Source organism: Aureimonas sp. AU22 (assembly GCF_001463745.1).
In the GTDB taxonomy this organism is placed as follows: domain Bacteria; phylum Pseudomonadota; class Alphaproteobacteria; order Rhizobiales; family Rhizobiaceae; genus Aureimonas.
Genome location: NZ_BBWJ01000041.1, coordinates 1 through 50,243, shown reverse-complemented (window position 1 = coordinate 50,243; position 50,243 = coordinate 1). Strand labels below are relative to the sequence as shown.

Here is a 50,243-nt window from a genome sequence, read left to right as displayed (position 1 = left end):
CCATGGCGGTGGTGACGGCGGCGGCAACCATGGCGGTGGTGACGGCGGCGGCAAAGGTGGCGGCGACCAGGGAGGCGGCGAGAAGGGCGGCGATGCCGGCGGAAAGGGCAACTGATCCGACAATCTAGGGGACGGCCCGAACGCCGCCATGAGCGATCGGGCCTCCTCGGTCCCGCCATGTCGATTGCGCTGGGACGGGCGGACTCTCCAACACGCTATGCAACCCATGACAGGACCGCCGACGATCCGTCGTCGTCGGTCCTGCCTTTGCGTGTCCGAACGCCGGCAGAGATGCGGGCGTTCGCCCCCGGCCCGATCGAACGGCCTGCCGGAGCGGCGCAGTGTCTGCGCATCGTCCGGTGAAGGCTCCGCCGATCGACGGGTTCGAGCGACATCACGCGATCCCGTCGAGGACCCTCCTCTCGCCGATGCCCTCGTTTCGCGCACCACAGGGTGTCAGCCGTGTTCCGACGGGGAGTGCCCCGCCGAAACCAACGCTCGCGCTTTCCTTCGTGCTCATGCAGCACGGCTGCAGATATCGCCGGCATCGCGCGCCCCGGCCCTGCGTCCCGTATCGTGCACCCTTTGCACAGGCCCGGTCCGGGTCCCCGTCCCATCATCGCCTAAAGACGGTGCTGCGAACCGGCGCATGACCGTTGTAATATCGGGATGTGCGGTCAGAGAAACGGATCGATCATGATCACTCAAACAACGCCAATTGTCACAGGCAGCACCAAGCGCATCGAACGCGCGTCCATTCCGGAAGACCTTCGCCCGGCACGTGGATTGTTCGTCGGCCTGGCTCTGTCGGCCATCATCTGGCTCAGCGTCGCGGTTGCCTGGCTGGCTCTCTAGGCAAGGCTGGTCGTCTCGTTCGCCTTCCGCGCTGGCGGCCCGGCGTCACCTCATTTCCTTGAAGGATACCGCTCCCGATTTCGGGGCCGGCTGGCCGCGCTGCATGCCGGATCCTGACTGGCGACCGCGAAGTGCGAAGCGCCCCTGCCGCGGCGATGATCGTGAGACAAAATCAACCTGCAGAACGCGAAACGGGCCGAGCTTCCACTCGGCCCGTTTCGCGTTTCGGCTTCCGCGACGGCGGTCAGCCCGCCCGATCCTGAAGGGGCGGACGCAGCACCGCTTGCGCCACCACGGCGTCGGGCAGGCGGACGGGCTTGATCTTCGAGAGGTCGCGAAGCTCGACCGCCGGCCGCACGGAGGCCACGTCCCTGGTGGCGCCGAGGAGGACGTCGCGGGCCACTGCCACGGCCTCGGTCGTTTCCTGCGCGCTCCAGGACGGGTCGACCAGGAATGCCAGGCTTCGCTCGCCGAGGCGCCGGGCCGCGGGCAGCCGCTTGGCGGGGCCGAGATGGGCGGAGGCGAAGGCCTCCTCCAGGTAGATCTCCGAACAGCTGCCGGAGAAACAGGGCACGCCCCCTTTGGCGATGGCGGCCACCAGCGTGTTGCGCGTCCAGCCGTCGGCGAGCCGCGACGGATCCACATACGCATAGAGCCGATACCAGGCGTGCGTGTGCTGCGACGCCAGTTCCGGGATCGAGACCAGCGAAAGATCCCGCAGCCCGTCCATCCAGATCCGCGCGTTGCGCTCGCGCTGCAGGCGCCAGTCCTCGAGGCGTTCCAGCTGCCGCAGACCCAGAACCGCCTGGATCGACATCATCCGCCAGTTGGTGCCGATCGACTGGTGCAACCAGCGAAAGCCCGGCGTTCCGATGCCCTGATGAGCCAGCGTATAGGACTTCCCGTGATCCTTCAGGCTCCAGGCCGCCTGCCAGAGGGCGTCGTCGTCCATCGCGATGAGCCCCCCCTCCCCGCCGGTCGTGATGATCTTGTCCTGGCAGAACGAGAAGGCCGCAATGTCGCCAAACGAGCCGACGGGTCGCCCGTCGTAGCGCGCCCCATGCGCCTGGGCGCAGTCCTCGATGACCTTGATGCCGCGGCGCCGCGCGAGCCGCATGATCGGCTCCATGTCGCAGGGCCACCCCGCCAGATGAACGAGAATGACGGCCTTGGTGCGCGGCGTGATCCGGCGTGCGATCGTCTCGGCGGTGAGGTTGCCGGAAACGGGGTCGACGTCGGCGAACACAGCCGTTGCGCCGGCAAACGGCACGCAGGCCGCCGATGCCACGAAGCTGCGCGGCGTGACGATGACCTCGTCGCCCGCCCCGATCCCCAGAACGCGCAAGGCAAGGTCCAGCGCCACGGTTCCGTTGGCCACCGCGACCGCATGGCGGCGCCCCAGATGGTTCGCATAGGCTTCCTCGAAGCGGGCGACATGATCGCCCGTCCAGGCATTGACCTTCGCGGACCGCAGAACCTCGACCACGTCGGAGATCTGCTCCTCGTCATAGATCGGCCAGCGTTTCATAGGGATCGCTCCTTGAGCATCGGAAGACATCAGAGCACGTCGCGCACGAGCACGAAGGCCTCGGCCGCGCTTCGGTGGATGCGCGTGCCACGAACGAGCGCGAGCGCGCGCAGGGCGTCGATCGAGCGCTCGTGCGGAAAGGGACGGACCTGGGAGGCGAACATCGCCATCGCCTCGAGCTTGCGCTCGAGGGTGTTTTGGATGTCGACGAACACCTGCGGCAGGAAGCCGGGCGTGACGTAGGGGGCGTTCCAGTTGGTCTCCGACACCGTCTCGTAGGCGAGGATCCGGCGGGGATACTCGTGCTGGTGGGGGCGCGCGGCGACGAGCGACGACAGGAAGATCAGCTGGTGATCGAGATGGACGTCGCCGACGAAGGGAATGAAGAGCGTGTCGGGGCGCACCTCGCGAACGATCCCCTGCAGGGCGCCGTTCAGGGTCGAATGGGGCGTTTCGCCGAGCTTTGCCGCCGGCTGATCGAGCCAGTGGGTCTGCGTGACACCGAGATGGGCGTGCGAGGCGCGGGCCTCGGCGCGGATGCGGGCGACGGTCGCCTCGTCGTATTCCGGCAGGCTGCCCCGCGTGACGACCGCGACATGAACCTCGCAGCCCTCATCGCCAAGCCGGGCGATCGTGCCGCCGCATCCCAGGACCTCGTCGTCCGGATGGGGCGCGACCACGAGCACGCGGCCGAAGGACGTCAGTCGCTCCGTCATGGCGCCGTCCTGCCGGACACGTCGAGGGGGTTCAGCTCCGCGGCGGCCGCGGCGATGGTCGCGAGCATCCGCCGCTCGCCCCGCACGAGGACGAGCCCCGTCATCAGAAGGATCCGGAGATCGAGAAGGAGATTGCGGTGGCGCACGTACCAGAGATCCAGCGTGAGTTTCTCGGAATCGGAGAGATGGGTGTTGCCGTTGACCTGAGCCCAGCCGGTGAAGCCCGGCAGCACGGTGCATCGCTCCACGCCCCAGTCGCCGAAGGCGGCGATCGTGCTCGGCAGGAGCGGACGCGGTCCGACGAGGGTCATGTCGCCGCGAAGAACCGCGAGGAGCTGCGGAAGCTCGTCCAGCCGCCAGGCCCGCATGAGCCGGGTTGCCCGGGTTTCCCGCAGGGCATCGGGCAGCAGCATCCCGTCGGGGCCGCGCGTATCGCGCATCGTGCGGAATTTGCAGATCATGAACGGCTTGGCCGAGAGACCGCTTCGCGTCTGCCGGAACAGAAGCGGGCGGCCGATGCTCGCGTAGACGATGCCGGCCGCGAGCAGCCAGAACGGCAATGTCGCGACGAGGATGAGGGCGGCCAGGCATCGACCGACGATCGCGCCGGTCGAACGGTGGGGCTGGCCCACCCCCGTCTCGCGCCGATGCCGCGTCTCGTTCAGCATCATGGCAGACGACCCACGGCAGCGCTCGCCAGCGTCGCACCGCGCGCCCGGGAGGCGGGATCGATCGACACGAGCACCGTGTCGCCGGGTGCGATGTCGTCGAAGATGTCGACGTCGTGCGTGACGGTCCGACCGTCGACCTTGCTGCGGACGCGATAGGAGAAGACGATGGTCGAGTCCTGGCTGGCTTCCTCGGCGGAGAGGCTGCTCAGGAGGACGATCTGCTTCTCGGTGGCGTCGCGCAGCGCGAGCAGGCGCTCGATGTCGGCATAATGACCCTGGAGTTCGGAAAGGGCGGTCTTGGTTCGGGTATCGGTGGTGTCGGACAGGTCACGCTGGAGATCGCCGAGTTCCCGGCGGGTAGAGGACATCTGATTGTAGATCTCCAGGAGCTGCGACTCCTGTGCGGTGGTTTCCCGCTCGATGCCGGACAGTTCGGTGATCGTCTTGATGCCGCGCTTGTAGAGGGCGCGGCTTCGCTCGAGGTCCTCGCGGGCCGAAGCGATGGCCACCTTCTTGTTCTCGACAAGCTGGGCAAGGTTCTCCAGCGCCCCGTTGACTTCCGTCACCGCCGCCGTCAGCTGGCCGAAGCGCGTCTTGTAGCCGCGCGCCTCGACTTCGAGGATCTTCTGCTCGGTGGGAATGAGCGTCGCGCGCAAGGCGTCGGTGACGATCGGCCGGGCCTTCTCGGGAATGTCGTCGGCGGCGATCTCCAGACGCCCGTCCAACTGGGCGCGGACGCGCGCGGCCGCGATCGCCGCCCGCGCGATCTCCACCGACGATTCGTCGATGTCGCCGCGCAGGCGGGTCTGCATGACGATGCGATCCTCGTTGGTGCCGGTGCCGGTGGATTGGCCGCCGGCGAGCGCCACGGCCTGCTCGACGTTCATGGTCGGCTGGAAGGGGTAGGATCCCGGCGAGCGAACGTCGCCCAGAACGTAGATCGGGCGGAAGTTGACGATGGCGAACGAGATCTGGGGATCGATGAAGAAGCGGCGCTCGACGAAGGCGCGGCGGATCGCACCCAGCGCCTCGGAGACCGTCAGCCCCTCGACCTTGAAGCCACCGATGAGCGGCAGGTTCACCTGGCCGTCGCTGGATACGGTGAGTTGTTCGGACGGGAGGGTGTCGTCGAGAAAGTCGAACGACACGACGTCGCCCACGGTGAGCTGGTAGGCGTCGGCCGCAGGCGCTCTTGCATTGGCTCCAGAACCCGACCCGAAGACCGCCCAGCCCGCCAACGCAAGGACCTGTCCCAGGAAGAGCGCATTGCGTTTTGCGCGTCCGATCATGCTCTTCTCCGCACGTTTCAACGGGAGGTTGGCCCAAGGCTAGGACCGTTCAGCGGAGTCGCGGAGTTATCCATTCGATGAAGGGGGTACGCCGAGGTCGCAGCCCTCACAGCCATTCGGATAGCGCGGGGCGGATCGGACGCGCCCGCCTCATCGCGGGGCCGCGGCCGCGGCGGCCGTGAGGGATGTGAAGGCCGCCGATGTCGCCGGGGCATGGCCTTGCCGAACCGCGGCGGCCGCGTTCCCCGGCGCCCCCTGGTAGCTCGGAAGAACCGCCGCGATGCTGGCGACGACCCCGGCCATGTCGCCGGTCGCCGCCAGGTGCTGGAGCCCCGCGAAGGCCTGCTGGAGATCCTCGAGCGGCACGGCGTCGGGAATGGCACCCAGTACGCCGGGAACCGGGGATGCGACCCGCCGCTCGTGGGTGTCGAACAGTTCCTCGAACAGTTTCTCTCCCGGCCGGCAGCCGATGATCTCGATCTTGATCTCCTCGTCCGGACGATAGCCGGCCAGCTTGATCATGCGCCGCGCCATGTCGACGATGCGGATCGGCTCGCCCATGTCGAGAACGAAGATCTCGCCGCGACCGAGGCCCTTCTCCAGACCGTGCGACGAGGCCTGGAGGGTCAGTTCCACGGCTTCGCGGATGGTCATGAAGTAGCGCGTCATCGCCGGATCGGTGACCGTTAGAGGGCCGCCGCGCGCGAGCTGCCGCTCGAAGAGCGGGATCAGCGACCCGCTCGAGCCGAGCACGTTGCCGAACCGCACGGTCATGAAGCGTGCATCGTCCTGCGTCCCGGCAAGGTCCAGCGCCTGGCAGTAGAGTTCGGCGAGCCGCTTGGTGGCGCCCATGACGCTCGTCGCGTTCACCACCTTGTCGGTGGAGATCTGGACGAAGGCGCGTGCGCCGCACCGTCGTGCCGCGTCCGCGACGTTTCGCGTGCCGATGACATTGGTGAGGATCCCCTCGCAAGGGTTCAGCTCGACCATGGGAACGTGCTTCAGCGCCGCCGCATGGAAAACGAGCTCCGGCCGGTGCCGATCGAAGATCTCGCCGAGGCGCCCTGCGTCGCGCACATTGCACAGATACGCGGTGCGCGGGACGGCGGGGAAGGTCTCCGACAGCTCCATGTCGACGGCATAGAGATTGTACTCGCTGTTCTCGATCAGCACGATCTCGGCCGGACGAAGGGCCGCGACCTGAAGGGTCAGCTCCCGGCCGATCGAGCCGCCGGCGCCCGTCACCACGACGCGGCAACCCTCGATCATGCGGCGGAGAGCTTCCTTGTCGAGCGCGGCCTGGGGCCGTTCGAGGAGATCGGTCAACTCGATCGGCCGCAGGTCGAGCCGGTTCTCGGACTTCGGGTTGCGCAGCTCCAGGACGGGCGCGGGCCGCGAGATCGCGATGCCGAGCTGATCGGCCTTGTCGATGAGCGCCTTGGTGTCGGGATCGGTGAAGCCGGACACCGTCTCGGTGAAGATCAGGTGCCGCGGCTTGCAGCCGCGCGCGGTGAGATCGGCCACCACGGTTTCGAAATCGCCGAGGCTGCCGAGGATCGGAACCCCGCGCAGGAGAAACCCTTCCGTGCCGGCGACGCGGTCGAGGATGCCGACCGGCCGGTGGCGCGCCCCCTCTTCCCGCTGAAGGGCCTGCAGATAGAGATCGGCGACGTCGCCCGCCCCGATCAGGAGCACAGGAACGCTGTCGCCTCCCGCCGCCGGGGCAGCGGCGACGGCCGAGCGCAAGCGCCGCGTGTCGGCGAACTTGAACCGCATGCGCGGGGCCAGGAGCAGCGGCACGAGGATCGCCGTCTGGATCAGCGCGATGGACCGCGGGATCGCATCCATCTGCCCGACCACGAAGAGACAGAACACGAAGCCGAGTGAGGTGATCACGACGGCTCGCACGACACCCAGAAGATCGCGAACGGACGCGTAGCGCCAGTTGCGCCGGTAGAGGCAGGTGAACGGGAACACCAGGCCGCAGATCAGCAGAAACCAGGGCAGCACGCCGAGAAGCAAGCGGAACCGTTCCGCCGCCGAGGCCGAGCCGTCGAGGTCGAGACGCACGAGCGCGGCGAGGAGAAAAGCACAGCCCGCCATGGCGATATCGGTCGCATAGAGCCAGCGGCTGGCCCAGGCGGCCCGCACCCGATTGACGAAGCGCTGCCTCAGATAGGCATAGACCTCAGCCCTTCCGGGCGGGTTTGGCCACGGCAGGGGCGCGGGCCCGTTCAGCATGTGGCGGACGATGGCCGCGCCCTTCAGCGGGATGGCGTGGAAGCCGAGCGAGGAGGAGGCAGTTCGCGCGTGCGCGATTTCAATCGTCATCTGAGCGCTCCGGACAGACGATCCAAGAGACCCGACAAGTGAAGGGGACATCTGGAACGAATTCCACCCGTTCGGGACCGAGTGTCCGATGTATCGAGGCGGTGCCGTTCCGGAAATTCAGCCGTAAAGCCGCGTCCATCATCCTTGTTGCAAGTGCGACTGCCCGGACGGGTAAGGCCGTGTGTTCGATGCTGCGCGCGTCATCGTTATGCGCGCGCCGGCGGCATCGTCCTTCGTCTAATGGGCGCGCACGGCGTCGTCCGCTACCCAATTCGACAGATCCCTGCCGACCAGGTTCCCCAAACGGTTGGCGTCGGTCGTGTAGAAGTCGACGAGGCGCTGGCGCAGCGGCGACGACAGGGCCGGATAGGCGATCTCGTGCGCCACGAGGCTTCGCGCCGCCGCGAAGATGGAGTTGCCCCGGAATCGCTTCAGGATCGGCTTGAACGGAGCGACGGCCTTGCGGAGTCCTGGCGACAGCATCGGCTCGGTGCGGTCCTTGACCTTCTGGAGGATCGGACCCGGCGCTTCGGCGGGCAGTCCAAGGAAGGAGCGCGCGCGGCGCAGCTGGGCGTCGGGCGCGGCCAGCATGTCCTCGTAGAACAGGACGAGGATCCGCTCGGCCGGGAACAGATCGAGATAGGCCTGGAGCTGCTCGTGGTAGAGGCCGCCGTTCAGGAACCGGTTCGTCCGGCCCTTGCCCGTATCGAGATGCGCGTCGATGTCGGCATCCACCTCGCCGCGCCGGTAGAGCATGCAATAATCGGAATAGGCGCGCGCCACGGGGCTGCGCAGTTGCACGATGAGCTTGGCGTGCGGCAGCAAGGCATGCACGCGCGGCGGGGCGACGGGATTGTCCAGATAGGAGTTCGACTTCTCCCCTGCGAGGCGATCGTCGGCGCCGGGGGGGAACTGGTCGAGATACCATTCGAGCCCGCGATGATGGTTGCGGCTAAAATAATGGAGCTCGGGATCGGGCATGGCGACGGACGGGTCGGCCTGCAGCGACTTCTGCAGCCAGGTCGTCGCGCTCTTGGCGGCGCCGATGATCAGGAAATCGATGGATTGCGCCTGCATGGAGGAGGATCCGGTTCTCGATGGAAGGATTGCGCTTGCGGGCGGCCAAGCAGCCGCCCGGATCGAAGGCCGACGCGGCGCGGCCTCAGCCCGCGAATGTCCTGAGGTAGCCGGCGTCCGTCAGATACCGCACCACGTGCTCGGCGGCTTCCGCCGCGCTCATGTCGGGCGTCATCCGGATGTCGGGGCGCTCGGGTGGCTCGTAGGGACTGTCGATGCCGGTGAAGTTCTCGATCAGTCCCTGGCGGGCACGCCTGTAAAGACCCTTCGGGTCGCGGCTTTCGGCGACCTCGATGGGCGTGTCCACGAAGATCTCGATGAACTCCCCGTCGCCGAGCATCTCGCGCGCCATGCGCCGCTCGGCGCGGAAGGGCGAGATGAACGACACGAGCGTCACCAGCCCCGCATCGGCGAAGAGCTTGGCCGCCTCGGCCACGCGCCGGATGTTCTCGACCCGGTCGGCCTCGGTGAAGCCGAGGTCCCGGTTCAGCCCGTGCCGGATGTTGTCGCCGTCCAGGATGTAGGTGTGAATCCCCAGCGAATGGAGCCGCTTCTCGACGAGGTTGGCGATCGTCGACTTGCCCGCGCCCGAGAGCCCGGTGAACCACAAGACGGCGGGCCTCTGTCCCTTCAGCGAGGCGCGCGACGACTTGTCGACGTCGAGCGCCTGCCAGTGGATGTTCTGGGCCCGCCGAAGGCCGAACTCGATCATCCCCGCGCCGACCGTCAGGTTGGTCATGCGGTCGATGACGATGAAGGCGCCGGTCTCCTTGACGCTGGAGAACGGGTCGAAGGCGATGGGCTCGTGGGTCGAGAGGTTGACGAAACCGACCTCGTTCAGTTCCAGCGTCTTGGCGGCCAGCTTCTGGAGGGTGTTGACGTCGACCTTGTGCTTGAGGTCGGTGACGCTCGCCGTGAGCGTCCGCGTGCCGATCTTCACGAGATAGGGCCGGCCGGCGATCAGAGGGTCGGCATGCATCCAGATGAGGTGCGCCGCGAACTGGTCGGAGACCTGGGGACGGGCGACCGCCGCGGCGATGACGTCGCCGCGCGAAGCGTCGATCTCGTCCTCGAGGGTCAGCGTCACGGCTTCGCCGGCACCTGCCGCCTCGAGATCCCCGTCATAGGTGACGATCTGCTTGACGCGGCTGGTCACGCCCGATCCTGCCACCACCACGCGGTCGCCGGGGCGCACGGAGCCTGCCGCGATGGTGCCGGCGAAGCCGCGAAAGTTCAGGTGCGGACGGTTGACCCATTGCACCGGCATGCGGAACGGGGCGTTGCGATCGGTGTCCTCGACGTCGACGGCTTCGAGATGCTCGACGAGCGAGGGGCCCTCGTACCAGGGCGTGCGCTCGCTTCGGGCGAGCATGTTGTCGCCGAAACGCGCCGCCAGCGGGATCGCCTGGAACGAACGGAAGCCGAAGCTTTCCGAAAAGGCCCGATACTGCGCGACGATGGTGTCGAAGACCTCCTGGCTGTAGTCGACGAGGTCGATCTTGTTGACGGCAAGGACGACGTGCCGGATGCCGAGAAGGGAGACGATGAACGAGTGGCGGCGCGTCTGCGTGAGGATGCCGTGCCGCGCATCGACGAGGAGGACGGCAAGGTCCGCATTGGAGGCGCCGGTCGCCATGTTGCGGGTGTATTGCTCGTGGCCCGGCGTGTCGGCGACGATGAACTTGCGCGCCTCCGTGGCGAAGAAGCGATAGGCCACGTCGATCGTGATGCCCTGCTCGCGCTCGGCGGCCAGGCCGTCGACGAGGAGGGCGAAGTCGAGTTCGTCCTCCGTCGCGCCGCGGCGACGGCCGGAGTCGCGCCCGAGGGCGGCGAGTTGGTCCTCGGTCAGGAGCTTGGTGTCGTAGAGGAGCCGGCCGATCAGCGTCGACTTGCCGTCGTCGACGCTGCCGCAGGTGAGAAAGCGCAGGAGGCTCTTTCGCTCGGCGCCGGGCAGGAGGCCGGGGAAGTCGGACGTGATCTCGCTCTGCGCGAGAGGGGTATCGAGGACGGCGCTCATCAGAAATATCCCTCCTGCTTCTTCTTCTCCATGGAAGCGGCCTCGTCGTGGTCGATGAGGCGTCCCGAACGCTCCGAGGTCCGGGCCCCCGAAATCTCGCGCACGATGTCGGAAAGGGTCGCGGCCTCGCTGTCGCAGGCCGCCGTCAGCGGATAGCAGCCGAGCGTGCGGAAGCGCACGCTGCGCATCTGCGGAACCTCGCCCTCGCGCAGCGGCAGGCGATCGTCGTCCACCATGATCCACTGGCCGTCGCGCTCGACGACGGGACGCGGGGCGGCGAAATAGAGGGGCACGATGGGGATGTCTTCCGCCATGATGTATTCCCACACGTCGAGCTCGGTCCAGTTGGACAAGGGGAAGACGCGGATCGATTCGCCCGGCTTGATGCGCGTGTTGAAGAGGTTCCAGAGCTCCGGCCGCTGGTCCTTCGGGTTCCAGCCGTGGTTGGCCGAGCGGAACGAGAACATGCGCTCCTTGGCTCTGGACTTCTCCTCGTCGCGCCGCGCCCCGCCGAAGGCGGCGTCGAAGCGATGGGTCGTGAGCGCCGTCTTCAGCGCCTCGGTCTTCATCACCTGCGTGTAGAACGAGGATCCGTGCGTGAACGGGTTGATCCCCTCCGCCAGCCCTGCCTCGTTGCGGTGAACGATGAGATCGAGGCCGAGGCGCGCCGCCGTCTCGTCGCGAAACCGGATCATCTCGGCGAACTTCCACGTCGTGTCGATGTGGAGCAGCGGAAACGGCGGCGGGGCGGGAAAGAACGCCTTGCAGGCCAGATGCAGCATCACGGCCGAATCCTTGCCGATCGAATACATCAGCACCGGATTGCGGAACTCGGCGGCCACCTCCCGGAAGATGTGGATCGCCTCGGCTTCGAGGCGCCGGAGATGCGTGAGGGCGGCTCCGCTGGAGGCAGCACGCGCGTGACGGGGCTGGGGCTCGACCGGCGCGATGGCGGAAATCGACATGGGGTGCCTTTCCAGACGGGGAGATCGGTGGCGGGAGCCGTTCCGGCGCGCGGTGCCGGGACGCATGCGCCCGAGGCGGAACGTGGCGGGATGCCGAAGCCACGCGAGTTCACCCGCGCGGCAGGATCGTTGCGGTCTGCGGGGGGATGGGCGATGTCGGCAAGGCGCGTCCGTCGGACGCCATTCCTGCCGTCCCTGCCGGTGATCCATCCAGCGGTTCTGCCGATCACGCTCGAACGATCCACGACATCCTCTCGGCGGTTCCCGGGTGCGGTGTCGTCCCGCCGATTCACCGCATCGGCATTCCACAGCGACGGCGGGCGGGCGACCAGTTCACCCTTCGGCGAGGATTGCGGACCGCGTGTCACAATCGGATACGGCCCGTCGCCGGCGACGCGCGACGCCTACTCCGTTCGCGGTAACGTTGGTGCAGGACGACGGCCGCGATGGATCAGTTGAGCAGAAGACCCGTTCTTGCCACCAAAGCCTTGGCGGCGGGCGTCAGTTGACGCTCGCAGGCCGAGACGATCTTTGCCGCCTGGGCCTGCGTGAGATAGTCGCCGAAGCCACCCGGCTTTCCGCGGCGCATCCGCAGGCTCTCCACATCGCCGCGATCGTATTCGTGGGCGGGAATTCCCTGTTCGATCTCGCGTTGGCGCATGGCCTCGAACCGGGATGCGCGCACGGCCTCGCCAAGGAGAGTCGGCTGCAACGGATGGCCGAGGAACGCGATGATCTCGGCGCTCGCACGTTGCGTGTCGGCCGACAGATCCTCGTAGCTGAGGACGGCGTTGCGATGGTGCGCGAGCCCCCGGCCCCAGGCGTTGAGATATCGGATCAGGGCGGGGACGCCCAGGCTCTCGTGCGCGATGAACGCGTCGAGCTCCCCGGAAAACCGGCGCTTGTGACGCGTTTCGTGGAAATAGGCCGAGACGAGGACGTCCCTTGGATCGCGCACCATGAAGACGACCGGCCGGTTGAGGAACAGGGTGCGCCTGTAGAGGTGGTGCGTGACGACGATGAGGGGCACCTGCGACCGGAGGCCACCATAGCGGAAGGCGGGAATGCCGCGAACGGGATCGGAATCGTAGTTCGGTACGACCCCGAACATCTCATGGAGACCGGCCCTGTCCGCCTCGCCGACGACCGAGGCGAAGTAGTGCGACAGGATCGAGCGGAACCAGGTACGCCCCGACTTCGGATAGGACGCCAGAAACGTGTCGGCGCCCGCGGCCGTCCAGACCAGCCGAGCCCGGCGGCTCACTTTCCGCAGCGCACTTCGATACATCATCGTCATCGACCCCACCCCCCTCGACGTCGACGCCGGATCGACCTGCTCTGGCGTCATCCGAGACGCCGTGGCCGTCAGGGGCCGCCGGCAGCCGCTCGGGGGAAGGACCACCGGACAGCACGCGATCCCCGGCGGGGAGCCGCGTCGATGCCCCCCGCGTGCGCGACGGCTCCAGTATGAGGACGGCGGCCCGATGGAACAGTGCGGACATCGGATAGGATCGGGCACCGAAGCCCTACGCCTAAAGGCGCTCTTCACCTTGCCCCGCATCCGTCGTGGCGTCGGCTCGGGGACCGGCCGGAGCGCCGGTTCGATTCGGAAGCACGGGGGATGCCCATGACGTCGATGCGCATCGCTTTCGTCGGCGCAGTGGAAGGCTCGCTCGTCGCCCTCAACGCGCTCATCGACGACGGGCTCGCCCCGATCCTCGTGGTGACGCTCGCCCCGGAAGCCGCCCACCGCCATTCCGACTTCGCCGATCTCGCGGCGCCCGCCCGGCGCGCCGAGGCTGCCGTTCATTTCACCGGCAACATCAACGCGCCCGAGACGGTGGAGGCGATCAGAGCGGCTGCGCCGGACCTCACGATGGTGGTGGGCTGGTCGCAGATCTGCCGCGAGCCGTTTCGCGCGGCGGCGCGGCTCGGAACGCTCGGCTATCACCCCGCCCCCCTGCCCCGCTTCCGCGGCCGCGCGGTCATTCCGTGGACCATCCTTGCGGGGGAGGAGACCACCGGCTCCACCGTGTTCTGGCTGGACGAGGGCACCGACAGCGGCCCGATCGTCGCCCAGCGCCTGTTTCCGGTCGCGCCCGACGAAACCGCCCGCTCGCTCTACGACAAGCATACGGGCGCGCTGGCCCAACTCGTGCCGCTGGTAGCGCGTCGCGTGGCGGCCGGTGATTGCGTGGGAACGGCGCAGGACCATTCGCTCGCCAGCTACTGCGCCAAGCGGACCGAGGCGGACGGGGAGATCGACTGGCGCGAGCCGGCCGAGGCGGTCCTACGCCTGGTGCGCGCGGTGGGCGATCCCTATCCCGGCGCGTTCACCCACGACGCCGGCACCAAGATTCGCATCGAAGCGGCCCGCCTCCTTGCTCCACGCGGGCGCTTCATCGGCCTGGCGGGACAGGTCCAGACCCACACCGCCGAAGGGTTCAGCGTTCTGTGCGGCGATGGGGCGGCGATCGAGGTCACCGCCTGGAGCGGGGCGGCCTCGAAGCCGCGGATCCACGTGAAACTCGCAGGCGCCTGACGCGTCAGGCGGGGACGGGAACCGGGGCGGGGTCGGAAGCCGGAACGGCGGCCGGCCATTGCTCGCGGTACCACCGGACGAAGGCCTCGACGCCCTCCTCCACCGCGGTATGGGGCACATAGCCGGTCAGCGCCTCGAGAAGGCGGTGGTCCGCGAAGGTGGCGCGAGCGTCGCCCGGCTGCATGGGAAGCATCCTGCGGACGGCCGGCTTGCCAAGGCACCGCTCGATCGTGTCGATGAAACGCACGAGTTCGACCGGCTCTCCGCCCGCGATGTTGACGAGTCGCCAGGGTGCCACGGGCGACAGCGTGTCGGTGAAGCCCTCGCCCGACACGGGACGTCCCATCACCGGCGCGCGCGCCGCCAACCGGACCACGGCCTCGACGAGATCGTCGATATAGGTGAAGTCGCGCTGCATCCGACCCTCGCCATAGACGTCGATGGGCCGACCGGCCTCGATCGCCTCTACGAAACGGAACAGCGCCATGTCCGGCCGTCCCCACGGCCCGTAGACCGTGAAGAAGCGGAAGCAGGTCGTCGGGATGGAAAAGAGATGCGCATAGGCGTGCGACATCGCCTCCATCGCCTTCTTGGTGGCGGCATAGAAGGTCAGGGGATGGTCCGCCTTGTCGCTCTCGCGGAACGGCATGGCTGTGTTGGCGCCGTAGGCCGAACTCGTGGACGCCAGCATCAGGTGCCGGATCTTCAGCCCGCGAGCGAGTTCGAGGACGTTGAACGAGCCCAGAAGGTTGCTGTCGGCATAGGTCTGCGGGTGCTCGATCGAATAGCGCACGCCGGCTTGCGCGGCGAGATGCACGATCATCTCCGGGTCCGCGAGGTCGGCTGCATGGCGCAGCGCGTCCATGTCCTCCAGCCGCGCCGTCAGCCCCTGGAAGTTAGGATGTCGCGCCAGGATCGCGTGCCGCGCGCTCTTCAGCTTCACGTCGTAGTAGGGCGTCATCGCGTCGAAGCCGACGACGACGTGCCCGTCGGCGAGCAGCCGGCTCGCCAGGTGGAAGCCGACGAAGCCCGCCGTCCCGGTGATGAGGATCCTCATGGCGCTCGGACCTTGCGAAAGGAGATGAGGACGGCGCGCGGTGGCGCGCCGGGTCCCGGGTCGGAAAGGGCGGCGCCGTTGCGAATCGTCATTCGGCCGCCACCGGCAGGCCGTGGGGCACCGGCATGGAGCCATCGCCGAGATTGGTGTAGCGCAGCCCGCGCTGCTCGATCTCGTCGGCGCGATAGATGTTGCGCAGGTCGACGAGGACGTCTCCCGACATGATCCGCGCCAGGCGGTCGATGTCGAGGGCGCGGAACTGGTCCCATTCCGTGACGATGACGACCGCCTGCGCGCCCTCGACGCATTCATACGGATCGGCGGCGTAGCGGACCGCCGGATCCAGGAGTTGGCGCGCCTGTTCCATGCCCTGCGGATCGTAGGCGGTGACGTGCGCGCCGGCGTCGATGAGCCCCTGGACGATGGAGATCGAGGGCGCTTCGCGCATGTCGTCGGTGTTGGGCTTGAAGGTCAGTCCGAGCACCGCGATCATCTTGGATCGCACCCGCCCGCCGCAGGCCGCGATGACCTTGCGCGCCATGGCGCGCTTGCGCTGGTCGTTGACGGCGACCGTGGTCTCGATCAGCCGCAAGGGGGCGTTGCTGTCCTGCGCGGTCTTGACGAGGGCGAGCGTGTCCTTGGGAAAGCAGGAACCGCCGTAGCCCGGCCCCGCGTTCAGGAACTTTGCGCCGATGCGCTTGTCGAGGCCGATGCCGCGGGCGACCTCCTGAACGTTGGCCCCGACGTTTTCGCACAGATCGGCCACCTCGTTGATGAAGGTGATCTTGAGCGCGAGAAAGGCGTTGGCCGCGTACTTGATGAGCTCGGACGTGCGCCGCGTGGTGAACAGGAGGGGCGCCTCGTTGAGGTAGAGCGGCCGGTAGATTCCGGTCATCACGTCGCGGGCGCGCGGATCGGACAGACCGACCACGATCCGGTCGGGACGTTTGAAGTCCTCGATCGCCGCGCCCTCGCGCAGGAACTCGGGGTTGGAGACGACGGCGACGTCGGCCGCGGGGTTCTGGCTCCGGATGATGTATTCCACCTCGTCGCCCGTGCCGACCGGCACGGTGGACTTCGTGGCGACCACGGTGAACCCCTGGACGTGGCTCGCGATCTCCCGGGCGACCGCGTAGACGTGGCTGAGGTCGGCATGCCCGTCGCCGCGCCGGGAGGGCGTGCCCACCGCGATGAAGACGACGTCCGCCTCCGACACGGGACCTGCCAGGTCGGTCGTGAACGAGAGCCGCCCGGCCTCGACGTTGCGCTCGACGAGGTCGGCCAGCCCCGGTTCGTAGATCGGCATCCGGCCGGCCAGAAGCGCGGCGATCTTGTGCTCCGCCTTGTCGACGCAGGTCACGACATGACCGAAATCGGCAAAGCACGCCCCGCTGACGAGACCGACGTAACCCGAGCCTATGATCGCGATCCGCATGACGCCGACGATGCTCCCCGAAAAGGACGTGCCGCGATCCTGCGGCGAGACGGCCTTCGCGCCGAGTGGTCAAATCGGCCATGGGCGCAGGATCGATCCCGCCGGTAGTTGCCTCGGCGGGTTCATTGTGGGGACGCGGCTCGCCTGCGCCTCCCGCCGTCCCGCATCGAGTTCGGCCGAAAGGACGATCCCGCTTCCCCCTTCGGCGATGGCGCTACGCCATTCGGCAGGCGGAGACGCGGGCGCCCCCTCCGTTTGCGGCTGCCAAGCCGGGCTTTTTGCGAGCGACGCGGCTGTGGCCCGCCCTCGGCGCTCGCCCTACCATCGGCATGAAGCGGTCGTGCGTGGAAGCAAGGCCGCTCGGCAGCGCGAACCCGTTCGAACAGTCGGCCCGCGAAAGAGGAGGTCGGTCGTGGTTGGACAGCGAAACTCGATGAACATGTCCGGTAGGTCGCTCGATATCCATCCCGGAGGCATGACCGAGCTGGAAGCCGAGCTCCTGGAATTTGAACGCACGCACGGCAACACCTACCAGTCGCGCGAGAGCGATGCGGGTTTCATCGTCCTGGGCCTCAGCGCCCTTCTGATGAACGCGGCCTTCGGCTGGGTGATCTTCAAGAAGGTCTGGTTCGGGTGGCTCGCCATGCCGGGCTGGTGGTAGCCGGCGATCCCCACCCCACTGACCATCACGGCGCGTGCTCGCGTCGGGCTCCCCCGACGGCTCGGGCGCGACCGCGCGATGGACCGGGCGGATCGATGCGATCTTTCGATGCGCCCGCTACCTCCTCCGGCTAGGCCTTGGTGCCGTTGAGCCAACTGGAGGCTTGGCGGAACTTCCGTAAGGTCCGATGGCGTCGAATGGAGTCTGAACCCCGTGACGCTGCCGCCAGCTTTCCCCGCGATCGAAACGGACGCGTCCGTCAACGTCCTTCACACCATCACCGGTCTCAACGTCGGCGGTGCGGAATACATGCTGACCCGGTTTCTGGAACAGCTGGACCGGGCTGCCTTCTCCTCGACGGTCCTGTCGCTGCTTCCGCCGGGTCTTCTGCAACCGCGTGTCCTGCGCACGAGGGCCGATGTCGTCTCCGTCGACATGGACCGCCGGCCGCGCGCGCGCGACGCCGTGCGCCTCGCCCGTCTCGTCGGTCGCTCCAGGCCCGACCTCATCCACGGCTGGATGTATCACGGCAATGTCGCTGCGACGCTTGGGTCGCTCCTTGGGTTCAACATCGTTCCGATCGTGTGGAGCATCCATCACACGATCCCCGACATCGAGAACGAGAACAGCCTGACCCGGCGTCTCATCGCCATCTCCGCAAGGCTCTCCAGCCGGGTTGCCGCGATCTCCTACTGCTCCCGCGTCGCTGCGGACGACCACGAGCGCCTCGGCTTCGACCCGGCCCGGCGGGTGGTGATACCGAACGGCATCGACTGCGCCGAATTCCAGCCGAGGCCGGACGGGCCGAGGCACGTGCGGCAGATCTTCGGTATCCCGGCGGATCGCCTGATCGTCGGCCACGTCGCCCGCAACCATCCGATGAAGAACCCGGCCTCGATCGTTCGCGCCATCAAGCGCCTCGTGGACCAGGGCCACGACATCCAGGGCATCTTCATCGGCGACGGCCACGACGAGGGGCCGGTGCGCCATGTCGCCCGCGAGCTCGGCATCGACGCCCGGATCACCACGCCCGGCATCCGAAGCGATGTGGCCGATCTTCTTCCCGGTTTCGACGTCTTCGCGCTTTCGTCCAGCTGGGGGGAAGCCTTCTCGCTGGCGGTCGGCGAAGCCATGGCCTGCGGCGTTCCGGCGGTGGTCACCTCGCTCGGCGACTGCGGCTGGCTCGTCGGCCCGACCGGCGCCGTGGTCCCGCCGGGAGACCAGGACGCCTTCGACGCCGGGCTGGAGCGCCTCGTCGCCATGTCGGACGAGGACCGCCGCGCCCTCGGCGCCAAGGCCCGGCAGCGCGTGATCGAGAACTTCTCGCTGGCGCAATACGTCAGCCGGCACCTGGATCTCTACGCAGGCGCCCTGGCCGGCCGACGATCCACCGCCTCGCACTAAGGAGAGTGCCATGTCCCGGTCCGAACGGCCCCTGGTCTCCGGCGGCGGCGCGTCGCCGAACGAGGGCGCTGCGGCGTCGATGCAACGGGTCGTGGTGATCGCGAGCCTCACGCGATCCCTTGTCAACTTCCGGCTGGAGCTGCTCGCCGGCATGGTCGCCGGGGGCCACGAGGTCACGGCGCTCGCCCCCGACGACGATCCGCAATCCATTGGGGCGCTGTCGCGGGCCGGCATCGGCTTCCGACGGATCGCGATGGCACGGACAGGGAGCAATCCGATCGCCGATATCGCAACGCTCGCATCGATCCACCGGGAGATCCGCCGGCTGGCGCCGGATGTCGTCGTCGCCTACACGATGAAGCCGATCATCTACGGCAGCCTGGCCGCGCGCTTGGCCGGAGTTCGAAAGCGCTACGCGCTGTTCACGGGCATGGGCTACGTGTTCAGTGGAGACCGGAACGGTCCCCGCGCCACCATGCTGCGATGGCTGAGCGTCGCCCTGTATCGCCGCGCGCTCGTCGGCTTGACGTCGGCCTTCGCCTACAACGAGGCCGATGCGCAGGACATCCGGCGCCATCGCATGATCGACGCCCGAACCCCGCTCGTCATGGTGCCCGGTTCCGGCGTCAACCTCGATCAGTTCGCCGCGGTCCCGGTTCCCGCCGGCCCTGCGGTCTTCCTTCTGGTGGCGCGACTGCTGCGCGAGAAGGGGATCGCGGAGTTCGCGGAGGCCGCAAAGCGTCTCAAGCGCGATTTCCCGGACGCCCGCTTTCAGGTTCTGGGGCCCTTCGATCCCAGCCCGCTCGGCATCACGCGCGACGAACTCGACCGCTGGCATGCCGACGGCTCGATCGAGTACCTGGGCGAAACCACCGACGTCGCGCCGTTCCTGGCGGCAGCGACCGTCTTCGTGCTTCCGTCGACCTATCGCGAGGGCATCCCGCGAAGCGCGCTGGAAGCCCTGTCCACGGGACGCGCCGTCGTCACCACGAACGCGCCGGGTTGCCGCGACACCGTGGTGGACGGGCGAAACGGGTTTCTGGTTCCGCCGAAGGATCCGGCGGCGCTGGCCGATGCCATGCGGGCCTTTCTCCTGGACGAGACGCTGGCCGGGCGCATGGGAGCGCAGTCGCGGCGCCTTGCGCAGGAGCGGTTCGACGTTCGGATCGTGGCCGACGGCTTGATCCGCGCGTTCGGGCTTCGATCCGTTGCCGCGGACCGCGATGAGCGCGACGGGGCACATTGGGCCGGCGCTGCGCCGGCTTCGATCGGCGGCGAGGCGGCCGGCCCGGCCGCTGCGGCCTGGGCCGGCTCCGCAGCGGCTACTCGGTGAAGTAGCGGCGGGTCTTGCGACGGGCGGCACGGGACGTGCGAAGCCCGTTCTGGCTCGTTCCCGGATCCGCCCCGTTCAGGACGCCGATCAGCCTCGCATTCGTCAGCCAGACCTTGTCGCGCGCCTCGCGAAGGGCATCCTCCGAGCTTCGCCCGCACAGCGCGACCAGGACCACCGCGTCGGCGGAGCCGGCGATCGTCGTGGCGTCCTCGACGGCGAGAAGGGGCGGCGCGTCGAGGACGATGACGTCGTAGTTCTCGCGCAAGGTGCCGATATAGGTCTCGAAGGACTGGCGCTGCAGAAGACCACGCCCCCCCCCACGCCGCCCTTCCGAAACGGCGACGTCGAGGTTGGGCGTATCGACGACCGCCCGAAGCGTATCGCCCTGCGCGCAATGGCCGTCCAGATAGCTTTCGATGGTCCGCGGCGGGTTCTCGTTCACGCCGAGCTGCCCTCGGATCTCATCGCTCCAGCCATCGAGATCGACGAGGAGCGTGCGCTCGCCCTGCAGCGCCGCGGCGCAGGCGAACCCGATCGCCGTCGTGGTGCGGCCCTCGGCGGGCGAGGCGGAACTGACCATGACGACGAAGGCGCGCGTTCCCGGATAGGAGCGGCGGGACGCGTTGCACAAGGTATGGAACGCCTCGCCGACGCGCGAGCGCCTCGACGAGGAAAGCCGGCTCGCAACGTTCACCGGCCGGCCGAAGAAGCGCGATCGCATGCGCGGCACGATGCCCATGACCGGCGCCTGCAGGATGGAAGCCAGATGCTTGGCATTGTGGACGCGCGAGTCGGCGCCTTCGATCGTCAGGGCGATGATGAAGGCGAGGACCACCGAGCCCGCCAGCGCGCCCGCCGTCATCATTCGAGGCTTCGGGAAGGCCGGCTCCCGCGGGACCTCGGCATAGGAGATCACGCGCGCGCCGGGATCGGCGGCGTCCGAGTAGGGATCGAGCTTGCCGAGGCGGGACGAGATCAGATCATAGAGCTTCTGTTCCGTCATCAGGTCGCGGTTCAACTCACGCAGCCGGATCTCGTCGACGCTTCGCCGACGTAGCTCCTTGTTGAGGCCGGCAAGGTCGCTCTCGAGCTTGGTGATGCGCTCCTGCGCGACGCTGACATCGTTCCGCAGGTTGGCGACGATGTCGTTCATCTCTCCCGATATGAGCTTGCGCACGCTGGCGATCTTGGCGTCCGCGTCCTGGATCAGCGGATGGTTCTCGCCGTAGTTACGGGCCAGCTGTGCCCGGTCGCGCTGCGCGGAGGCTTCCTCGTTGCGAAGCGTCGTCAGGAACTCGGACTTGAGCAGCGGGTCCGTGCCCGCGACGGCGCCGCTGACATCGCCCTGGACCTGCTCCAACCGCGCCTGAGCCTGCGTGTAGTCCCCGCGCGCAGTGCTGAGCTGCTCGTTCGTCTGCTGCATCGCGAGACGCAGGAGATCGTCCCGGGGATCGATCGAAACGTTCAACCGGCTGCTGTACTCGGAGATTTCGAGTTCCTTGCTGGCGATGCTGGCGGCAAGGTCGCTTGACTGCTGCCGCAGGAACGCGGTCGCATTGCGGATATCGTCGCGCTTCTGGTCGCGCGACCATTCGACGAACTGTCCGGTGATCGCATTGGCGAGCTTGGCCGCCATCTCGGCGTCGCCGTGCGTGACGGAAACGGTGAGCGCCATGCTCTCGCCGTTGCGAACGGTCGACAACTTGGACAGGAGGATCGAGATCGCCTGGTCCCTCTGCACGTCGGCGCTCGGGACGCTCGCGTTGGTCCGCTCGCCCTCGCCGCCGAAGAAGGCAACGACGGATCCCAGGATGCCGGAAGCTTGGGCCGGCTCGGCTGAGCCGTCGGCCGCGGTCTTCGGCAGGTATGGATTGAAGTCGGGATCCTTCACGAGCTGAAGGTCGTCGACGACGCGCCCGGCGAAGCTGCGCGACTTGATGAGGTCGGACTCCGTATCCAGCGTCTCGTGAGACGGCGGTCTCGTCTGCGTGTCGGGCTGGTCCTCGAGAAGGTTCGGATCGTCGGGTTCCAGAAGGATCATCGACCGGGCGGAATAGGACTTCGGCAACGTGTAGGCCGCGGTCGCCGCGGCCAGCGTGCCGACGCAGACGATCGCCGCGATGAGCAGGAAGCGGCGATGCAGCAGCCCGTAGAGTTCGCGCGGCCCGATGACGCTTCTCTCGGGCGGCTCCGGTCGATCGAAAGGGTCCCGGCGATGACCGTCGGAACGGTTCGAAATCAGGTTGTCGCCGATCATGCTTACGGTCATGGAACATCCGTTGGAAACGACTGCGCAAGCCCTGCACTGTCGGCTTTTCTCGATCTTCTCACGGAGCCGACGCTTAGCATGGCCCGAGACCGGTCGAACGGCACCAATCGGGGGAATGGACGGGTACGGCCCTATCCGGATGGATGAAGCGGGCGGCCGAGAATCCAACTTTTGTCGCTCGTCGAATTCATCCACTTCCAGAAGGACACTGCGGGCTCGCGTGCGCCTCGTCGCTCGTGGCTGCATGCCGGCCAACCCGGGGTCCCGGATCACGATGAACCAGAATCCCCCTTTCGACGACGGCTGGGCACGACCTCTTCGCCCCCTCGCCACGACCCCGCCCCCCTTGGCGCGGGGATGGAGCGTCGATGGCATCCGGTTGGCGCTGGGATGCGCCTTCGTCTTCCTGGCCCCCTTCAACCTCCTTCGGCTCGACGCCTTCTACTTCACCTTGAGCGATGCGTTCGCCGCGGTCCTCCTGTTCGTCATGCTGCTCGGCCGGGGGTTCGAAGTCGCGCCGCTGAAGGCCGCCACCGTGTTCTGGAACAGCGGCATCGCCCTGTTCTCCGTCATGATGCTGACGAGCAGCCTCCTCTTCGGAGACCCGGAGCGCGGCTTCATCGTGGTCGGCCAGTATCTCTTCGCCTACTGGCTCCTTGGCCACATCCTGCTTGGCCGGCCCTCCGGCGAGGTGGCCACCTTCGCCAAGATCTACGTCGTCGCCATGTGGATCATCTGCGTGCAGGGGATCTACGTCATCCATGTGCTCCAGACGACGGGCACGACCTTTGTGAGCGGCAACGGGCGGTTCCTCGGGTTCGTGGAGCGGGAGAACGAGTGCGCCGCGGTGATCGCGATGGCGGTGCCCCTGCTCTTCTGGCTGACGGAAACGGGCCGGGTCGGGCGGCTCTGGCTGGTTCTCGGCCTGCCGCTTCTCGCCTACGGCATCGTGCTCACCGGATCGAACACGGGGCTGATCATGCTCTCGTATTCGATCGGGGCCTTCGTCCTGATCGGCTGCTCGATGAAGCAGATGGTCATGATCGGGGCGATCCTCGCCGGCATCGTCAATGTCGTCCTGACCTGGGGGCGGGACTTCCTTCCCGACGTCTTCCAGCGCCGCGTTCTGGGCGCCCTGGAGACCGGCGACATCGACAGTGCCGGAACCTTCGTCGGCCGCATGCAGCTCGTCCACGCGGCGGTCAACATGGCCGAGCGGTCCATGATCTTCGGGGCGGGGGCGGACCAGTTCCGCACCCTCGGAACCCTCAACGCCCCGGTCCACAACACCTATCTCCTGATCTGGAACGAGGCCGGCTTCCCCGGACTGATCGGCTTCTGCCTGATGCTGCTGGCTCCGATCCTCGTCGGCATCTCGGCCTTCGGCAAGGGAGGAGACCGGTTGGCGGGGACCTGCACCCTCGTCATGACCGGATCCTTCATCCTGATGCTGAACACGCTTCCGCACGTCTACGGGCGCTTCATGGTGGTTCCCCTCCTGCTCGGCATCGCGCCCAGCATCGCGGCGCTGCGGCGGGCACCGGCCAAGGGCCCTGTCCGGCCACGCGCGGGAAGACGCCGAGGCTAGGGCCCGCAAGGGTCCGACGTTCGAGCCGGGGCTCGGAGACCTCGAGCCCCGCGATTCCCCTGCGACTGTCAACTGCACCCTTCGTGCAAGGCCTTCGGCGGCCCCACGCCTCTTGCGTAGTCGAAGGTCGCATTGAGCGGCCGGTTCGGGATCGATACGTTCAGTCGTTGCCGCAGGCCGCAGCCTGTTCTTGCGACGTCTCGACCAACAATGGCGGCCGGACACGGGATCCACGATGGCGCTTGGTATCTTGATCTCATCGGCGGGACGTCGTGCGGGCCTCGTGGACTGCTTTCGCCGCTCCGGCGAAGCGCTGGGGCTCGAGCTCAAGATCGTCGCCTGCGACCTCCGGCCGGAACTCAGCGCCGCGTGCCATCTGGCCGACGTCGCCCTGGCCTTGCCGCGCTGCACGGACGCTGGCTATGTCGACGCGTTGATCGACATCGTCGAGGCGCACGACATTCGCCTCGTCGTGCCGACGATCGATCCCGAACTCGAGGTCCTCGCATCCGCCCGCGACGCATTCGCCCGTCGCGGCGCACGCGTTCATGTCAGCCCGGAATCGGTGATCGCCGTGGCGCGCGACAAGCTGCGGACCGCCGAGGTGCTGGCGGCGGCCGGCGTCCCCGTTCCTCGAACGCGCGCCTTCGACCCGACGAGCCACGCCAACGGCTTTGCCTGGCCGATGTTCCTGAAACCCTCGGGCGGCAGTGCCAGTCGGGGCATACGGGTCGTGTCCGGTCCGCAGGAGCTGCCGGACGCCATCGACGAGCCGATGGTGCTGCAGCAACTCCTGCATGGTCCGGAATACACGGTGAACATGTTCGTCGACATCGACGGCACCTTGCGCAGCGTCGTGGCGCATCGCCGGCTCAGCGTGCGTGCCGGCGAGGTCGAGAAAGGCCGGACCGAGCGGGCGCCTCTCTTCACGCAGCTGGCGGCCGGCGTGCTGCGTGCCCTGCCGGAGGCGCGCGGCGTTCTGTGCTTCCAGCTGATCCAGGATCCGGGAGCCGGACCCTGCGTCTTCGAGATCAACGCCCGCTTCGGTGGCGGCTATCCCCTGGCCCACCATGCGGGCGCCGAGTTCAGCCGCTGGCTCCTGGAGGAGGTGGCCGACCTTCCTCGTACCGCCCACGACGGGTGGCGGGACGGCGTGACCATGCTGCGCTACGACGCGGCCGTGTTCGAAGGCTGACATGCGCGCCTCGCCACTGGTCGTCTTCGATCTCGACGACACGCTCTTCCTGGAACGCGATTTCGCGCGCAGCGGCTATGCAGCGGTCGAGACGCGGCTTCGCGAACGCCATCCGACGGTGTCGGGCTTCGCCGACCTCTGCCTCGCGCTCCTGGACGCGGGCTCGCGCGCCCGCATCTTCGACGAAGCGGCGGCGCGGATCGGGCTGTCGCTCGCACCGGACGAGCTGGCCGAACTCGTCGAGACCTATCGCTCCCATCGCCCGGCGATCGCGCTGGCGCCCGACGCGCGACGCTATTTCCATAAGCACGGCACCGCGCTCCTCGCCGCCCTCGTGACGGACGGACCGGCGCGAACGCAGGAAGCCAAGATCAAGGCCCTCGGGCTGGATCGCATCCTTCCCTGCATCGTGTGCACGGGGCATCTCGGGCCGGGCTTCGGCAAGCCGCATGCGCGCCCCTTCGCCATCGTCGAGGACTGGGCCTCCCCCTTCCGCCGGCCGCTGGTCTATGTCGCCGACAATCCGGCCAAGGACTTCGTGACGCCGAACGCGCGGGGTTGGCTGACGGTCCAGATCGAACGGGTCGGCAAGATCCATCCCTCACATGCCATCGATCGCGACCATGCCGCACGAGCAACGATCGGTTCGCTCGACGACCTCGACGCGTGCCTCGCCGGCCTGGCCGCTTGAGGCCGCTCCACGCATCGAACGCCGCCTGCGTCCCGCCTCCAGCGCAACCGACCGGCCTGCTCTCCCCTTTCGGCTTAGGCCGGCCGCCCAATGGAGGGATCCCCAGCATCGGCGATGCCTGTTCGGACACGGCTCATCTCCGGCTGCTCGTCTGTGCGCCGGGCCATGGACGACCCTAGACTCGCCCTTGCGAACGACCAGACGACGTCACCGGAAGCCCGCCATGAGCCCTCAGCACACGCAGGACCGAACGAGCGAGCCGAAGGCCTTCAACGCGGCGACGCATGGGTTGCGCGGCATCGCATCCCTGATGGTGCTGTTCGCCCACATGACGGGCGGCATGGCGGAGCATGTCTACGCATCGAACACCGCCTATGTAGAAGGGATCGTTCCCTACTGGAACTTCGGCACCTTCGGCGTCGATCTCTTCTTCGTCATCAGCGGCTTCGTCATCCTGCCGAGCGCCCTGCGCTATACCTGGCGGGAGTTCGCGGCCAGGCGGTTCATGCGCCTTTATCCGCTGTTCTTCGCGTTGTCGCTCGTCTTCATCGCTGTGAACGCCCTGACGCACATCCAGCCGGAGGCCAACGATCCCTTCACCATCGCGATCGCGCTGACCTTCCTCGATCTGTTCACGTCGACCGAGCAATTGACGCCGAACGCCTGGAGCCTGACCTTCGAGGTCTGGTTCTACATCTTCACGGCGCTCGGCGTTTACGCGATCCTGCGCCGCCCAACGCTTCTGGCACGCGGCGTCCTGGTGGCCGCGGTCGCCGCCTTCCTGGCCTATTATCCCATCACCTCCTACTTCATCGCCGGCTTATGCGTTCGGCTCGCCTACGATCGCTGGGACGGCCTGCGATCGGGACGCCACTGGCTGGCCGAGGCCGCGATGCTGGGAACATGCGTGTTCCTGGCCTCGCTCGGACACTACAACTACGACTGGATCGAATTCCGGAACCCGGTCCTGACGCTGCTGATCCTGGCGACCGCGGGCTATTTCGCTCTCGCCGTGTCGCGCAACAGCCTCACGACGCGGATCGTCTCCCACCGGGCGATCCTGTACTTCGGGACGATCAGCTACAGCCTCTACCTCGTGCATCCGTACATCTACTACGCGATGAGACTGGTGTTCGTTCGTGCGGGGCTCTTCACGACCGACGTCGCCAGCTCGGCCGTGCTGTTTATGGCGGCGACGGTGCTCGCCGTGATCCCCGTGACGCACCTCGTCCACGTCCTCTTCGAACGCTGGCCCTATGAGTGGGCCTATGGGGAACGGGTGCTCGGTCGGCCGACGAGGTTGCCCGGCCTTCGGCGGCGCGCCCGCGCGGCGGCCTGACTGCGGCGACGGGAGCCAGGACGGGCGCGGCGGGGGCGATCCCTACCGCCGGGAATGCCTCAGTCCGGATATCGGCCCGCCAGACGTTCTTGCGACAACCATTCCATGAAGCGATCGAAGCTCGACCAGCCGTCGTCGTCGCGCGTGGCCCAGGCATCGTTCCGGCCGACCTTCGCCCCGAACCGCTCCTCGATCCGATCGGCCATGCCATCCCCGTCGACGTCCTCATAGGCCGGCGCGTCGGAAACCGGTTCCAGTGCGCCCGGCTCATGCTTCAGGGATCCGGACCCCTCGCGGCCGAGTTCGCCGGCCTCCTGAACGAACCGGCGGTCGACACGATCGCGCGGGAAGGCGCCCGCTCGGGCGCGCACCTCCCGGTAGCTTGCCTCGGCATTCGCGAAGCTCGGCACCGACAAGGGGCATTCCGGCCGGTCGACGAGAACCGGCAGCGTGTCTTCGGCGATCGGTGTCAGGATCTTGGACGGTGGAGCCCAGACGGCGTTTTCCACCGCGTAGATCGACGGTTCGGCGACGCTTTCGGTATCGTTCCAGTTGATCGCGGCGGTGCGCTCCAGCGTGGACGGCCCCGCCTTGAAGTAGTTCCCGACGAAGGAGATGGTGGTTCCGCCGGCATGTTGGCTGAACACCTCGGCCCATTCCGAACGCGCGTTGTAGAACAGGTTGTCCACGATCTCGACGCAGGAGCGGCGCGCGTGGTTGTCGTCGGGATTGCGGTCGTTGTTCGAGATGCACAGGTTGCGCCAGAAGCTGATGGCTTGCGGCGCGGTCGACTGGGACCCGAACAGGGCGCACTTGCTGTGCTTGCGAAGTCCCTCGCCGAAGATCGAATAGGCGATGGTGACGTTCGTCGCCTGGCCCTGGATGTTGACGTTCTCGTCGCTCGCCCACGAACCGGAGACATGATCGACATAGACGTCCCGGCTGTTCTCGACGGTCAACGCGTCGACGTTCGGCACCTCTTCGGGTGCCTGCGAGCGCAGGCGCAGATGACGAAGCACGACGTCGTGCGTATTGCGCACGGCGATCGGGGCGCGCATGAAATCCTTCGAGTTCGGATCCACCGTGATGGTGATCCCGCCGCCCGGCGCCGTCTGCCCGAGGATCGACAGGAAGCTCGATTGCGGCCCGTCGATCAACAGGGTCCGCTGAAGCACGATCACCCCGGAGACCCGAAAGACGCAGTTACGCGGCCCCGTGGCGAGGACGCAGGCCCGAAGGCTACCGGGGCCCGAATTGTCGAGGTTGCTCACGACGATGATGCGCCCGTTGCGACCGCCCTGTGCCTGGCGCCCATGCCCTTCGGCGCCGGGAAAGGCCGCGAGCGTGTCGGCGCCGGCGGCCGGGAGCGAGAGGATGGCGGCGGCGAGAGCGCCGAGGAGAAGCGCACGGGGCAGCGACGAGCGCCGCACGAGCGAGGGCCTTCGAAAGCGCATTCGGGGATCTCCAAGGCATTGGTGATGGCCGCCGGGTTCGCCCGGCATCAAAGCTCGCGGCGGCGCCACCGCCCTCCGACTTCCGCGGCACGAGGATCGGCCCTGCCGAACCGTCGCTCAGGGGCCGTCGCCATTGTCCTCGAAGAAGCGCGCGAGCACGAAGACGCCCTGCATGAAGCGCCGCCCGTCGATCCAGCCGTCGTCCGCCCATCTCCCCTGCGCGTCGATCCCGTCGACGAACGCCTGGGCCTGCGCGGAGAGCTCGGACGGGTCGAGCTCGTCCGCCTCGCTGACCCACAGCTTCTCGGGGACGATCGGTGCCCCCTTCTCGATGCTTCGCAGCCGCGCGAGCACCTTCGGGATCTCGAACTGGCCCTTCATGCCGTAATGACCGAGGAGGTCGTCGTCGCTGAAGGTCAGGCGGTTCTCGTTGTCGACATAGAGAGGTCGATCGGTCTTCAGCTCGTAGAAGCGAGCCCAGTTCCCGTCGGGGAGCCGAACCGCCTCCAGCCAGTCCGCCGCCGATCGGGCAGCATCGAGATACTTGCGCTCCCCCGTCTCGCCGGACAGCTCGATCAGGTACTCGATGCAGCCGGCCGTCTCGTGCGAAACCACCGCCGGTGGTTCGAACTTGCGGCCCCAGACGGGCTGCATGGTCCGATCGTACTGCTGGCTCCATCCCCGCTGGGGCGCGGGTAGCTGTGCCGCGAGGAGGAAGTCGCCGACCCGCCGGGCGGTGGCGAGGTACTGGTCCTTGCCGTAGAGCCGATAGGCGTTGAGAAACGAGCGCCCGACGTTGCGCGGCAGGTTGTCGTTGGTCACGAAGTAAGGGGCCGTCGTGGGCTTGATCCAGGTCCGCGACCAGCTGTCGGGCATCGTCGCTTCCGCCGCGGACGGCACGTCCTGACCCGGGATCTTGTTCGTGAAGAAGACCGGAAAGGCACCGTTGGCGTACTGGGCCTTCATCAGTCGCTTCAGCCCCTTCTTGATCGCCTCGTCGACCGCGGGAACTGAATGCGCGCTGGCCTCGTCGAACCACATCAGGAAGTTGAGGACGCTCTGCGTCGTGTTGTCGTCGAGAACCGTCCTGTTCCTGTTGGGGTTGTCTTCGGCGTCGGGGCACTTCTTGCCCGCATCGAGGGACCGGTAGCACCATTGGCCGACGAGTTCGGGGGATGTCTCGATCTTGTAGAACCATCCGCCGGAGACGAGCTGCGTGCGAACGAGCGCTTCGGCGACCGTGCGGGCGGCCTCAAGCCATTCCGGCTGGCCGGTGATCTGGTGAAGGCGGAGAAAGGCGGCCCCGATGGCGGGCGTACCCGGCGGCTCGACCCAACCGATGCTGGACGGCACCTTGCCGCCCTCGCCCATACGCACCGTGCCGTCGGCGGAATAGCGCCAGACATAGGTTCCTTCGACGCCCAGACGATCGCGGAAGAACGTGGCCGCCCGTTCGAGAACGGAGAGGGCATCATGCGGGGTCGCAGCCTGCGCGATACCGGACGCGGAAAGAAGGATCGCCAGCCCCGCGCACGCGAACAGGCGGGAAACGCATCCCGCGACCACGGTCGCGGGCCGAAACACCGACCGGGCGCGCTTCGGCGTGACGACGCGACGATCCGTGGAACGGTCGACCGGCAAAGGCCCCAGCGGCGTCGTGGCCGTCGTCCGTCGGCGCAAGGTGGTCGGGTCGGAGCGTGATCCGAGAGGGAGTTCGATGTCTTTCATGGGAACGCCGTGGTTTCGCCCGCCGCATTGTCGACCGTCGCGACAGAGGCGCCGTGCGGCGTTACACGGGGATCTGTCCTGCCCTCGGATATTCGGCGACGCCCGCAACACGATGGCACCGAATCGGCCGGCGCGAGGGCGCGCGTTTCCAGGACTACAACCGCGTATCACCAGCCTCCACGGGTCCAATGGGTCCTCCGGCGCGGCCGATCGTATAGGTTCCCGGCCAGGATCCATCGAAAGGCGTAAGGGTTTGGCGCGGGACACCCGTCCACGCCGCCACGGGCGTGGCGGCCGGCCGCTGCGGGAAGGCCGCCGGCGCCGTCGCGCGCCGCGGCTTGCGAGACAGCGGATCGGACCGCAGACGTGGTGGGTCGTCGGTCTCCAGCGCACGACAGCACGGTCCCTACCTCAAAAGACTGACGCCGCGCACCAACGGGCGCGATAGGGGGCCTTGCACCCCCTCTCGAACTCGGAGGACTCTTCTTCGCGGACGTCGGACCGAACCGCGGGGCGTCGGCGGCTTCGAGGAGGCGTCGGCCCTTCGGGACGGCACCGACGGGATCCACACGCCCGGCCACTGTTGCTCGGGGCGAGAACGCGAGGCCCCTGTGAAGACTGTTCCGGACAGCGTCGCCCTCGACCGGCATGAGGTGGCATCCGAACGAGCGGACGGGGCCTCGCGCGTCGGCTCCGATCACCGTCCGATCCGCGTCTGCTTCCCCTTCGTCGGAGACGATCTGGGTGGCAGCCACGTGTCCGCCGCCAAACTCGTCGCCAATCTCGACCGCAGCTGCGTCAAGCCGGTCGTGGTGCTCCAGCATGCCGACGGCCCGGTCGCGGCGTTTCTGAAACGGGAAGGATTGGACTACGTCCACCTCTCGCTTCCTGAGCTCCTTTCCGCAACCGCGCCGATGACTGCGATGCGGGGCTACGTCCTGCAGACGCTCCCGCGGATCCGGCGCTTTCTGCGGGACGGCCGGTTCGACATCGTCCACACCAACGACGGCCGGACCCATGTGAACTGGGGACTGGCTGCGCGCCTCGCCGGGACCAAGCTCGTCTGGCACCATCGCGGCGATCCGGACGCGTGGGGCGCCAACCACCTGGCGCCCGTCCTCGCCCATCAGATGGCCACCGTCTCGCGGTTCTCGCGTCCGTCACGGCCCGTTCTGCCGCTGAAGGACCGCCTCCATGTGGTTCATAGCCCGTTCGACCACCCTCCGGTCGTTCCGGATCGCGAGGCTGCCAAGGCGGCGCTGCTTCTGGAACTCGGTCTGCCCCAGCAAACGCGGATCCTCGGCTATTTCGGCGGTCTGATCGAGCGCAAGCGGCCACTCCTGTTCGTCGACGTCATCCATCGCTTCCGCGAGCGCCATCCGGACATTCCCGTCGTCGGCTGCCTCTTCGGCGTTTGCGCGCCGGACGGCCGGCATGTGGAAGACGAGATCCGGGACCGCGCCGCGCGTCTGGGGATCGGCGAGGCGATCCGTCTCATGGGGTATCGAACTCCCGTCGAACCGTTCATGGCGGCAACCGACGTGCTCCTGGTGACGGCCATGGGTGAGCCGTTCGGCCGGACGCTGATCGAGGCGATGTTTCTTCGAACGCCGGTCGTCGCGACCGATCATGGCGGCAATCGGGAAGCGATCCGGGACGGCGCCAACGGATATCTCGTCGAGCCGGAGAACGCCGACGCCTTCGTCGAGCCCGTCGCCGCGCTCCTGCGCGACCCCGGCACCGCCGAACGGATCACGGGCGCGGCGCGCGAAGAGGCCTTGCGCCGCTATGGGACCGCCGGCCATGTCGATCAGATCATGACGCTGTACGGCCGGGCGCTCCGGCGCGCTGACCTCTCGGCGGCGGAGCGGCGCGCGGCGGGACGCCCGACCTGACCCCTCGCGCTTTGCAGGTCAGGCGCTTTCGGGCGCCAGAAGCGGATAGTCGGCGGGTTCGGTCTTCTCCGCCCGTTCCCGCTGCGAGGCTCGCAGCGCCCGATGGAGGTGCCAGCCGAGCCCGATCATCCAGACGGTGCCCATGACGATATGGGCGATGTTCGCTCCCATCGGCCCGATCTGCGGCAGAAGCAGAACCGCCGTCACCTGGAAGATCACCGTCGCCGTCACCACCACGACGAGCACGTCGCGCGGGCGGCCCATGGCGAGAAGCGCCACGCGCGCGGCCGAGCCCGACAGGGCGAGCGCGACCGCGAACATCTGGACCACGACGAGATTGGCCGCCGGAAGAAATTGCGGACCCGCCGTCCAGAGAAGAAGCCGATCGACGCTCACCGCCATGAAGACGACGGCGGCCACGCCCGCCGTAAGGAGAAGCAGTTCGACCTGCAGCACGAGGCGCTTGAACTCCTTGATCTTGCCCGCCGCCCACAGGCGGGACACGTCGGGATAGATGACGCTCTGAACGAGACCGCCCACCTGCTGCGCCATGCGCCCGATCCGCTTGCTGATATGGTAGAGGCCAGCCGACGCGGGATCGGTCAACAGGCTGACGAGGAGCGTGTCGAGCTCCTGGGAGCTCGACTGGATCGTCAAGGACAGGTTCGACGACCAAGCGAAACCCCAGATGCCGGGGAATTTCTGCCGCAGACCGGCAAGAGAAGCGCCCAGAATGTTGCGCACGCCCTGCCGTCGCAGGGTTCGCAGTGCGAAGCCGAGAAGCGTCATGTTGCCGAGGATCTGCGTGAACGCCCAGACGAACGCGAAATAGCCAAGCCCCGCATCGTTCATCAAGCCGACGAAGCAAAGGGCAACGCGCAGCAATGCCGTTCCAAGCTGGCCATAGGCGAGGAGGCTGAACCGCCCCGCAAGGCGCTGGACCGCGGTCGGCATGCTGGGGATCTGGAAGAGAAGAACGGTCGAGAACAGGACGAGGACATGGACGCTGTCCGCGGTCCATCCGAGGTAGGGCGCCGCCAGATAGGCCCCCGATATCGCGATGAGCCAGGCGCAGAGCGCCGAGCTCATGTCCATCAGCAAGCCGAACTTCAGAAGCTTGCGAAGGTCTTCCCTTTGCTCCGCCGTCGACAGGCCCGCGCCGTACTTGATGATGGGCTGCCAGGACTGGAAGCTGGCGATGCGCTCGATCACACGCGTATAGGCGAGCATCAGCGCAAGTTGCCCGTACTCGGCGACGCCGAGGCTGCGAGCGCACAAGGCGAAGGCGATCAACCCGAGGAGGGAGCCGGCGAAACTGCCGGTCAAGAGGTGCGCGATGTTGACCAGACGCCGGCCGTTGCCGCTTCCGTTCGCCGACCCGCGGACCTTGGACGGAAGGTTTCGGATCGCTTTCGACAGGATCACAGCCACCTCGTCCCGTATCGTTGCATTACACTGAAGGCAGCCGGCCATCCGGCAGCATCGACCGGGGTGCCGGATGGATGATCGCGATCGTGCGACCACCGAGGCCGCAACGAGTAAGACCCCTGCGGCGCGGCGCATCGGCATCCTGGTCGAGGGCTGCCACCGCGATCCGAACCACGAAGCAAGCGGCACGTTTCACGAGATTGGAGCGCCGCTCGGGGGCGCCGTCCAGCCTCTCCTTTTGGCGTAGATGCGTCGCCTCGATAGCGTCCAAGGTCCATCTTCCGAATGCGCCGCGAACCGCCGTAACTGGGCCGAGAAAATGGATGGACGATCTTGCCCAGTTCCGCTGCAGAAAGAGAAACGGAGTTTCCCTTCGAAACGATCGGCGCTCGCCCCCGGGACCGACCCTTGCTGCGCATCTGCATCGTGCTGCCGGGATTGAGCGCAGGGGGAACGGAGCGCGTCGTCAGCGTTCTCGCCAACGAGTGGATCGCGCGGGGCTGGGCCGTCACGCTGCTGACGCTCGAGAACGCCGACGCGGTCCCGTATTATCGCCTCGACCCCAACATCGAGATCCGCAAGCTCGGCGTTCCGCCTTTCAAGAACACGGCCGCCAAGGCGATGTTCGCCGGCGTCCGCCGGGTTCGGGCCCTGCGCTGCGCGTTCAAGGACATCAAACCCGATCTCGTCTTCAGCTTCCTGACGCGAACGAACGTCATGGTGCTGGCCGCGGCATCGGGTCTTCCGCTTCAGGTCGTCGTGTCGGAACGCAACAACCCGGCGCTCCAGGACGTCGGTCCGGTCTGGGGTTTCCTGCGAAACACGTTCTATCCCCGCGCCTTCGGCCTCGTGACGATGACGAGCGGCGCCCTGGCGTTCTTTCCGCCTGCCCTGCGCAAGAGGAGCTGGGTCATTCCCAATCCCGTGGACTTGTCGGAGATCGGCGAACGGCGGCGGGAGGGCAAGACGCTGGTGGCGGTTGGCCGCCTGGTGCCGCAGAAGGGGTTCGATCTCCTGCTCCAGGCCTTCGCGGACGTGAGCCGCGATCACCCGGAGTGGACGCTCGTGATCTGGGGCGAAGGCACGAGCCGGGCCGAGCTCGAGAGGCAGCGCGACGAACTCGGCCTGACGGCGCGGGTCAGGATGCCGGGCGTGACGCCGAAGCCCGGCACCTGGGTCGAAACCGCGGACGTCTTCGTCCTCTCCTCGCGTTTCGAGGGCTGGGGCATCGTTCTTCTCGAGGCCATGGCGGCCGACCTGCCCGTGGTATCGTTCGACTGCGAGTGGGGCCCCCGGGAGATGATCGAGGACGAGAAGAACGGCATCCTCGTCGAGCGGGAGAATGTCGGCGCATTGGCCGACGCCCTGCGCCGAATGCTGAGCAGCCCGAGCCTTCGCAGCCAACTGGGCGACGCCGCCGGGATGACGGCCCGGGAGTTCACCCCGCAACGGATCGTCGATCGCTGGGACGAAGTGGCGCTCGCGGCCTTCGGTTCGCGGCCGGATCCGCGACGGCGGACGCGTCGATATCGGATGGAAGCGATCTGACGCCGCTTCGGGGCCGGCGTTCACGGGGCGTGCGAGCCGCTATGCCTTCGCAAAGACCCAGAAGCGCGACGCTGCGAAGTTCCACAGGAACACGATCGGGACGGTCACGACCTTCGCGGCGACCGGCGCCAGATACGTCGAAAGCGTCGCGACGAGGGCCGTGCTGATGGCAAGGCCGAGCAGCATCGACAGGGCGAACCTGACCGCCTGGCCGTGCGAGCCAGCCGCGCGGAACGTCCAGCGCCGATTGAGGCTGTAGCTCACCGCGATGCCGCAGGAGTAGGACAGGAGGTTGGCCGGCGCCGGCGGCACGCCGGCATTGGTCAGCCCGGCGAACAGCACGGTATCGAGAAGCGTCGTGACGACGCCGACACCCGCAAAGCGCAAAAGCGTCGCAAGAGCGTTCGCCGCATCTTTGCTCTTCACGCCTCGACCCCGTCGCGGATCGCGAGCCTCACCACGGGCCGCGGCCCCACCTCGACGATCTCCTCCACGATCGTGGAGGGGCGACGTTTCGACTGCATGAAGATGCGTCCGACATATTCGCCGAGGATCCCCATGAACATCGCATTCAAGGTGATCGCCAGGAGAAGCAGGATGGTGGTGGTCGCAAAGCCCCGCGGCCAGCCGCTGCCCAGGACCAGCGCACCGACGATGTAGCCGAACAGAAGGAGTGAGGTGAGGCTTCCCACCAGGAGGCTCGTCCACGAGGCGAGACGCAGCGGCAGAAGCGAATGGTTGAGCACGGCGTCGACGCCGAGCATCAGCATGGCGCGGAAGGGAAACTTGCTCGTGCCCGCGACACGGTCGTGACGATCGTAGGGAAAGCCGACCTGGGCAAAGCCCATCGCGCTGATCAGGCCGCGCAGATAGGGCGAGGTGTCGTCGATGTCGCGCAGCTCGTCGAGGATGCGCCGGTCGACCAGACGAAACTCGCCTGCGTTCGGCGGCAGGTCGTCCTCGCTGAGCGCGTTGACGAACCAGTAGAAGCCACGCCGCATCAGGGCGACGTGCCATCGGTCGGGCAAGGACCGGCGCACGCCGTAGACCACCTGATGCCCCTCGCGCCAGAGACCCAGCATGTGCGGTATGAGGCTCGGGGGATCCTGGAGGTCGCAATCGATCTGCACCGAGCAGTCGCCGCGCGCCGCCTTGTAGGCCGCAAGCAGCGAGCGCTGGTAGCCGATGTTGCGGCTGAAGCGGATCACGCGCACGCGCGCGTCCTGCTGCGCGATGGCGCGCAGGAGCTCGAAGGTGCGGTCGGTCGAATGGTTGTCGGTGAAGACGATCTCGCATTCGTAACCCGGCAGTTCGGCGAACACGGAGACGATCGCCTCGTAGCAGCGCTCGACGTTGGCCTCCTCGTTGAAGGCGGGCACGAGAACGGAAACGAGCTTGGGGGTTGGCACGAGCATCGATCAGACTCCCGTTGAAACAAGCTCCCGGCCGGGCGTCGGATGAACGCGCGGGCCAGCCACGATGCCCAGCCGCGTCACCGCCCGGCGCCATCGATACCAATCCACGGTTTCCGCCAATCCCTCGCGCCAGTCGGTGCGCGGACGAATGCCGAAGCGCTCGCGGGCCTTGTCGGTCGCGCAGCACAGATGCGCCGAACCGGACGGTGCGCCCGCTTCGAAGCGTACGAGCGCGGGATCGCATCCGGTGAGCGACACGATTTCCGCCGCGACCTCTCGCATCGTCGGCGCGACGCCGCTGGCGACGTTGACGATCCCCGTGGCGCGCTCGTCCACGAGCCGCATCAGCGCATCCACGACGTCGTCCACATGGATCAGGTCCCGCCTGTCCCCGGGACGCCGGATCACGGTCTCCGATCCTTCCAGACAACCGGCGACCAACCGCGGGATCAGGTAGTCCGGCGACTGTTCGGGACCGAAGACGAGGGCAAGGCGCGCGGTCAGCACCGGAAACGGCAGGCGAGGTGCGATCGCTCCCATGATCTGCGTGGCGGCAACGAGCGCGGCGCCGTAGGCCGTCACGGGTTGCTCGCGCGCGACCTCGGCCTGCGGCACGGGAGCGGAGCCGTACTCGGCGAGCGATCCCGTGCGAACGAACGCCGCGGGTGGGCGCGGCAGGGCCGCGGCCAGCGAAAGAAGCCGCACGAGGCCGCCGAGATCGTCCCGGACGAAATCGGCGACGTCGCCGAGATCGGCTCGCTCGGGGCGGCGCGGCGAGGCAGCCAGATGCACGATCCGCTCTGGAGCCGCGTCCTCGAGGCAACGACCGAGCGCGGCCTCGTCGCGAAGATCGAGACTGTGGCACACGAGTTCGCGTCCCACCCGCGTCAGCCGCGCGTGGTCGGAACCCGGCCGGACCGTGACATGGACTTCGTGGCCCTCCGCCAGCGCGCGCGCCGCCAGATGCGAGCCGACGAAGCCGCCACCGCCGGTGATCAGGATGCGAGACATGACGGCGTCCCTTTCGCGTAGCGCTGCCCGGATCCCGCGGTCAGCCAACCGGCGTCACACGGCGGGCGGATGATCGCCCTTCGGCCGGACAGGTTGGGTAGTCGGGGCCATACGATCTTGGCGCCGGCAACGAGCGGCCATGGATCAGGCTCCCTGCAACTGGGCCGACGCTGCAGGAACAGATTGGGTCCGAAAGCCCGCCGCGGTCCTGTTGGGATGAGACCGTTCGTCGGCGAAGCTTTCGAAGCTCTCGTGGATGAAGGCGATCTGTTCGTCACCCAATCCGTGATGGCATGCGAGGAGAATGCCGCCGCGCATCACCGCATCGGCCTGCGGGTATCCGGCGGGGTCGGCGCGAACCTCGACGCCGCGCATCGCAGGCTGGCGCAGGATGTTGCCGGTGAAGACCGGGCGTGTCTGGATGTCGCGCCGCTCCAGGAAGATCTGCATGTCGCGCCGCGTGAACGGGGCATCCTCGCGCACGGTCAGCGGGAAGGCCAGCCAGCCGGTGCGCGCCTGCGGCAACTGGCTCGGCAGCACGAACCAGTCCTCGTAGCGGCGGAAGAATTCGTATTGCGCGGCGAAGTTGGCCTCCCGCGCCTCGATGTTGCGATCGAGCTTGTCGAGCTGGACCAGCCCGAAGGCCGCGCCGATCTCCGAGGGCTCGACGTTGAAGCCGAGTTCCTCGAACAGGAACTTGGCGTCGTACTCGAAACCGTCGAGCTCGACATTGAAGCGGTTCTCGATCGTCTCCGATTCCACGAAGAGCGAGGACGTCCGCCCCCAGGACCGCAGAAGCAGCGCCCGCCTCGCCAGCGCCTCGTCGTTCACGCAGAGCATGCCGCCATTGCCGGCCGCCGTCACCACATGCGATCCGTAGAAGCTGGTCGTGCTGATGTCGGATCGCGTGCCGGTGCTCGTCCCGCGCAGCGTCGCGCCCAGCGTATCGGCGCTGTCCTCGATGACCATCAGCCCGTGCCGGTCGGCGATGGCGCGAATGCGGTCCCAGTCCGGCAGGTTGCCGATCAGGGACGGGATCATCATCGCCTTGGTCCGAGGGGTGATCGCCTGTTCGATCTTCTCGACGTCGATGTTGTAGGTGCCCTCGGTGGCATCCACGAAGACGGGCACGAGCCCGGCGCGCACGATCGGCGCGACCGTGGTGGCGAAGGTCAGCACCGGGGTGATCACTTCGGCGCCCTTCGGCAGGCCCAGGATCTCGATGGCCAGGTAGTTCGCCGATGAACCGGAATTGACCATGATGCCGTGGCGCTTGGCAAAGAGCGCGGCAACGCGCTCCTGTAGGCTGCGCACCTGCGGCCCCATCTGCGTGGATGTGCGCAAGGTGCGCATCACCGCTGCGATCTCGTCTTCGCCGAAGACGGCCTGTCCGTAGTTCACACGCATGCCGCGACCCTTGCCTGTTGTTCGGAGAATGGAAGGATGTCCGAGAGGGTCGGACGAGGGGACGAGGCTTCCCATCGCTCGACATAGTCGGCGATCTGCCGGAGGCTGACGTCGACCATGGCGCTGGGATCGCGCACGAAACTCTGGTGCCAGGCCACCGTTTCGCCCACGGCATCCTCCAGCGAGAACACCGGTTTCCAGCCGAGCTCGACGAAGGCCTTCGTGCTGTCGAGGCGCAGAAGCGTCGATTCCGGCGGGCCGCCGTCGCTCTCGATGACGAAACCGAGGCCCTCGTGCTTCATCCGGCGAGAGGTGAGGAGTGCAAGGGTCGCAACGTCGACGGCGGCATCGCGGTCGCAGCCGAAGTTCCACGCTCCGGCAAACCGAGACCCCTCTTCGACCAGACGCGCCGCCAGCATGAGATAGCCTCGAAGGGGCTCCAGAACGTGCTGCCAGGGGCGAACGCTTCGCGGATTACGAAGGCGGGCGGGCTGGCCCTCCTCCATGCCGCGGATGAGATCGGGAAGAAGGCGATCCGTGCTCCAGTCGCCGCCGCCGATCACGTTGCCGGCCCGCACGCTCGCCAGTTGCGGCCCCTGCGGGTCGCGGAAGTAGGAGTCGCGATACGCCGAGGTGACGAGTTCGGCGCAGGCCTTGGACGACGAGTAGGGATCGTGACCGCCGAGCGCGTCGCCCTCGCGGTAGCCCCAGGCCCATTCGCGGTTGTCGTAGCATTTGTCGCTGGTGACGACGACCACAGCCTTCAGGCCGGGCATCTCCCGCGCGGCCTGGAGAACCACGGCCGTTCCCATGACGTTCGTCATGTAGGTGTCGACGGGGTCGCGATAGCCGTCGCGCACGATGGCCTGGGCCGCGAGGTGGAACACGAGGTCGAAGCGCTCGCCGTCCACCGCCGCCCGAAAGCTCTCGCCGGAGCGGATGTCGCCCCGCCGCCCGTCGATCACCTCTTCCAACCGAACCGCGTTGCAGAAGGAACGCGGCTCGGGCTCCAGCGAAACGCCCGTGACCTCGGCGCCCAACCGGCGCAACCAGAGCGCCAGCCATCCGCCCTTGAAGCCCGTATGACCGGTCAGGAGCACCCGGCGGCCGGCAAGGGCCCTGCGAAGCTCGGCTTCAGACATGGATCGGCTCGCGCTGCGGCAGATTCAGGACATGGGGGGCGAGCTCGGCCGGGTGTTCCGGCATGCCTTCCAGCCAGGGCGGCGTCGCCTCCCGACACAGGCCGTCGAGATGGTCGCGGTCGCGGATCGTGTCCATCGGGTGCCAGAAGCCGTCGTGCTGGTAGGCGAACAGCTCGCCGTCGCGGGCGAGCTGCGACAGGGGCGACTGCTCCAGCGGCTCCGACAGAGCCGGGATGTAGTCGAACACGCCCGGCTCGAAGACGAAGAAGCCACCGTTGATCCAGGCTTCCTTCTGACGAACCTTTTCGCTGAAATCGACGACCTGGCCGTCCTCGATCTCGAGCGCGCCGAAGCGCGCCGGCGGACGCACGGCGGTGACCGTCGCAAGGCGGCCATGGGACCGGTGGAACGCCAGAAGCGCCTTGAGATCGATATTGCCCACGCCGTCCGAGTAGGTGACCATGAACGTGTCCCGCCCGATCCAGTCCCGGAGCAGCAGCAGGCGACCGCCCGTCATCGTCGAAAGGCCGGTATCGACCACCGACACGTTCCAGTCGAGCGGACGCGTCGGGCGCAGCGTCATGACGCCGCTGCCCAGTTCGACGGTGAAGTCGGCCGTGGTCAGGTGAAAGTTCTGGAAGTAGGCCTTGATCGACATGCATTTGTAGCCGCCGGCGACGACGAAGTCGCGGAACCCCCAGCGACTGTAGATGTCCATGACATGCATGATGATCGGCCGCCCGCCGATCTCGACCATCGGTTTGGGAACGCGCACCGTTTCTTCGGCAAGCCTTGAGCCGAGACCGCCGGCCAAAAGAATCACCTTCATGACCGCCTCATTCGCCGCGATTGTTGACACCGCGGTTATACAGTCGGCGGAAACCGAAGAGCTTTGTCTCTTGGGGGGTGTTGCCCGTCGCGATCTGCCCGAATGGCTTAAAGCCGTTGCCCCATGATCCGTGTCGATACCGGCCACGCCAGGCCCGATCTCTCGAAACGGCTGGAAACCTCCTCTTTCGGGTAGGCGGTGGTAGGCAAGGGCTGGCTGAAAGGCCTAGCGGCGGCAAAGCGCGGGCTCGCTGAACTTCTCTTAGAAAAGACCAGGCCAGCAGACCTTGTGTCGTTTCGTCGAAAGGGACGTTCCCGCCATGTCCATCAACGCGGTCCGGTTGGATATCCCCCGCTTGCCGACGGCGACACGGGTCATGCCGTTTGTTGCCGGCGCGCTGACGGTCTGTCTGTTCCTGCGCCTCATGAATTTCGAACTGCGGCGCGACGAGCAGCTCTACGTTCCGCCGACCCGCCTCCTCGACGATCAGTCGATCTACCAGGACTTCTTCTATAACCACACGCCGGGAGCCGCGTGGCTGTTCCACGCCATCCGTCGCCTGACCGGTTCCGATTACCTGCTGCTCGACGCCCGGCTCGGCGTGTTCGCCGGCTGGCTGCTCCTGATCGGGGGGATCGGGGCGATCAGCTATGCGCTGACGCGCTCCTATTGGACGAGTTGGGGCATCGTCGTTCTCACGCTGGCGAACGAACTGTTTCTGTCCGTCACCGGCATGGGGGCGACCAACAACTTCCTTCCCCTGCCCTTCGCCTTCCTCGGCCTCGGCCTCTTCACGCTCGCCGTGGTGTCGACACCCGTGCGGAGCGCGATGGCGGCGGCGGCAGGCCTTTGCCTTTCCCTCGGCGTCGTCTTCAAGATCAGCGGCGTGGCCTTCATTTTCCCCGTCGCGCTGGCGGCTCTTCTCCTGCCGCGCGAGCTCGCCTTTCGAGAGCGCCTCGTCCGCGTCGTCTTGCCACTCGCTGTCGGCGGGCTCGTCGGCGCCTTGCCGATCCTCTTCTATCTCGTGTCCGATCCCACGGGGTTCCTCGCCCACGTGGTGGGGTGGCATATGGGACCGCACGCGCAATACTGGCTGTCCGGTGCGGCACCGGACGAAGGCGCCGTCACGAGCCGTGCCGGCAAGTTGACCTTCGCCTACGAAATCTGGATCGGCGGCGCGGGATCGCTGGGTCTCGTCGCCCTGCTGCTGCTTGCGCTGATCCGCCGCCAGGACCCAGCGCCGCATCGCTCGGGGACCGGAGCGCTCCTGCTTCTGGCCGCTTGCGCGTTCTGCGTCGGCGCAGCGTTCAGCCTCCTGCCGACGCCGAGCTTCCCGCAGTATTTCGCGCCGCCGCTCGTGTGCCTGCCGCTCGCGCTGGCTCTCCTCGCGCGGGACCTCTCGAAGACGGCACGCGCGCAAGCCGCGGCGGTACTGCTGTGCGTGGCGACGATCGCCCTTCTCGCCCAGGCCCCCCGCCTCGTCCAGAATCTGGCGACCCTCCCGCATCCGGAGCGATGGGCCGTGGCACGGGTCCATCAGGCCGGGGTCAACATCGCCCGGCATCTGGACGCCGCCCAGCGCCGGGGCAAGGTCGCAACGCTCGCGCCGCTCTATCCGCTCGAAGGCGGCCTTCCCGTCTACCCGGAGCTCGCAACCGGCCTTTTCGCCTACCGAACAGCGACGCTGACGCCCGCATCCCTTGCCAGCCACTACAGGATGGTGTCGCCGGCCGGGATCCCCGCGCTTCTCGCCTCGGATCCCCCCGCAGCCCTTCTCCTCGGCTTCGAGCCGGCGTTGGAGAAGCCGCTCCTCGACTATGCGCTTTCCCAAGGCTACCAGCCCGTTCCGGACTTTGGCATCGTCGATCGCTACGGCACGGGGCGTCTCTACCTGAAGCCCGCGGACTGAAAGCCCGGATCGTCAGACCGGTCCGGGGATCCCGCCCAGGCGGCTGATCCCTCCGGCCCCCACGCGCGCGTGCCGCTCCGACAGCGCGTCATCGATCAACGCGTCCCACCGAGCAAACACCGTCGCCGTCGAATACTTTCCGGCGATGACCGGCCCCGCATCCGCCATGCGCCGTCGCAAGGACGCATCCAGCGAAACGCGAACCATGGCGTCGGCAAGCGCCTGTATGTCGCCGGCCGGCACGAGCGGATAGCCCGGTGCATCGCGAAGTATGTCGGCGGGCCCCCACGGGCAATCGAAGGCAACGACCGGCGCGCTCCGCGACAGGGCTTCGATGAGAACGTTCGGGAAACCCTCGAAACGGGAGCTGAGGACGAAGACGCAGCCGGCCGCCATCCAGTCGTCCGGCGACGAGACCCGGCCCGGCAGCCGCACCCGCTCCGCAAGACCCAGTTCCCCGATCTGCGCTTCGAGAGTGCCGCGATCGGGCCCCTCGCCGAAGATCGACAGGGATGCGGACGGCACGTGCGGCAGGATGCGCGCGAATGCATCGACGAGGAGATCGAAACCCTTCTGCGGGTCGAGCCGGCCGGCCGCAATGAAATGCGGTCGCCAACTGGCGGACTTCCACGCCTCGGCGGGCGGCGCGACCGGATTGGGAATGACCACGGCCTTCGCACGCAGCGACGGGGGCAAGGCGGCCTTGGCCTGCCCCGTCTGCATGACGAGGCGCGTGCCGCGCGCCGCCCAGCGAAAGGCGCCGTGCCATAGCGGATGCATCTTCTGGACCAGGAAATTGTTGCGCTCCGACAGCACCAGGCACGTGCCGAGACCCGTCGAGGCGATCGCCGTCAGGACGTTGATCTTGGTCAGAAACGATAAGGTGACATCGGGCCGCAGACGACGAAGGGCCCGACGCAGGCGCCACAGGCGCCTGATACTCGTCAGGAAGCGGGGCCCACGCGGGTTTCCGAGCGCAAGAACGTCGATGTCGTTCCTGTAGGAGAAGAAGGACACGGGATCGTCGGCGTTGACGGCGACCACCGTGATGCGGTCGCCGCGGTTGCTGCGATGATGGGCCAGCATGTTGACGATCTTCTCGGTGCCGCCGGTATCGAGGCCCGCGAGAACGAGCACCGTATGGATGGCCCGATCGCTCGAAGACCTGACGGTCCGAGGGTTTCCTTCGATGCCGATCACGCGGTGGCTCCCCTTGTGGTTCCCCTCTGCGCACGGGCGGCGACAAGGGTTCGGAATCGATGGCCGGGACGGCGGGACGCCCGGTCGCCTCGTCGGGCATGGAAGACGGACATCATCGCCGGGATGCCCCTGCTGGCTGATCACGCGCTCCAAGCGCTAGTCCTGCTGGCCCACCACCCGCAACCTAGCCAAAAAGATGACCCCATCCCTCGACTGGGCGCGCCATGGGTCGCCACGCGGCGGCCTGGGCGACGACGTCCCTCGTGAGTGACCATTCCCTTTCAAAGGTCGTCTCATGCGGGGCAGGCGTTCGCCGCGCACCTGATGCGTTCGGACGTATGCCGGTTGGTGGACAGGAGGGGTGCGTCGTCGAGGTGAAGGAACCGGTCGTCGCCTCGCCCGGGTGCGGGGACGGAAAGGTTCTCAAGGGTTGAAGACGACGGCGACCTCGGCAGCGGCGTCGGGAGCGATCCCTGTGGCGCGATGTGCGGCCTCGCCGACCCAGATCCCCCAGACCGGCGATGGCGGCACGACGGGCCTGCCGACGAGACCGGCCCGGCGGTTAACCGTGACTGAGATCCGAACGACGGTCGAACCCCCGGTCGCATGAGGAAGCGATGGTCGCGCACCCGTTCGCGCCAAGTTTCGGCCGACAAGGCTGCCGCGGCGGACCGACCGCATCGGTGCCGTGCTCGATCCGCGCCCTCCTCGCTGCCCTTGCGTAAGTCTTTCGTCCGATCGAGCGGCGACGCTTACGTCTTCGTTGCCGAGGCCGCATCAATTTGATGGTTCTCGGTTCATCCGAGAAGCGGGACTCTGGGCACAACTTGTTCGATAGCGGGCTTGGGCACGCGTTTTGTGTATGCCGGCAATGTCGCCCTCCGAAGAGCGCTACAGACGATCAAAAAAGGACGAGCGGCACGTGCCGCCGTCGTGGCTGGGGTAACGAGCCCCGCCCGTCCCGCCGTCGAAACAGGAAGGCTGCCGACGGACGGGCAGCGAATGTCGCGGGCATGCGACGGTCCCATGCTGACCGCCCGACGGCGCAGGCGGTCGAACCGCTGAGATGCGCTCGCAGCCGGGAAAGAGCTTACGGATTGATCGAAAGCGACCGGGATTTTCTCGTCTTCCGCCACCGCATATCCTCGCTGGAAGCGGATCTCGGATGAAGCGTCTTCAAAGCAATATCGCCGATGTAGCTGAGGGTGCCGAGCTGGTGGCGGTTGCTTCTTCCTGCTCTTCAGAGCATCGCACCCGTTCGATCGCAGACTTTCCTTCTATTGATCACATGTCCCAAAGGCCGAAATACCCTTCGTAGCGCTCCCGCCCTCTGCCGTATCGGGCCTGTCCCCACACGCTTGGGCATCGATCTCGATCTAGAGGGTGTTTCTTCTTGCACGATGCGGACTCTATTCGTCTCCAACCATCGACGACCGTCACGCTCGTGTACCGTTTATCCCTTGGTCCTGACGTCGAACGACAGGGTTCGATCGAGCCAACCCGCACACGGCCATCGACCTCGGGAGATCATCCATCTTGCAGCGATGCGGCTTGCAACAGCACCGGGAAGAAGCAGTGCATCGAGCCTGCGCGCTGCGGAGTCATGGTCTTCGCGCGCGGCAGGAAGGACCGCAAGCGCTGCTTGCTCGCCGTGATCTCGTGAAGGGCGTCGTAACGAAGCTTGTTTCAGGAAGATTACGTTCTCGCGACTATGTGCGAGTTTGACATAAGTTTTTACTACTCTGTGGATAAGTGAATAGCCACGCGGCAACAACCGAGTGCCGCAACGTCCAGCCCGGCAATGCGTTATCAAGTGCCGGATTTCCTTGGTCTTGTGCTTTTCGTCACACCTTACCAATTCGTAATAGGCAATATAGATGCATAGGTTGAGTTAAGGGATCGTTAACCGAATGCCAAAGGTGCAGGGCCTGGCATTCCCACGCGATCGGACGGGTCGGACGGGCCCGTCGCATTCCGCCTAAATGATAGGGATGACGTGAGATAACATTTGTGGGGTCAAGCGATGAGCGCCGTGCATGATGCCTCCTCCTTCAGCATTCACCCGGTCGATCCGAGGGTTTCGCCGCGTGTCGTCGGCCGTTTCCTCAACGAATCCCGGCTCGAGGATTACAGACGGGGTCTCGACCGGGTCAGCCCGCTGACGATCGCCGTCATCGACGATCGCCCGCTGATCCGAGACTGTTTCGGGCGCGGGTTGAGAGCCGTCGACGAGACGCTGGAGCTTCACTATTTCTCGGATCTGACGTCGCTCGAGGCGTCGGAGGCGGCCGTCGAGCGCATCAACATCATCCTGATCTGCGCAACCTGGTCGAAGGCGAAGTCCGACGTCTACATGTCGCAGATCGCACAGATCCGCGCCGACCGGCCGGAGACCGACACGATCATCCTGTCGGAGATCGAGGACGTCTCGGATGTCCTGCGCGCCTTCGAGTTCGGGGTGCGCGGCTACATTCCTCCGACCGTCAGCCTGGAGGTCGCGGTCAGCGCCATGCGTCTGGTGGCGGCCGGAGGGATCTATGTCCCGGCCAGCATCCTCTCCCGTTGCGAACAGCTCATCCGTCAGAGCCCTGCCGCCAACCCGCATGAAGACAGTGTCAGCCTGTTCACGTCCCGGCAGATGCTGGTGATCGATGCTCTGCGCAAAGGCAAGGCCAACAAGATCATCGCCTACGACCTGAACATGTGCGAGAGCACTGTGAAGGTGCATGTCAGAAACATCATGAAGCGACTGAAGGCTCGCAACAGAACCGAAGTCGTCTACCTATTAAGCAAGCTGGAAGGCGCTGGCAATACAATGGGTCAGTAAGATTATTCCTTTACGACTCCTGATCGGGGACGCCATACGTCTTTTGTAAGTCAAGCCGGGCGAGGAGAAGCGTTCGATGCGTGAAAGCTTGCAGACCATCGGTTCGCTCAACGGTGAATCCGCGAGGGATCTGCGCACGCTCCCGATGTTTCACCGCGTGTCCGAAACCACCATTCGCGAACTCAACCGGCAGGCGCGTTGGCTCGACGTCCGAGAGGGCGCAGCCATCGTCCTGCCGGGCGATCTTCTGGACAAGGTGTTCTTCGTCACGCGAGGCGAGTTCTGGTTCTTCGCCTATACGAAGGAAGGAAAGGTCGTCTCGCTGCGCGAGGCGGGGGTCGGGTCGTTCATCGGAGAAGCGGCGCTGGTCGGCGGTTGCGTGGCCAACTTCGCGGTCGAGGCATCCGTCGATTCCACCATCGCGGCGATCAAGCCGGCGGCGATCCTCGACCTGTTCGCCCAGGACCGCGAACTGGTCCTTTCGATCTTGCGGAGCACCGTCGATCGCGAACAGATCCTGATGGAACAGGTCGTCGAGCTGACGACGCTCGACGTCAGCCAACGCATCCGAAGCGAGCTCATGCGCCTCTGTCGCAAGCATGCGCGGCACGATGGATCGGCATGCATTCACCCGATCCCCACGCATTCCGATATCGCGCGCCGCATCGGCACCTATCGCGAAGCGGTGTCGCGCGCGATGAGCCATCTGCAATATGCCGGCATCATCATCCGGGAGGATGATCGCCTCGTGGTGCCAGACATCGCCAAGTTGGCGTCCTGATCCGCACCACGCACGGCGCCCCGCCCCAGGCGGATGGGGAGCTTCCTCGTCCCTTGGAAGACGAGGCGCCGTGCACGACGGGCTGCGCAGTTAAACCTTGGCAAGGAGGCGTCGACCGGTGAGCCGGGGTCCGGTCTCAGGCCCGCCGTCCGAGCGATCAGGTCATGCCGGCGGACGGTGAAGACGGCTGACTGAATATCCCAGCGCTGGCAGTGTCATCCCAAGACGCCTTGCTCTTCGACGCGACGTCGCGTCCGCGGCTCCCGCTTCGCCGGCATTTGCGCGCGAATTCTGCCCGCTCGCGCCGCGGACGATCAGCCCGGCACGGATCGTTGCAGGAGACCGCGATAGATCTCCTCGTCGCCGCAGAGCCCGGCAAGACGGCCAAGTTCGTCCACGAGCAGGATCGGATGGTTGGTCTGGCGCTTCAGGGCGATCGCGGCGCGCAGCTTGAGATCGGCCGGCGCGACGATCACGTCGCACGGGCGATCCACCTGCCCTTCCGCCGCGTCGGCATGGCCGAGCGTGCCGCTTGCCGCCCCGATCCGCACCTCCTTCGGCCGATCGGCTCCGTCGAGCTCGAGACGGATGGCGCCGTCCCGGTCGAGAAGCACCGCGCCGCCGTCGCGTCGGAGCGAGCCGGCCGGGCGCATGAGGGCGGAGCCGCGCAGGACGTTCAGCGGGTTCATATGCTGCACGAACTCGGCGACATAGGGGGTCGCGGGCGACAGGAGGATGTCTTCGGCCGTCCCCTGCTGGACGATGCGGGCGTCCTGCATGATGGCGATCCGGTTGCCGAGCTTGAGCGCCTCGTCGAGATCGTGGCTGACGAAGAGGATCGTCTTGCGGATCGACTTCTGCAATTCCAGGAGCTCGTCCTGCAGCTTGGTGCGGATCAGGGGATCGAGCGCGGAGAACGGCTCGTCCATCAGAAGGATATCGGCATCCGTGGCGAAGGCGCGCGCGAGCCCGACGCGCTGCTGCATGCCGCCGGACAACTCGTGGGCGTATTTGTCGGCCCATTGCGTGAGGCCGACCATGGCGAGCTTCTCGTCGACGATGCGGTTGCGCTCGGCGACGGGGATGCCCTGCAGCTCGAGTCCGAGCCCGGCGTTCTCGCGCACCGTGCGCCAGGGCAGGAGCGCGAACTGCTGGAAGACCATGGAAACGGTGTGGGTGCGAAGATCGCGCAGGGTCGCCGCATCGCAGGACCCGACCTCCACGGCCCGCCCGCGATGGCGCACGATCGTCTGGCCTCGCGAGATCGTGTTGAGGCGGTTCACCGCGCGCAGCACCGTCGACTTGCCGGAACCCGACAGACCCATCAGCACGCAGATCTCGCCGGGGCGCACCGTGAGGTTGACCCCGGCAGCCCCTAGGACTGCGTTCGTCTTCTGGAGGATCTCGTCGCGCGTCGCGCCCCGATCCAACATGGCAAGCGCCTCGGCGCGCCGGTCGCCGAAGATAATGTCGACGTCGCGGAACTCGATCGCGGGAAGCTCTTCGTCCATGCTCAATGCCCCTTAACGGCGCGGCGCTCGGGCGCCTTACAGATGCGGTCGAGGAGGATGGCGAGGATGACGATGGCAAGGCCCGCCTCGAAACCCATGCCGATATTGACCGTGTTGAGCGCACGCACCACCGGCTTGCCGAGACCGTCGGCGCCCACGAGCGCGGCGATCACCACCATCGACAGGCTCAGCATGATGCACTGGGTGATGCCCGCCATGATGGTCGGCAGGGCATAGGGAAGCTCGACCTTGAGGAGGAGTTGCCGCTTGGTGGCGCCAAAGGCGCTGGCCGCCTCGCGCAAGGTTCCCGGCACGGACGTGAACCCGAGATAGGTGAGCCGGATCGGGGCGGGAATGGCGAAGATCACGGTGGAGATGAGGCCGGGCACGACGCCGAGGCCGAAGAGCACGAGCGTCGGGATGAGGTAGACGAAGGTCGGGATCGTTTGCATCAGATCGAGGAACGGGCGCATCGCGGTGTAGACGACCGGGCGATGGGCGGCGGCGATGCCGAGGGGAACGCCGAGGAGCACGCAGACGAGGGTCGCGCAGAAGACCAGGGACAGGGTCTGGATCATCTCCGTCCAGTAGCCGAGATTGACCACGAGCAGCAGCGACAGGAGCGCGAAGGCGGCAAGCGCCAGCGAGCGATGCAGCGCATAGGCACCCGCTGCGACGAGCGCGATGAAGACGAGCGGCGGGATGGCCGAGAGACCGGCCGTCAGGCCGCCGATGAGGAACTCCAGCGTGACGGAGATCGCGTCGAACAGGCCTTGCGCGTTCGTCGTCAACGCGTCGACCAGGCTGCGCAGCCAGACGCCGAGGGGGATCTTATGATCGATGAGCCACTGCGTCATGCGTCCTCGAAGTCCGGCTGATGGGAAGGAAGGCGGCAACCTTTCCGGCAGGCGCGGATCGTGGTGCGACGTCGCGCGCTCGAAAGACCGGGGAGATGCCGTTCCACCCCGGGTCCCGTTTCTCGCGGCGCTCGGCCGCCCCGCTCAACCCTCGAGGGCCGCCTGAACGGCCTCGGCCCCCGGTTTTCCGTCGAAGGTGGTCACGCCGTCGAGCCATGGCTTCCAGGCGTCGGGATGGGCGGCGAGCCAGGTGCGGGCGGCCGCCTCCGCGTCCTCGCCCCCGTCCAGGATCGCCCCCATGATCTCGCTCTCCATCGGCAGCGTGAAGACGAGGTTGG

At 67.1% G+C, this 50,243-nt stretch carries 38 protein-coding genes and 1 pseudogene; 14 read left to right on the top strand and 25 right to left on the bottom strand.

Annotated elements, in window-relative coordinates; genetic code table 11:
- Window positions 1-696 precede the first annotated feature (696 nt).
- Window positions 697-855, top strand: coding sequence for a hypothetical protein (locus AUL34_RS22340; RefSeq protein WP_156420938.1), 159 nt, complete (start codon window positions 697-699; stop codon window positions 853-855).
- Window positions 856-1,099: 244 nt separating this feature from the next.
- Here the strand turns inward: AUL34_RS22340 and AUL34_RS14545 are convergent, their stop codons facing one another.
- The 9 genes from AUL34_RS14545 to AUL34_RS14505 form a co-directional block, all read right to left on the bottom strand.
- Window positions 1,100-2,383, bottom strand: coding sequence for a DegT/DnrJ/EryC1/StrS aminotransferase family protein (locus tag AUL34_RS14545; protein WP_082653396.1), 1,284 nt, complete (start codon window positions 2,381-2,383; stop codon window positions 1,100-1,102).
- A gap of 29 nt (window positions 2,384-2,412) precedes the next feature.
- On the bottom strand, window positions 2,413-3,099 hold the full coding sequence (locus AUL34_RS14540) for a PIG-L deacetylase family protein (RefSeq protein WP_061935037.1): 687 nt from the start codon (window positions 3,097-3,099) through the stop codon (window positions 2,413-2,415).
- Complete coding sequence (locus AUL34_RS14535) at window positions 3,096-3,770, bottom strand: sugar transferase (RefSeq protein ID WP_061935035.1); 675 nt, start codon at window positions 3,768-3,770, stop codon at window positions 3,096-3,098. Before AUL34_RS14535 ends, AUL34_RS14540 begins: the two co-directional genes overlap by 4 nt.
- Complete coding sequence (locus AUL34_RS14530; protein ID WP_061935033.1) at window positions 3,767-5,059, bottom strand: polysaccharide biosynthesis/export family protein; 1,293 nt, start codon at window positions 5,057-5,059, stop codon at window positions 3,767-3,769. Before AUL34_RS14530 ends, AUL34_RS14535 begins: the two co-directional genes overlap by 4 nt.
- Window positions 5,060-5,209: 150 nt before the next feature.
- Complete coding sequence (locus AUL34_RS14525) at window positions 5,210-7,390, bottom strand: nucleoside-diphosphate sugar epimerase/dehydratase (protein WP_061935031.1); 2,181 nt, start codon at window positions 7,388-7,390, stop codon at window positions 5,210-5,212.
- A 237-nt stretch (window positions 7,391-7,627) separates the two neighbouring features.
- Window positions 7,628-8,467, bottom strand: a complete 840-nt coding sequence (locus AUL34_RS14520) for a sulfotransferase domain-containing protein (protein WP_061935029.1) — start codon at window positions 8,465-8,467, stop codon at window positions 7,628-7,630.
- Window positions 8,468-8,552: 85 nt separating this feature from the next.
- Window positions 8,553-10,484 carry a sulfate adenylyltransferase subunit CysN gene (gene cysN / locus AUL34_RS14515; RefSeq protein WP_061935026.1) on the bottom strand — a complete coding sequence of 644 codons (1,932 nt, stop codon included), beginning with the start codon at window positions 10,482-10,484 and terminating at the stop codon, window positions 8,553-8,555.
- The gene (gene cysD / locus AUL34_RS14510) at window positions 10,484-11,449 is read right to left on the bottom strand and encodes a sulfate adenylyltransferase subunit CysD (RefSeq protein WP_082653395.1); all 966 of its coding nucleotides are present in this window, start codon (window positions 11,447-11,449) and stop codon (window positions 10,484-10,486) included. The genes cysN and cysD overlap by 1 nt, the downstream gene beginning before the upstream one ends.
- 451 nt (window positions 11,450-11,900) lie before the next feature.
- Window positions 11,901-12,746, bottom strand: coding sequence for a sulfotransferase domain-containing protein (locus tag AUL34_RS14505; protein WP_061935024.1), 846 nt, complete (start codon window positions 12,744-12,746; stop codon window positions 11,901-11,903).
- Window positions 12,747-13,085: 339 nt separating this feature from the next.
- Here AUL34_RS14505 and AUL34_RS14500 point away from each other — a divergent pair, with 339 nt between their 5' ends.
- Entirely contained in the window at window positions 13,086-13,991 is a 906-nt protein-coding gene (locus tag AUL34_RS14500) for a methionyl-tRNA formyltransferase (protein ID WP_061935038.1), read from the top strand.
- Between the two features lie 4 nt (window positions 13,992-13,995).
- Here AUL34_RS14500 and AUL34_RS14495 read toward each other — a convergent pair whose 3' ends face one another.
- Together AUL34_RS14495 and AUL34_RS14490 are read right to left on the bottom strand one after the other, a co-directional pair.
- On the bottom strand, window positions 13,996-15,048 hold the full coding sequence (locus AUL34_RS14495; RefSeq protein WP_061935022.1) for an NAD-dependent epimerase/dehydratase family protein: 1,053 nt from the start codon (window positions 15,046-15,048) through the stop codon (window positions 13,996-13,998).
- Window positions 15,049-15,136: 88 nt separating this feature from the next.
- Window positions 15,137-16,483, bottom strand: a complete 1,347-nt coding sequence (locus tag AUL34_RS14490; protein ID WP_061935020.1) for a UDP-glucose/GDP-mannose dehydrogenase family protein — start codon at window positions 16,481-16,483, stop codon at window positions 15,137-15,139.
- 412 nt (window positions 16,484-16,895) lie between these two features.
- Between AUL34_RS14490 and AUL34_RS14485 the strand changes: the two genes are divergently transcribed.
- The 3 genes from AUL34_RS14485 to AUL34_RS14475 all read left to right on the top strand — a co-directional run bounded on the left by AUL34_RS14485 (window position 16,896) and on the right by AUL34_RS14475 (window position 19,881).
- The gene (locus tag AUL34_RS14485) at window positions 16,896-17,144 is read left to right on the top strand and encodes a hypothetical protein (protein ID WP_192845762.1); all 249 of its coding nucleotides are present in this window, start codon (window positions 16,896-16,898) and stop codon (window positions 17,142-17,144) included.
- Window positions 17,145-17,357: 213 nt separating this feature from the next.
- A complete protein-coding gene (locus tag AUL34_RS14480) occupies window positions 17,358-18,548 on the top strand; it encodes a glycosyltransferase (RefSeq protein WP_061935016.1) in 1,191 nt (396 codons plus the stop codon).
- Window positions 18,549-18,558: 10 nt separating this feature from the next.
- Window positions 18,559-19,881 carry a glycosyltransferase family 4 protein gene (locus AUL34_RS14475; protein WP_244492582.1) on the top strand — a complete coding sequence of 441 codons (1,323 nt, stop codon included), beginning with the start codon at window positions 18,559-18,561 and terminating at the stop codon, window positions 19,879-19,881.
- Here the strand turns inward: AUL34_RS14475 and AUL34_RS14470 are convergent.
- Window positions 19,871-22,150: a polysaccharide biosynthesis tyrosine autokinase gene (locus tag AUL34_RS14470; protein ID WP_061935014.1), complete on the bottom strand. Its 2,280-nt coding sequence runs from the start codon at window positions 22,148-22,150 to the stop codon at window positions 19,871-19,873. The two genes, AUL34_RS14475 and AUL34_RS14470, sit on opposite strands and share 11 nt — an antisense overlap.
- Before the next feature lie 274 nt (window positions 22,151-22,424).
- Here AUL34_RS14470 and AUL34_RS14465 point away from each other — a divergent pair, with 274 nt between their 5' ends.
- The 4 genes from AUL34_RS14465 to AUL34_RS14450 all read left to right on the top strand — a co-directional run bounded on the left by AUL34_RS14465 (window position 22,425) and on the right by AUL34_RS14450 (window position 26,963).
- Window positions 22,425-23,738, top strand: a complete 1,314-nt coding sequence (locus tag AUL34_RS14465; protein ID WP_192845761.1) for an O-antigen ligase — start codon at window positions 22,425-22,427, stop codon at window positions 23,736-23,738.
- Window positions 23,739-23,973: 235 nt separating this feature from the next.
- Window positions 23,974-24,933: an ATP-grasp domain-containing protein gene (locus AUL34_RS14460; RefSeq protein WP_061935010.1), complete on the top strand. Its 960-nt coding sequence runs from the start codon at window positions 23,974-23,976 to the stop codon at window positions 24,931-24,933.
- A gap of 1 nt (window position 24,934) precedes the next feature.
- A complete protein-coding gene (locus AUL34_RS14455; RefSeq protein ID WP_061935008.1) occupies window positions 24,935-25,624 on the top strand; it encodes an HAD family hydrolase in 690 nt (229 codons plus the stop codon).
- Between the two features lie 223 nt (window positions 25,625-25,847).
- The gene (locus AUL34_RS14450) at window positions 25,848-26,963 is read left to right on the top strand and encodes an acyltransferase (protein ID WP_061935006.1); all 1,116 of its coding nucleotides are present in this window, start codon (window positions 25,848-25,850) and stop codon (window positions 26,961-26,963) included.
- A gap of 59 nt (window positions 26,964-27,022) precedes the next feature.
- Here AUL34_RS14450 and AUL34_RS14445 read toward each other — a convergent pair whose 3' ends face one another.
- Window positions 27,023-28,417, bottom strand: a complete 1,395-nt coding sequence (locus AUL34_RS14445; RefSeq protein WP_061935004.1) for a polysaccharide lyase family 1 protein — start codon at window positions 28,415-28,417, stop codon at window positions 27,023-27,025.
- A gap of 117 nt (window positions 28,418-28,534) precedes the next feature.
- Complete coding sequence (locus AUL34_RS14440) at window positions 28,535-30,145, bottom strand: pectate lyase (protein WP_061935002.1); 1,611 nt, start codon at window positions 30,143-30,145, stop codon at window positions 28,535-28,537.
- A 611-nt stretch (window positions 30,146-30,756) separates the two neighbouring features.
- Here AUL34_RS14440 and AUL34_RS14435 point away from each other — a divergent pair.
- Window positions 30,757-32,040 (top strand): glycosyltransferase family 4 protein, encoded by a 1,284-nt coding sequence (locus AUL34_RS14435; protein ID WP_061935000.1) that lies wholly within the window; start codon window positions 30,757-30,759, stop codon window positions 32,038-32,040.
- 18 nt (window positions 32,041-32,058) lie between these two features.
- On the opposite strand, the gene AUL34_RS14430 is transcribed toward AUL34_RS14435, so the two are convergent.
- Complete coding sequence (locus AUL34_RS14430) at window positions 32,059-33,471, bottom strand: lipopolysaccharide biosynthesis protein (protein ID WP_244492581.1); 1,413 nt, start codon at window positions 33,469-33,471, stop codon at window positions 32,059-32,061.
- 405 nt (window positions 33,472-33,876) lie between these two features.
- Between AUL34_RS14430 and AUL34_RS14425 the strand changes: the two genes are divergently transcribed.
- Window positions 33,877-35,016, top strand: a complete 1,140-nt coding sequence (locus AUL34_RS14425) for a glycosyltransferase family 4 protein (protein ID WP_061934998.1) — start codon at window positions 33,877-33,879, stop codon at window positions 35,014-35,016.
- A 39-nt stretch (window positions 35,017-35,055) separates the two neighbouring features.
- On the opposite strand, the gene AUL34_RS22620 is transcribed toward AUL34_RS14425, so the two are convergent.
- The 6 genes from AUL34_RS22620 to rfbF form a co-directional block, all read right to left on the bottom strand.
- Entirely contained in the window at window positions 35,056-35,442 is a 387-nt protein-coding gene (locus AUL34_RS22620) for a GtrA family protein (RefSeq protein WP_061934996.1), read from the bottom strand.
- Window positions 35,439-36,431, bottom strand: coding sequence for a glycosyltransferase family 2 protein (locus tag AUL34_RS14415; RefSeq protein WP_061934994.1), 993 nt, complete (start codon window positions 36,429-36,431; stop codon window positions 35,439-35,441). The genes AUL34_RS22620 and AUL34_RS14415 overlap by 4 nt, the downstream gene beginning before the upstream one ends.
- A gap of 3 nt (window positions 36,432-36,434) precedes the next feature.
- Window positions 36,435-37,442 (bottom strand): NAD(P)-dependent oxidoreductase, encoded by a 1,008-nt coding sequence (locus tag AUL34_RS14410; RefSeq protein ID WP_061934992.1) that lies wholly within the window; start codon window positions 37,440-37,442, stop codon window positions 36,435-36,437.
- A gap of 144 nt (window positions 37,443-37,586) precedes the next feature.
- Window positions 37,587-38,849: a DegT/DnrJ/EryC1/StrS aminotransferase family protein gene (locus AUL34_RS14405; RefSeq protein WP_061934991.1), complete on the bottom strand. Its 1,263-nt coding sequence runs from the start codon at window positions 38,847-38,849 to the stop codon at window positions 37,587-37,589.
- On the bottom strand, window positions 38,840-39,991 hold the full coding sequence (gene rfbG, locus AUL34_RS14400; protein WP_082653388.1) for a CDP-glucose 4,6-dehydratase: 1,152 nt from the start codon (window positions 39,989-39,991) through the stop codon (window positions 38,840-38,842). The genes AUL34_RS14405 and rfbG overlap by 10 nt, the downstream gene beginning before the upstream one ends.
- Window positions 39,984-40,820 (bottom strand): glucose-1-phosphate cytidylyltransferase, encoded by an 837-nt coding sequence (rfbF, locus tag AUL34_RS14395; protein WP_061934989.1) that lies wholly within the window; start codon window positions 40,818-40,820, stop codon window positions 39,984-39,986. The genes rfbG and rfbF overlap by 8 nt, the downstream gene beginning before the upstream one ends.
- Window positions 40,821-41,196: 376 nt before the next feature.
- Between rfbF and AUL34_RS14390 the strand changes: the two genes are divergently transcribed.
- The gene (locus tag AUL34_RS14390) at window positions 41,197-42,729 is read left to right on the top strand and encodes a hypothetical protein (protein WP_156420934.1); all 1,533 of its coding nucleotides are present in this window, start codon (window positions 41,197-41,199) and stop codon (window positions 42,727-42,729) included.
- Between the two features lie 12 nt (window positions 42,730-42,741).
- Here AUL34_RS14390 and AUL34_RS14385 read toward each other — a convergent pair whose 3' ends face one another.
- The gene (locus tag AUL34_RS14385) at window positions 42,742-43,929 is read right to left on the bottom strand and encodes a glycosyltransferase (protein ID WP_061934986.1); all 1,188 of its coding nucleotides are present in this window, start codon (window positions 43,927-43,929) and stop codon (window positions 42,742-42,744) included.
- Window positions 43,930-45,952: 2,023 nt separating this feature from the next.
- Here AUL34_RS14385 and AUL34_RS14380 point away from each other — a divergent pair.
- Together AUL34_RS14380 and AUL34_RS14375 are read left to right on the top strand one after the other, a co-directional pair.
- The gene (locus tag AUL34_RS14380; RefSeq protein WP_061934984.1) at window positions 45,953-46,756 is read left to right on the top strand and encodes a response regulator transcription factor; all 804 of its coding nucleotides are present in this window, start codon (window positions 45,953-45,955) and stop codon (window positions 46,754-46,756) included.
- Between the two features lie 76 nt (window positions 46,757-46,832).
- Window positions 46,833-47,537 (top strand): Crp/Fnr family transcriptional regulator, encoded by a 705-nt coding sequence (locus tag AUL34_RS14375; RefSeq protein ID WP_061934982.1) that lies wholly within the window; start codon window positions 46,833-46,835, stop codon window positions 47,535-47,537.
- Window positions 47,538-47,851: 314 nt separating this feature from the next.
- Here AUL34_RS14375 and choV read toward each other — a convergent pair whose 3' ends face one another.
- The 3 genes and pseudogenes from choV to AUL34_RS22615 form a co-directional block, all read right to left on the bottom strand.
- Window positions 47,852-49,048 (bottom strand): choline ABC transporter ATP-binding protein, encoded by a 1,197-nt coding sequence (choV, locus tag AUL34_RS14370; protein ID WP_061934980.1) that lies wholly within the window; start codon window positions 49,046-49,048, stop codon window positions 47,852-47,854.
- Between the two features lie 2 nt (window positions 49,049-49,050).
- Window positions 49,051-49,905 carry a choline ABC transporter permease subunit gene (choW, locus tag AUL34_RS14365; RefSeq protein ID WP_061934978.1) on the bottom strand — a complete coding sequence of 285 codons (855 nt, stop codon included), beginning with the start codon at window positions 49,903-49,905 and terminating at the stop codon, window positions 49,051-49,053.
- 144 nt (window positions 49,906-50,049) lie between these two features.
- Window positions 50,050-50,243: pseudogene (locus AUL34_RS22615) on the bottom strand (glycine/betaine ABC transporter substrate-binding protein); the annotation flags it as partial.

Excerpts from the sequence above, each read along its gene's own strand:
- AUL34_RS22340 (WP_156420938.1), top strand. The coding sequence starts at position 697 with ATGATCACTCAAACAACGCCAATTGTCACAGGCAGCACCAAGCGCATC.
- AUL34_RS14545 (WP_082653396.1), bottom strand. The coding sequence starts at position 2,383 with ATGAAACGCTGGCCGATCTATGACGAGGAGCAGATCTCCGACGTGGTC.
- AUL34_RS14540 (WP_061935037.1), bottom strand. The coding sequence starts at position 3,099 with ATGACGGAGCGACTGACGTCCTTCGGCCGCGTGCTCGTGGTCGCGCCC.
- AUL34_RS14535 (WP_061935035.1), bottom strand. The coding sequence starts at position 3,770 with ATGATGCTGAACGAGACGCGGCATCGGCGCGAGACGGGGGTGGGCCAG.
- AUL34_RS14530 (WP_061935033.1), bottom strand. The coding sequence starts at position 5,059 with ATGATCGGACGCGCAAAACGCAATGCGCTCTTCCTGGGACAGGTCCTT.
- AUL34_RS14525 (WP_061935031.1), bottom strand. The coding sequence starts at position 7,390 with ATGACGATTGAAATCGCGCACGCGCGAACTGCCTCCTCCTCGCTCGGC.
- AUL34_RS14520 (WP_061935029.1), bottom strand. The coding sequence starts at position 8,467 with ATGCAGGCGCAATCCATCGATTTCCTGATCATCGGCGCCGCCAAGAGC.
- cysN (WP_061935026.1), bottom strand. The coding sequence starts at position 10,484 with ATGAGCGCCGTCCTCGATACCCCTCTCGCGCAGAGCGAGATCACGTCC.
- cysD (WP_082653395.1), bottom strand. The coding sequence starts at position 11,449 with ATGTCGATTTCCGCCATCGCGCCGGTCGAGCCCCAGCCCCGTCACGCG.
- AUL34_RS14505 (WP_061935024.1), bottom strand. The coding sequence starts at position 12,746 with ATGACGATGATGTATCGAAGTGCGCTGCGGAAAGTGAGCCGCCGGGCT.
- AUL34_RS14500 (WP_061935038.1), top strand. The coding sequence starts at position 13,086 with ATGCGCATCGCTTTCGTCGGCGCAGTGGAAGGCTCGCTCGTCGCCCTC.
- AUL34_RS14495 (WP_061935022.1), bottom strand. The coding sequence starts at position 15,048 with ATGAGGATCCTCATCACCGGGACGGCGGGCTTCGTCGGCTTCCACCTG.
- AUL34_RS14490 (WP_061935020.1), bottom strand. The coding sequence starts at position 16,483 with ATGCGGATCGCGATCATAGGCTCGGGTTACGTCGGTCTCGTCAGCGGG.
- AUL34_RS14475 (WP_244492582.1), top strand. The coding sequence starts at position 18,559 with ATGTCCCGGTCCGAACGGCCCCTGGTCTCCGGCGGCGGCGCGTCGCCG.
- AUL34_RS14470 (WP_061935014.1), bottom strand. The coding sequence starts at position 22,150 with ATGACCGTAAGCATGATCGGCGACAACCTGATTTCGAACCGTTCCGAC.
- AUL34_RS14465 (WP_192845761.1), top strand. The coding sequence starts at position 22,425 with ATGAACCAGAATCCCCCTTTCGACGACGGCTGGGCACGACCTCTTCGC.
- AUL34_RS14460 (WP_061935010.1), top strand. The coding sequence starts at position 23,974 with ATGGCGCTTGGTATCTTGATCTCATCGGCGGGACGTCGTGCGGGCCTC.
- AUL34_RS14455 (WP_061935008.1), top strand. The coding sequence starts at position 24,935 with ATGCGCGCCTCGCCACTGGTCGTCTTCGATCTCGACGACACGCTCTTC.
- AUL34_RS14450 (WP_061935006.1), top strand. The coding sequence starts at position 25,848 with ATGAGCCCTCAGCACACGCAGGACCGAACGAGCGAGCCGAAGGCCTTC.
- AUL34_RS14445 (WP_061935004.1), bottom strand. The coding sequence starts at position 28,417 with ATGCGCTTTCGAAGGCCCTCGCTCGTGCGGCGCTCGTCGCTGCCCCGT.
- AUL34_RS14440 (WP_061935002.1), bottom strand. The coding sequence starts at position 30,145 with ATGAAAGACATCGAACTCCCTCTCGGATCACGCTCCGACCCGACCACC.
- AUL34_RS14415 (WP_061934994.1), bottom strand. The coding sequence starts at position 36,431 with ATGCTCGTGCCAACCCCCAAGCTCGTTTCCGTTCTCGTGCCCGCCTTC.
- AUL34_RS14410 (WP_061934992.1), bottom strand. The coding sequence starts at position 37,442 with ATGTCTCGCATCCTGATCACCGGCGGTGGCGGCTTCGTCGGCTCGCAT.
- AUL34_RS14405 (WP_061934991.1), bottom strand. The coding sequence starts at position 38,849 with ATGCGTGTGAACTACGGACAGGCCGTCTTCGGCGAAGACGAGATCGCA.
- rfbG (WP_082653388.1), bottom strand. The coding sequence starts at position 39,991 with ATGTCTGAAGCCGAGCTTCGCAGGGCCCTTGCCGGCCGCCGGGTGCTC.
- rfbF (WP_061934989.1), bottom strand. The coding sequence starts at position 40,820 with ATGAAGGTGATTCTTTTGGCCGGCGGTCTCGGCTCAAGGCTTGCCGAA.
- AUL34_RS14390 (WP_156420934.1), top strand. The coding sequence starts at position 41,197 with ATGCCGTTTGTTGCCGGCGCGCTGACGGTCTGTCTGTTCCTGCGCCTC.
- AUL34_RS14380 (WP_061934984.1), top strand. The coding sequence starts at position 45,953 with ATGAGCGCCGTGCATGATGCCTCCTCCTTCAGCATTCACCCGGTCGAT.
- AUL34_RS14375 (WP_061934982.1), top strand. The coding sequence starts at position 46,833 with ATGCGTGAAAGCTTGCAGACCATCGGTTCGCTCAACGGTGAATCCGCG.
- choV (WP_061934980.1), bottom strand. The coding sequence starts at position 49,048 with ATGGACGAAGAGCTTCCCGCGATCGAGTTCCGCGACGTCGACATTATC.
- choW (WP_061934978.1), bottom strand. The coding sequence starts at position 49,905 with ATGACGCAGTGGCTCATCGATCATAAGATCCCCCTCGGCGTCTGGCTG.